Source organism: Syntrophus sp. (in: bacteria) (assembly GCF_040768185.1).
GTDB classification, from domain to species: Bacteria; Desulfobacterota; Syntrophia; order Syntrophales; family Syntrophaceae; genus Syntrophus; species Syntrophus buswellii.
In genome coordinates, this window is record NZ_JAXGNC010000016.1 from 1 (window position 1) to 52,852 (window position 52,852).

Consider the following 52,852-nt stretch of genomic DNA (forward strand, 5'->3'; position numbering starts at 1 on the left):
GAGACTGGAACGGGGAAATCGAGATCCGGATGAAGTCTGCTCCGGCTGAGGATTCTGACGCCGCGGTCATCGACGTCATTACGGGACCGCTGGCCGGATTCATCGGCAGCGGAGAACGGTTGAAGAGAATCGCCATCAAACACGAGGTTCTGGATGTGCGCCGTCTGTCTCTCCTGCGGATCCGGTTTCCCCTTCCCGTTGAGGCCGGCCTGCTGGCCGCCCCTGAACTGGAAAGGCCCGACAGCGTGCTCATCGTTCCCGAATCGCAGTTTTCTGTGTTTATTTAGCGGAAGGAGGCGTGCCAATGACAGCTGTCGAGGTCACAGTGGCGGCGCTCATCGCGGGAGCAGCCATGGCGGCATTAACCGAATTCGGATACCGCCGGGGGGTGATCAAGGCTAACCTGCTTCTGATCGATGGGGACTTTGCTCTGAAGACAGCCGGGATTCGAGCGGGAAAGCCCCTTGTGTACGTTGTGGGCGTCGTCGTTCATCTCTTCACCAGCGCCGCGTTCGGGGTGGCGTACTACGTCTTGTCGCGGCTGTTGAAATTTGACCCGGAAAATTCAGCCGCGCTGGCTGCCTATGTCTTTGTTCTCTGGCTGTCCATGCTCTTCCTTGCGCTTCCCATAGCAGGCCAGGGCCTGCTGGGCAGGCGTGCGGCACCCTCGGCGTGGTACGAGCAGCTTGCTCTGCACGCCGTGTTCGGAGCGGTTCTGTGGCTGGGGCTGGTTTTGTATTGAAGCCGGCAGGCCTTTTCACCCTTTCACAAACGAGTAAAAAGGCCGTTTCGCAGCAGGGAACGGCGCCCTTTTTCACCATCACCTTTTATTTAGGAAGATGCAGATCGTTATGCTTCTGACAGGAGTGACCTGAAATGCGCATCGGAAGAGTCGTGATTTCTCTTGTTTTTGTCTGTCTCGCCATCAGCGGATGTGCTGCTGATCCAGAACGACAGGGGGCCTATATGGAAAATTACCGCAGTTACCTTATGAAGACGGATCCCGGTGTCATCGCTCCACCGGCTCCGGGTTCGGAGAAGGAAAAGGCTGCCATCGAAAATTTCCGCGCCTTCTACGAAATCTTTTCCGAAGAGCGGATCCGGGGACGGATCGGAGGCCTCTACGCCCCCAATGCCTATTTCCGCGACGGATTCCGGGAGGTTCAGGGGATCGAGGCCATAACCGCCTATTTTATCTCGAGCACGGAAGCGGTCCACGCATGCACCTTCGACATCCAGGATGTGGCCGTGCATGAAGGAAACTACTACTTCCGCTGGATCATGCATCTGACGCTCAAGCGCAACAGGGAAAAGCCGATCCAGGCTGTCGGCATGTCCCATGTGCGCTTTGACGCCCAGGGATACATCACCTTTCATCAGGATTACTGGGATACGGGAATCATTTACGAGCAGGCGCCGGTCCTGGGCCGGATCATCACCTGGATTCGCGGCCGCATCTGAGTCCGGCCCCCGCTTTTTTGCCGGGAAGTCCGGAGTCCTCTTCAGGGGAGGCGATGACCATGAACGATCAGCGATTGCGCATAGCCGTTGTAGGTGCCGGTGTGGCAGGCATTGTCGCCGCTTACCTCCTTTCCCGCAGGCACGATGTGACCCTCTATGAAAGAAACGATTACATCGGAGGCCACACAAACACGATCGCCGTTCCCGACGGGAAAGGCGGCTCCATACCGGTGGACACGGGCTTTATCGTCTTCAACGACCGGACCTACCCCCTCTTCACCCGCTTCCTCGATCAGCTGGATGTGAAGGCCGGAAAAACGGACATGTCGTTCAGCTATTCCGAGCGGCGGGGCTCTCTCGAATATGCGAGCCGGGACCTGGACAGCCTCTTCGCCCAGCGGAAGAATCTTCTCCGGCCCTCCTTCTGGCGGTTTCTCGCCGGCCTGGTGCGCTTCAACCGCATCACCCGCAGGAGGCTTCACGAAGGCTCCCTGGGCGGAATAACCCTGGGAAGGCACCTGGAGAGGGAGGGGGTCGGAGAGTTCGTTGCCAGGGCCTTCGTGCTGCCCATGGCCGGGGCCATCTGGTCTGCCCCCGACGGTGATATCCGCTCTTTTCCAGCGGAGACGTTTGCACGCTTTTATGAAAATCACGGCCTGCTGTCCCTTCGGGACCATCCCCAATGGTATTATGTGCTCGGAGGGAGCCAGACCTATGTCCGCGCTTTTCTGAAGGGGTTTCCGGGGGCGGTGCGGTCCGCAAGCCCCATCCGCTCCGTGATGAGGACGGAAGACGGCGTGATTCTGAAGCGGCCCGATGGCGAGGAAAGGCACGACTCCGTTGTAATGGCCACTCACGCGGATGAGGCCCTGAGGCTCCTGGCCGATCCCTCGGCCGATGAGGTCAGCCTGCTGTCGCCCTGGAGGTATGCCGCCAATCGCACGGTTCTGCACAGGGATGCCTCATTTCTCCCGGAAAATCGGCGCGCCTGGGCATCCTGGAATTACATCCGGCCGGCTGGCGGCCGTGAGAACGATCCCGCTACGCTCACCTACGATATGACGAGACTGCAGCATCTTCCTGACGATGGTGGGCGCATCTGCGTGACCCTGAACCCTTGGAAGGAGGTTCCGCCGGAATCCGTCATCGAAACGTTCCTGTACGCCCATCCCATGTACAGCTTTGACGCTCTGGCAACCCAGAGCCGCCTATCGGAACTCAATGGAAGGCGGCATACCTATTTCTGCGGCAGTTATTTCGGATACGGTTTTCATGAAGATGCGGTCCGGTCCGCTGTGGCCGTGGCGCATCGGTTCGGGATCGAATTGTAAACGATGAGAGCGCCCACGGAACTCAAGCCTCATTTCAGATCATGCATTTATGACGGGTTTGTCGAGCACAGACGCCACCATCCGGCCGTCCATTCCTTCCGCTATCCCCTTTTTTTCTTCTGCTTCGATCTCGCCGAGCTGGCCGCATTGGATCGTGAAATCCCATTTTTTGGTTACAACCGTATCCGCCCCTTTTCAATCCATGACAGGGATTATCTCGATGGAAATTCCGACCCGCTGCCGGCGAAGGTGATGTGCAGGCTCGCCGATGAGCCCTTTGCCTCCCGCATTGCAAAGGTTCTCCTGGTCACCTCGGCGCGCTATTTCAACTACATCTTCAATCCCGTCAGCTTTTACTACGTCCTGTCGGAACGGGATGAGCTCCTGTGCATTCTGGCCGAGGTGAACAACACCTTCGGCGAAAAGCACCTGTATGTCCTCAGGGGCGTCAACGGCGCCAACCAGGGCTATCCGGCGCGCTTCCGCGCGCAGAAGTGCTTTCATGTCTCCCCCTTCAACAATCTCGAAGGGGAGTATTCCTTTCTCTTTTCGTCGGCGGGAGAGAATCTGGACATCTCGATCGAATTGTGGCGCGAAGGGCGGCTGGTTTTCGAGGGGCATCTGCAGGGGCGGGCCCTGGGGTTGACGACGGCGGACATCGCCCGGATGTTTCTGCGGCATCCCCTTGCGCCGACCCTGACGGTCCCGAGGATCTTTTTCGAAGCGGCGCGCCTGTATTTCCTCCGTTCTCTTCCCTATCACGATAAGCCGGTTCCCCACTCCAGGATGACCATCCGCAGAAGGACAGGCTTCAGTGAACGGCTGTGCATGAAGCTCTTCTCCGCCCTGCTGAAGGGGATTCAAACAGGGGGCCTGACGCTGCGGTTGCCCGATGGGGGCAGGTGGTTTTTCGGGCGGCGGGGAGAACGCCTCCAGGGGGAAATGTCTGTTCATGATTACGGGTTTTTCAAAAAAGCGGTCCTCGGCGGAGACGTCGGCCTGGGAGAAGCCTACGTGGCGGGACTTTGGGATTCCGATGACGTTGTGGCGCTTTTTCGCGTCCTCATTAGAAATCGTGAGGCCCTGGTCAACGGCTATCCTGCAACCGCCTGGCTCACACGCCTCAAGAACCGCATGGCCCACGCAGGAAGGGCCAACTCCTCCAGGGGAGTGCAAAGAAACATCGAGGCTCATTACGATTTGAGCAATGCCCTTTTTGAGACCTTTCTCGACGGTCGGCTTTTGTACTCCTGCGCCGTCTACACGGATGGGGAGGATTCCCTGGAAGAGGCGCAGGAGCGAAAAATCGAAGGCATTCTAAAGAAGGCGGAGATTGAGGCGTCGGACCATGTTCTGGACATCGGGTGCGGATGGGGCGGCGTTGCCCTGGAGGCGGCGAAAAGGACCGGCTGCCGCGTGACGGGAATTACCGTTTCGAAAAAGCAGTTCACCTTTGCCCGGGAACTGGCGGCGCGGGAAGGTCTTGCCGACAGGGTGAGCATTCTCCTGACCGACTACCGCCATATGTCCGGAACGTTCGACAAAATTGTTTCCATTGAAATGATCGAAGCCGTGGGGCCCCAGTATCTGGGAGCCTACTTTGCCGCCTGCGACCGGCTGCTCAAACCCGGCGGCAGGGCGGTGATCCAGGCCATCACCGTTCCCGATCAGATCTATGACGCGTACCGAAGAGAAACGGACTGGATTCAGAAGCACATTTTTCCCGGCGGCCATCTGCTGTCGGTTTCCGTGCTGGCCAATGCCGTCGCCCGGAATTCACGCCTGGTCATTGAGCATCTGGAGGACATCGGGCCTCATTATGCCCGTACCCTGAAAGACTGGCGGATGAGGTTCCAGGAGAACAGGGAGGCCGTCCGCTCCCTGGGATTCGATGAGGCCTTCGAGCGCAAATGGAGTTACTACCTGTCCATCTGTGAAGCCGGTTTCCGCGAGCGGGCCATCGGCGATATCCAGGTCGTTCTGCGAAAGCCGGAATAGGCGGCGTGCGGGATGCGGCGGGCCTGTGCCCCGAGTTCAGGATCTGTTCACGCTGGTTATGACCTTAATGGTGCGAAGCAGATAGTGCACTTCCCTTTCGACGTTCAATTCCGCCTGATGGAGATAAGCTTCAATCCCTGTCTTCATGAAGTCATCGTAATACTCGCTCTCCCAGAGCTTGACAAGGCATCTCGAAAAATAGGCCACGGGAAACAACGCCGGCTTTGTATAATCGACAATGATGATCAGGCCGCTTTCTTTTGTGACGCGCTTCATCTCGTGGAGCGTATTGAGCCCCACGGAATAGGGCATGTCGTGCAGGGCCAGGCTGATGCAGGAAACGTCAAAGGAGCGGTTCCTGAAGGGGAGTTTTTCAGAATCGGCCCGGAGAAGTTTTACATTCTTTGCATGTCTCATCTTTTTCCGAGCGATTTTCAGCATGTCCCTGGACAGGTCAATCCCCGTCACCGTCAGGCCCTTCCTGGCAAATTCGATGGTCTGCGCACCGGTCCCACAGGCGACATCGAGGAGTTTTCCCTGCCGGCTGTCGACGAGATCCGCCACCTTTTTTCTCAGAAAAAGGAGAATGAAGGACGTCAGGTCGTACCATTTTGCCCATTTCCGAAAGGTGTTTGAGTTGTTTTTGATGAAAACGGATTTTTCTATTCGTTCCATTGTAACTTTTTACCAAATTTTTTGAATCTGTTGTGAATAATTTTTTTACCGCCTTGACGGAACATGGATGTGGCCTTGGAAGGAAATCACGTCTTGCATTTCCTGGCCATAATATGGCAAGTACGATTCAGGAAAATCTGAATGAAAAAAAACCGGAGACCTGTTCCAGAGCAGGATCGCTGGCAGGACGGAGGCGGCGCAGGACTGTGCGGACCGGGTATCGACAGGGCAATCGAACCGCCGGCCGGGAATGCGCGAGAGATGGAGCTGAAGGAACGGGCCGGTTTCAGGGGGAAGTCTTATGTGGGAATATACGGATAAGGTCAGGGAATATTTTTTGGAGCCCCGCAACGTGGGCGAAGTGGATAATCCTGACGGAGTGGCGGAGGTGGGCTCCATCGCCTGCGGCGACGCGCTGCGCCTGACGTTCAAACTGGATGAGAACAAGCGCATCAGCGAGGCGAAATTCAAGACCTTCGGCTGTGCCAGCGCCATCGCCTCTGCGTCGGCCCTTACGGAAATGGTCAAGGGGCTCACCGTGGAAGAGGCGGAGAAGATTACCAATCAGGATATCGCCGCCTACCTGGGAGGGCTCCCCAAGGAAAAGATGCACTGCTCCGTTCTTGGTCAGCAGGCTCTGGAAAAGGCCATTGCCTATTACCGGGGAGTGCCCACTGAAGTCAAGGAAGGGGAGATCATCTGTGAATGCTTTGGCGTGACGGACCGGGAAATCGAACAGGCCGTTAGGAAAAACAGCCTGAGTTCCGTGGAAGAGGTGACCAATTATACCAAGGCGGGAGGCGGTTGCGGAAACTGCCTCGACAGGATTCAGGAAATCATCGACAGGGTGCGGGCGGAAGTGCGTGAGCCCGTTCGTCCGAAAATGACGAACATTCAGAAAATCCGCATGATCGAAGAGATCCTGGATCGGGAAATCCGTCCGGCCCTGAAAAACGATGGTGGGGATGTGGAGCTCATCGATGTGATCGGCAACCGGGTGCTGTTGGCGAAGAGGGGATACTGCGCCGTCTGTCCGGCATCGCAGCAGACCTTGAAGGGTTTTGTAGAGGTCAAGCTCCGGGAACTGGTCTCGCCGGATCTCGTTGTGGAGGAGGTGACGGAATGACGACGGTCTATCTGGACAACAATGCGACCACCCAGGTTTCGGCGGAGGTGCTGGCGGCCATGATGCCCTATTTCGGCCGGCTTTACGGCAATCCGTCCAGCATGCACACCTTCGGCGGTCAGGTGGGGATCAAGGTCCGGGAAGCCCGGGAACAGGTTGCCGCCCTCCTTGGGGCGTCACCGGACGAAATCATCTTCACCAGCTGCGGGACGGAGAGCGACAATACGGCGATTCGTTCGGCGCTGGCCACCTATCCGGAACGGAGGCACATCGTGATCAGCCGTGTGGAGCATCCCGCCGTACGCTCCCTCTGCGCGCATCTGGCCAAGGAGGGCTGCCGGGTGACGGAACTGCCCGTGGACAGCGAAGGCCGCCTCAACATGGAAGCCTATGAAAAAAGTTTGACACCGGATACGGCCATCGTCAGCCTGATGTGGGCCAACAATGAAACGGGTGTCATGTTCCCCGTGGAAAAAGCGGCCCTGATGGCCCATGACCGGGGCATCCTGTTTCACACCGATGCCGTCCAGGCCGTCGGGAAAATTCCCATCGACATGGAAAACAACGCCATCGATATGCTGTCCCTTTCCGGGCATAAGCTTCATGCCCCCAAGGGGATCGGCGTCTTCTATCTGCGGCGCGGCACGCGATTTTCCCCCTTCATGATCGGCGGTCACCAGGAGCGGGAACGGCGCGGGGGGACGGAGAACGTGCCGAGCATCATCGGCCTGGGAAAGGCCTGCGAGCTTGCCGCTGCTTACATGGAGGAGGAAAACACCCGGGTGAGGCAGTTGCGGGATAAGCTGGAGCATGAATTGCTGGACAGAATCCCCAATTCGCGCGTCAACGGTGACCGGGTCAATCGTCTTCCCAACACCACGAATATCAGCTTTGAATTCGTAGAGGGGGAGGGCATCCTGCTCATGCTGGACCGCTATGGAATCTGCGCCTCTTCGGGCTCGGCCTGCACCTCGGGATCCCTTCAGCCTTCCCATGTCCTGCGGGCCATGGGGGTTCCCTTTACGATGGCGCACGGATCGATCCGCTTCAGCCTGAGCATTATGAATACGGAGGAGGAAATCGACCTGGTCATCGAAACCCTTCCGGAAATTATCCAGCGCCTGCGGGAGATGTCGCCTTACTGGGATTCGGGAAGACAGGCCTGCGCCACTCCGTCTTAAGCCGTTTTCCCGAGACGCTTTTCTTTTCCTGTTATCATTCGAGACCGGCGCTTAGTAAACCGGCACTAAAAAAAAGGGCGTAACCGAATTCGGTTACGCCCTTTTTCCCAATGCCGGGTGGCGGATTGAGGTTGCGTCGGCAAGAACAGTCTGGGCGAAAGGTCGTCGGGAACCCCCGCTTCTCCCAAGATCAACCATCCGCCTGCGCTGCCGAAAACGCCACGTGGTCGTGGCTCCGTTATCCTTTCCTGATCAGAAGGCGACAGTATCCTTCCTTCAGAATATTCTCGTTGATTCTGCTTCCATTGAGTCTCTGGCGTCTGCGCTTCAGCCACACAAGTTCCGGTGCGATCAAGCCAAGGGTGTCCCGATGCTTTGTTAAACGCTTCATGAAGTTCATGATCCATGCTCCTTTCTGAAACAATGGTTGAGTGTCCTGAACGGAAACAGTGTCCTTCCGGAGTTCCTGGCGCCGGTCTGATCTTTCTTGGGTGAATGTTACAAGATGGAAAAGGTTCAGACAATCGGGAGTATGATGATTTATTGCCGTTAAAAGCCTTAGAAGTGGGAAAACAAAGTACTTAGGCGGGTGTGGATTAGATTAGGGATTAGTCTGTATGGCGGATCAGAAAATTCCTGGCGGAAAAATCATCCTCCACGTTCAAATCTCGCCCTGAAGCCGTCGGGAACCCTCACCGGTTTCTGGTTCACGTAATCAAAGAATACGACTCCGGTTTTGGCTCGCGCCACCTCCTGCCCGGTCTCTCTATTGCTGAGCCGGTAAAGAAAATCGCAGGATTTGGAGGCAAAGTTCCGAACCGCGACCTCGACCCGGATCACCTCCCCGAAAAAGGCCTGCGATTTGTAAACGATGGCGGCATCGGCGGCGACATAGCCACAACCGTCTATGTTCAGGTGGGGATAGCCCAGGTGCTCCAGAAACAGGAAACGGGCCTCTTCAGCCAGGGAGAGAACGGCGTCATGAGCCAGGTGATTCCCGGCGTTGATATCGCGGAAGCGGAGGCGCAGATCGGTTGAGAAATCAAATGTAGCCGGCAGTTCTATCTTGACTCGCGTCATAAGTGCAAGGGCTCCTTAACCGTTCCTGTACATTGGTGATGAAAACACAGTAGCGACGGTCAGCCTGATATTAGCGCATTCTGTTCAGAGATGCAGCGATTTAATTTCATGAAATCGGAAGATCCGATCCCGATGGTTTCCGGAAAAAATCAGCAGATCCTTGGCACCAGTTCCCCCAGAGGAAGATCGACCACCCGGGAACCGCCGATGATCGTCTGCATTATCAGGCCTCCTCCATTGCGCTCTCCCACAGAGCCGATGATTTTGGCATCTCGCCCGTATTCATGATTCCGCAGGGTTGCCAGAACCCGGTCTGCATCGGCCGGCGCGCAAAAGACGGCCACTTTCCCTTCATTGGCCAGAAAGAAAGGGTCGAACCCAAGAATTTCGCAGACGCCTTTCACTTCGTCTCGAACAGGCAGTTCAGACTCCTGTATCGTGATGGAAAACCCGGATTGGCCGGCGATCTCAGCCAGGATTGCCCCGAGTCCGCCGCGGGTCGGGTCTCGCATGCAGTGGATATGTTGGGACGCTGCGAGAATCGATGAGATGAGGCCGTTAAGCGGTGCCGAATCGGAGCGGATTCCAGAGCTCAGGCCCAGTTCCCTGCGCCTGCAGAGGACCGTGGCGCCGTGGTCGCCGAGAGTCCCGCTCACAAGGACTGCATCGCCAGGCTGTATGCTGTCCACGGACAGGGGCTGAGGATATTCAATCATCCCGATGCCGGAGGTGTTGATAAAAAGCCCGTCGGCGGCTCCGCGGGCCACGACCTTGGTGTCGCCGGTCACGATGGATACGCCGGCTGTTTTGGCCGCTTCTGCCATGGATCGGGTAATCTGCTTCAGGTCTTCCATGGGGAACCCCTCTTCGAGGATGAATCCGGCACTCAACATCAGCGGGATTCCGCCACAGACGGAAAGATCGTTGATCGTTCCGTGAACGGCCAGTGACCCGATATTCCCTCCGGGGAAGAAAATCGGATCGATGACATAGGAATCCGTTGTGAAGCAGAACTTCCTGCCCTCCAAAGTGACGACCGCGCTGTCCTCCAGTCGATCGAGACAGGCGTTGCTGAAGAGAGGAAGAAAAACCTCGGTAACGAGTTCATGGCTGAGGAGTCCGCCTCCGCCATGTTCCAGCAGAATTCGCTCTGTGCTCATGGGGCATTATCCTGTTTTCTTTTTCAATGAAAAATAAAATAAATCCAAGGGATCGATGTCACCTGTCTCGTGTTGAACGAAACAGATCCTTTCTTCAAGATTTCCTTCTCTTCAATCGGGAGGCGGCAACCACGGCCTGTCCCAGGGCGATGCAGCCGTCGTTGGGTGGCAGGCTGATGTGGGTATAGACGGCAAACCCTTCCTTCTCCAACTCCCGGGTCACACCATTGAACAGAATGCGGTTCTGAAAGCAGCCGCCGCTGAGGACGGCCCTGTTGATGCCGGTTCGTTCGCGGATCTCGCCAGCCGTGGCCGCCAGGGCTTTGATCAGTGAAACATGGAAGCGCGAAGCGATTTTATGGGGGTCTATCCCGTTGATCCGCTCCTGGGCGAGTGTCCGGATCAGGGGCCTCAGATCAAGAAGCGTACGGCCGTCTTCGTAGCGGAGAAGAAAGGGATAGCTTGCTTCATAGGGCAGATCCGCCATGGCCTCGAGTTCCATCGCTGCCTGGCCCTCGAAGCTTGCCGTATGGCGGATTCCCAGAAGAGACGCCACGGCGTCGAATACCCGGCCGAGACTTGAGGCCTGTGGGCTGTTCAACCCTGAAGCCATCATGGAATTCAGAAGTTCAAAGTGTGACGCAAAGGCGCTCAGGTCTAAACGCTGCGCCATTTCCTGCCAGTCGTGGCCATAACTTTCATGCAGAAGGCTCACCGCCACCCGCCAGGGTTCCCGGACGGCCTTGTCCGAGCCGGGAAGCGGGAAGGGTTCAAGGTGGCCCGCCCGCTGAAAATCCAGTTCATCTGAAATGAGAAATTCACATCCCCAAACCGTGCCGTCCGTGCCGTAACCCGTTCCGTCCATGGCCAGCCCGATCACTTGTTCCGACAGCCCGTTTTCGGCCATGACACTGACAATGTGGGCGTGGTGATGCTGAACGCGGAAAATCTCCCGGTGGGGAAGCTCTTTCGCAAGCCGGGTGGTGTAGTAGGCCGGATGAAGGTCGCAGGCAAGCACCTTGGGTCGGCACGAAGCGATCCTTTCCATCAGGCTGAGGCTTTCGGAATGAAATGCCCGCGCTTCCGGGGTTTCAAGATCTCCGATATGGGGGCTCAGATAGGCCTGGTTTCCCTTGAGGATGCAAAGGGTTGCCTTGAGTTGTGGCCCCAGGGCGAGAACGTCCGGGTAACATTGCTGCAGGGTGATCGGCCTTGGGGCATAGCCGCGGGACCGCCGGATCATGACCGTCTTGCCCCGTGCGGCCGTTACAACCGAGTCGTCGCAGCGCACCAGGATGTCGCGGTTGTGAAGAAGAAAGAAGTCGGCGATCCCTTTCAGGCGCAACAGGGCCTCCCGATTTTTCTGACAGATGGGTTCGTCGACTCGATTTCCGCTTGTCATGACGAGTGGGGGGCTATCATCCTCCAGGAGCAGTGCGTGCAACGGTGTATAGGGCAGCATGATGCCCTGGTCCGGCACTCCGGGAGCGACGGAAGGGGCGATTCCACCGTGCCGCTTCTTGCGGCACAGGACGATGGGCCGTTGGGGGGAGGAAAGAAGATGCTGTTCAAGACGGCCAATTTCTGCGATTCTTCCGGCCGCCTCAAGATGTCCGACCATGACGGCCAGGGGCTTTTCCTCTCGATATTTCCGGGCGCGCAGGCGCTGAACGGCTTGCTCATTGGTGGCGTCTACGGCAAGATGAAAACCGCCGAGTCCCTTTATGGCCAGAATTTTCCCCTTTTTCAGCAGTTCCCGTGCCTGTTCCACGGGGTCCGGGAAATCGTCGGCCAGGGGAACGCCCTGTCCATCGGTCATCCAGAGTCTGGGGCCGCAAAGGGGGCAGGCATTGGGCTCGGCATGGAAACGGCGGTCAGAGGGGTTTTCATACTCGGTGCCGCACTGCGGGCACAGGGGAAAGCAGGCCATCGAGGTATTTCCCCTGTCGTAGGGGACATCGCGGATGATGGTCAGGCGGGGACCGCAGTCCGTGCAGTTGATGAAAGGATAACGGTACCGGCGATCCCGCGGATCCTTCAGCTCCCGCAGACAGTTGTCGCAGACGGCAAGATCGGGAGAGATCATAACGTCCTTATCCCCGTCGTCCCGGCTGGATCGAATCTGAAAGGTCTGCTCCCCGCGGACGGAAAGGTCCTCTTGCGAGACGGCGGCCACCTCTGCGGCGGGAGGGAGGTTGTTCAAAACGGCGGGGACGAACCCTTCAATGTGACGGGGATGTCCCTCAACCTCGACGACAACCCCTTCCGGGGTATTGCAGACGAACCCGCCAAGGTTCTGTTCCTTCGCAATTCGGTAGATGGCCGGCCGAAATCCGACTCCCTGGACGATGCCGGAAAAAAGGAGCCGGATACGCCTTCTTTCCTGGTTATTCAAACTCGAAAAGCCTCGATCTGAGCGGACAGCCAGTTGAACCATCCTTCCAGCCCTTCGCCGTTTTTGCAGGAAACCTCGAAGATCTGGAGTGCAGGGTTTACGGACAAGGCCGTACGTTTCGCCTTTTCCAGGTCGAAATCCACGTAGGGCAGCAGGTCTGTCTTGTTGATGATCATTACCGCCGACTCCTGGAACATGAGGGGATATTTGGCCGGTTTGTCCGCCCCTTCAGGAGTGCTGAGAATCATCACCTTGGCATTTTCTCCGATTTTAAACTCTGCCGGGCAGACGAGATTTCCCACGTTTTCGGAAATGAGAAGGTCGATCCGGTCGAGTTCAAGGGAAGGGAGTGCTTCGCGGATCATGTTGCCGTCAATGTGACAGGCGCCGCCTGTATTGATCTGAACGGCGGGGATCCCCAGAGCGGATATCCGGTCGGCATCCTGGGTATCCTGAATATCTCCCTCGATGACGGCGATCCGGTAGCGGTTCTTGAGGGCCATAATGGTCTTCTCCACCAGGGTCGTCTTTCCCGCACCCGGTGAACTCATGAGGTTGATCACATAAATTTTCTTCTCGTCAAAGAGCGCACGATTATCCTGGGCGATCCGTTCATTGGCATCGAGGACATTTTTAACAATGGTTACCTTCATCTCTATTTCCCCCTCCGCAATGCATGTGTTAATGATGACCATTCAGCCCTTCAGGGCATTCTCCACAGGTTTCGCTGACGTCGCCGGGATGGATGCCGATGGCGCCTCCACCCGTTTATCCCGGTGCCAGCTTTGATCCGGAATTGGACCCGCTTGTAACAGCGGCGGCTCTCTGCCTTTTTCAAGCCTCATATCTGAGGTACGCCGCGCAGGTTCCCTCGCTCGATACCATGCACGGGCCTACAGGGTTGACCGGCGTGCAGGCTTTCCGGAAAAGCCGGCATTCCGGGGGAGACATCGCACCACGGAGGATCTCTCCGCAGCGGCAACCCTCAAATTCTGCGGAATGGATTTCCGGCAGGGGAAATCTGTTCAGGGCATTCATGGACTCATACTCCTTCCGGATGAAAAGGCCGCTTCCAGGAATGACGCCCAGACCTCTCCAGTCCGCATCGCCCGGTTCAAAGACCTCCGCCATTGTCTGTCGCGCCCGAAGATTTCCCCCTTGCGTGACACCTCTTGCATACTGGATGGCGACCGCATAGCGCTTTTCCAGGATCTGCTGAAGGCTCAAAAGAATTCCATCGACCATGTCGACGGGCTCGAAACCGGTGATCACGGCGGCCCGTCCCGCTTCAGGGATGAGACGGTAAGCTTCCCCCCCTGTAATGACACTGACATGACCGGGGCAGATAAAGCCATCGATGTCCAGTCCGGGATCATCGAGGAGGGACTGGATCGCAGGGGGGACGGTCTTGTGAACGGAGAAGACGGAAAAATTCTTTAACCCTTTCCTCCGGGCGCTTCGGAGCGTTGAGGCTACGGTTGGAGCCGTTGTTTCGAAACCGATTCCCAAAAAAACGACTTCGCGTGTCGGATTCTCTTCGGCGATGGAGAGTCCGTCCAGGGGCGAGGAAAGGATTCGGACGTCGGCACCTGCGGCGCGGATCTGCTGAAGGCTCCGTCCACCGGTGCCGGGGATGCGGAGCATGTCCCCGAACGTGGCGAAGATGACATTCGGCCGTTCTGCCAGGTAAAGGGCGCGATCCACATCGGAAATCGACGTTACGCAGACGGGGCACCCCGGGCCGGAGATCAGGCGGATGCTTCCGGGAAGCAGTCTGCGGATTCCGAAACGGCCGATGGCATGGGTATGAGTTCCGCAGATTTCCATCAGGGTGATTGGCCGGCCGATCTTTTCGGCCAGGACATTCACGGCGTTGAGCAGTTTCCGGACGAGTTCCGGATCCCGGTATTCGTCAATAAATTTCATGATCGATGAACTCTTTCAGTAAAGCGAGACTCTCCTTGGCGTCTTCTTCGTCGATCCGATGAATGGCGTATCCGGCATGGCAAATGACGTAGTCGCCGACGGCGACCGGTTCATCAAGGAGATCCAGGCAGGCCTCGCGCTTCGTCCCGCTGATGTTAATGACGGCAAAGTTGTTCTCATCGATGCTCAGGATCATGCCGGGAAAAGCGATGCACATGCAAAACACTCCTCTGCTATTCATTTGTTGCGAAATGACGAACCCGGCCTGCCATCCGGATGAACTCCGGGACAAGCCTCACTCCACGTCCAGTTCCAGAAGCTGCAATTCCTCTGTTCCGCCGGTCAGAAGCACCTCTGTCCTGCCGCATGCCGGACAGCAGGTTTCGAAGTGATCCACCTCGAAATCTTTTTCACAATTAACACAATGAATGATGACCGGCAGGATGTCAAGTTCAAGCGTTGCCCCTTCAGACCGCGTACCCTTCGACTGCACCTCGAAGGCGAACTGCAGGCATTGAGGAACCACACAGGACACTTTTCCGCAGGACAGCCGCAGCGACGTGACACGTTCGAACCCCTCCCGAAGGGCATAGTCTTCGATAATATCCAGGATCGATGTAACGAGAGAAAGCTCATGCATGAATTCTTACCGGGGCCATGGAGAGGCGGTTCAACTCTTCAACGAGAAATTTTTCCATGACGGGGAACTTTTTCTTCAGCAGGGCGTAAGCCATGACCCCGCCTTCGACGGTTCGGACGGAATCGGGCAGAGACCGGCGTCGCTCGAACTCGCGGAGAAAGTGCACGCCGAAGCCGTCATCCTTCATCAGGATATTGTCCAGCCCAAGAATGGTGACCTCCTGTTTTTCCGTCATTTCGTCAGGATAAGAACGGAGAAGGACATCCTTCCCCGTTTGTCTTTTCACCCGGTTCTTTGCGACGCTGACGCTGTCAGCCTTCGAATCGGTGTTCTCCCTTCTGGAAGATATTTCCCGTGACCATGGACGAGAGGGTTCCCTCTTTCAGAACGGCATCATACCAGAAGGCCATATAGATGTGAACAACTATGAAGAGGATGAAACCCCAGGCGAGTACATGATGAATCATGCGCACGGCGGCCAGACCTTGAAAGTCGTGAAGGGCCATTCCCAGGCACTGCTCTGCCTGATCCCCTGCGGCGGCCATGATCGTCTCGTGATATTCGAGGGAAATCGTTTCGAGAAGAATGCTGGCCCCATCGGGGTGTGAAGAGCGCAGCAGGGACTCGCTACAACCCGTGCATTCCGCGAAGTGGAGCCAGACAATCGGCAGGCGGCTGAGATTTTCCGCCGCTTTGCGCAGGGGTATGGCACAGAAAATTGTTGACCGGAAAATGCTCCAATGAGATAAGACCGGATTAAGAAGGAAAACTATCGGAGCCTTCCGCGCGGCATTAAGGGAAATGCTCCTGGACAGAACGTTCCATTTGGGAAAGAATATTTAAGATTGCTTTTGGATGAAATCCGGGTAATAAAAAAGTGCACCTGTAGAGAGGCTAAGCCGCCCTTGCACGTGCACTGGCTGTTGGATCGGCGAGGGGCTTTGAGAATGTGCCCACTTCCGATCCGAATTGGCTCCCCGGTGCGGATTCGAACCACGGCTCCGAGGGTTAACAGCCATCTGCTCTACCGACCGGGCTGCCGGGGAACGAATGCGGCCGTTCGAACGGGGCTCATCGTAGCAGGATTCCATGGATGCCAACCATGGCATCATCGAAGTGCCGGGAGAATTCGCTTCCTCGATGTACATGGACATAATCAGCTTTTTATAAATTTTACCTGCAGGAGGAAAAGTCAAAATGGATAAGTATTTTTGTACCGGCTGTGGCTACATCTATGACCCGAGACTCGGCGACCCCGAGAATGGCGTCCCCCGCGGAACGCCCTTCGAGGAGATTCCTGAAAACTGGGTTTGTCCAATCTGCACGGCTCCGGAGACGAGTTTCCAGCCCGACTACTGTGAAGTCTAGATAAGATTGGCAGGTATTGAGGAATGAGATTTCTGATCAAGTGGATTCTTTTGACCCTGTCCGTTCTTCTGGCCGCCTATCTGCTGGAGGGGATCAGGGTCAGCAGTTTCTTTTCCGCGCTTCTCGCCGCGGCGATGCTGGGATTTCTCAATGTCTTTTTCCGGCCGATTCTTCTTGTTCTGACTCTTCCTGTGAATGTTCTGACCCTCGGCCTCTTCACCTTCCTGATCAATGCACTCATCCTCAAAATGGCGTCGGGCGTCATCCCCGGCTTCGACGTTCAGGGGTTCTGGACGGCTGTATTCGGCGCGCTGCTGATCAGTGTCGTGAACGGGCTGCTGGGCGCCGTTCTGGGCGGGGGAAGCTCCCCGGGCGGCGGGGGCTTCATCGAAATGAAAAAGCGGGGCGGGGATCGCTGGGAATGACCGATTCCGTGGACATGACCAGTTTGACCCCGGCAATGCGGCAGTATGTGGAAGTGAAGAGCAGACATCCCGACTGCATCGTTCTTTTCCGCATGGGAGATTTTTATGAAATCTTTTTTGAAGATGCCGTAACCGCCTCTGAGATTCTTGAAATCACCCTCACGTCACGAAACAAGGGGAAGGAAGACAGCATCCCCCTGTGCGGCTTTCCCTACCATGCCTTGTCCACCTACATCCCGAAGCTCATTGAAAAGGGGCTCAAGGTGGCGATCTGCGAACAGATCGAGGACCCGAAACTTGCCAAGGGGGTTGTCAAGCGGGAGGTCATCCGCATTGTCACCCCCGGCCTGGTCGTGGATGCCGAAAACCTTCATGCCAAGGAAAACAACTTCCTCGCGGCGGTTAATCCCCTGGGCTCTTCCATCGGGCTGGCCTTTCTCGATATTTCCACCGGGGAATTCCTGGTCAGCGATTTCCAGGATCCGCAGTTTTTTGAGGCGGAGATGGCCGCCCTTGAATTCCGGGAAATCCTCCTTCCCGAGGATCTCCGGAGGAGCGGTTTTTCCAGGTTCTTTTCCGGGAGAGAACCCGTCTGCCGCCTGGATGAAATGCCCGGGGAGTATTTTGATCAGGACGAGGCCTGGAGGCGTCTTTCATCCGCCGTTCCGGAGAACATCCTTGAGCGTTCAGGCCTGAAGGGCCATCCGGCGGTGGTTGGAGCGGCAGGCGCCATTCTTCGATACGTGGAGGAGACCCAGAAGAATACCCTCCAGCACATCCGCCGGCTTCAGTGGTACTCGACAAAGGATTATCTCCTGCTCGACGAGACGGCGAAGCGGAACCTTGAACTGTTCAGAACCATCCAGGACAATCGGACCTCCGGCTCCCTGTTTTCCATCCTCGATGAAACGATGACCGCCATGGGGGGGCGCCGCCTTCGCTGGTGGCTCAACTATCCCCTTGTCGATCCGGAGAAAATCCGGGAAAGGCTGGCGGCCGTAGCGGAAATACGGGAAAACCATCTTTTCCGGGAAAACCTGCGCCGAACCCTCTCCGGGATTTATGACATGGAGCGCCTGGCGGGAAGAATTTCTCTGGGGGTCGCCAACGCCCGCGATCTCATCGCCCTGAAAAACTCATTGAGCAGTCTTCCCGGCCTTAAAAGCCTTCTTGCCGACAAAACCTCCCCGCTGCTGGAAAGAATTTTCCTGGGCATCGATGAACTGCCCGATCTGCATGACCTTCTTGAACGGGCGATCTGCGACTCCCCGCCGCTCACCCTCCGGGAAGGGGGGCTCATCAAGGACGGCTACGACGAGGAGCGGGACCGCCTGTCCTCCATGATGCGGGACGGGAGAAGGTGGATCGCTGCGCTCGAGGAAAAGGAGCGAAAGCGGACGGGCATTGCGTCTCTCAAGGTGGGATTCAACAACGTCTTCGGGTATTACATCGAGATTTCCAAGGCCAACGCGGCCAATGCGCCGGAAGAGTACGTGAGAAAACAGACCCTCGTCAATGCGGAGCGTTACATCAACCAGGAGCTCAAGGAGTATGAAACGGCCGTTCTCAATGCGGAGTCTCGATGCCGGGAGCGCGAATACGACCTCTTTTCCGCCGTGCGGGATACCGCGGCAGCGGACATCCCCGGAATTCAGGAAACGGCATCCTGGCTGGCTTCCCTGGATGCCCTGGCCTCCCTGGCGGAAGTCGCCGACAAGTACGGATACTGCTGCCCTTCCGTGGACCGGGAGGACCGGATTGAGATCGACGTGGGAAGGCATCCCGTTGTGGAGCGGATGCCCCTCAAGGATGGCTTCGTTCCCAACGACCTTGTTCTGGATACGGAGCTGAACCGATTCCTGGTGATTACCGGCCCCAATATGGCGGGTAAATCCACGTATATCCGACAGGTTGCGCTCATTGTTCTCATGGCGCAGATGGGGAGTTTCGTGCCGGCATCCAGGGCAAGGATCGGGGTGGTGGACCGGATCTTCACGCGAATCGGAGCGGCGGACAGCCTGATCCGAGGCCAGAGCACCTTCATGGTGGAGATGAACGAGGTGGCGCAGATCCTTCGTAATGCCACCAGGCGGAGCCTGGTGATCCTGGATGAGGTGGGGCGGGGGACCAGCACCTTCGACGGCCTCAGCATCGCATGGGCCGTGGCGGAATACCTCCACGACCAAAAAAGCATCGGGGCCCGCACTCTCTTCGCGACCCACTACCATCAGCTCACCGAACTGGCCGTGGCGGGAACGGGATTCAGGAATTTCAATATCGCCGTCAAGGAGTGGGGTGACCGGATCATCTTTTTGAGGAAGATTGTTCCCGGCGGAACGAACCGGAGTTACGGAATCCAGGTTGCGCGGATTGCAGGCGTTCCGGACGAAGTGATCAGCCGTGCCAGGGAAATTCTCGACAACCTGGAAATCGGGGAAATGGATGAAGTGGGCATGCCCAAAATTGCCCGGAGCAGGAAAAAGAAAGTCCGCAACCCCGGGCAGCTGAATCTTTTCATGAGCGAAAAGGAACGGGTTGTCGAAGAGCTTTCGGCATTGAACCTGTCCTCCCTGGCGCCCCTGGATGCCCTGGACCTCCTTCGGAGCTGGCAGGAGCGGCTGAAGGAAAACTGAACCGCTTCCCTATTTGATGCAGACCCTTCGGACCTGTCGGAAGTCGGTGAGACCCTGGATTGCCTTCTGGATGCCATCCTGGAGCAGGGTCGTCATCCCTTCCGAGATGGCCGCATTTCTCAGCGATTCAATGTCGGCGTGCTTCTGGACCAGCCGTTTGATCGAATCGGAGCCGATCAGCAATTCATGAATGCCCATCCGCCCCTTGTAGCCCGTTCGGTCGCAGGCATCGCACCCCTTCGGACGATAGAGCATGAAATCATCCGTATAGGGGACATTGAGCCTGGCGAAATCTTCCAGCCCGTAACTCTCGGCCAGATCGTCGTATTCCCGGCGCGTGGGGTGGTAGGCCTCCTTGCATTTTTTGCATAGCGTCCGGACCAGGCGCTGAGCCAGGATGCCCAGCAGGGCATCGGCGAAGTTCAGCGGATCTATTCCCATGTCGAGCAGCCGGGTAATGGTTTCCGGGGCGCTGTTGGTGTGCAGGGTGCTGAAAACGAGGTGCCCGGTCAGGGAGGCTTCGACGCCCGTCTTGGCCGTTTCGAAATCCCTCATTTCCCCCACCATGATCACGTCCGGGTCGGCCCGGAGAAAGGCGCGCATGGCCGCCGCGAAATCAAAGCCTATCTTCGGCTGAACCTGGACCTGCCGCAGCCCGTACTGGGTGATTTCGACGGGATCTTCAGCCGTCCAGATCTTCCGCTCCGGGGTGTTGATGTGGTGAAGTGCCGCATGGAGCGTGGTGGTCTTTCCCGATCCCGTGGGGCCGACGACGAGGATCATGCCGTAGGGCTTCTCCAGGATCTTGAGCATTTCCTGGTAATTGCGCTCAAGCATCCCCATGGCTTCGAGGGGCATCGTTTCCCCCTTGGCGAGGATACGCATGACGACGTCTTCCACGCCGCCCTGCGTGGGGATGGTGGCCACGCGGAGTTCAATCTCTTCCCCGCTCGAATTCCGGAATTTTATTTTCCCGTCCTGGGGGATCCGCTTGACGGTGATGTCCAGGTTCGACATGATCTTGATCCGGGACACCAGCGCCGCACGGTAGCTGAAGGGAACGGTCTGATAGAGGCCGCAGTCGCCATCGATGCGGAAGCGGATCTGCACGTTTTTTTTGGTCACGTTCGGTTCGACATGAATATCGGAAGAGCGGCGGTTATAGGCGTCATTGATGATCTTGTTGACCAGCTGCATGATCACGCTGTCCGATTCGGAAACGACATCACCGTCTTCATCGGGGCTTTCTTCATCTTCGTCCAGCTTGCCGAGAAGCTCGGCAAAGGAGGACTCGCTGGAGGGGCTCTGGAAAAAATGGTTGATGTAGCGAATGATGTCTTCGGGAAGAGCGACGTCGTACTTTACAGCCTTGGTTTTCAGAAGGCTTTCGATCATGTCCCGCTTGATGATGTTGTTCGGGTCATCGACGATCACCTGGATGTTTCCGTCTATCTTGTTCAGGGGAACCCACAGTTCCCGAAGCAGGTATTCCCGCTTGAGATTTTTCAGCAGATCGCCGGGGATCGGGAATTTGTCATCGAACTTGATGAATTGGCAGCGATAGAATTCCTCCAGCGACTTCCCGATGTCCTCCTTGGAAATGCCGTATTTTTTCATGAGGAAGGATTCCATCGGTTCTTTCTGTTCCCGGGATTCCTCCAGAGCGCTGTCCAGCTCCTCTTCCTTCAGCAGGTCCCTGCTGATGAGATAATCGTAGCGGGTCTTCCGCCGCCGGGCATAGCGCTCCTGGTTGAAGAAGGCGACGCCGAGCACTTCGGCGATTTCCTGGACAAATCCCTCTTCCTCCTCGGAGAAGTTCCCCTTTCCCTTCTTGTTCAGGATCTGGATGACACCGGTGAGATTGCCGGTGTGGAAGATGGGGGCGCAGAGAATCTGCCGGGTGCGGAAGCCTGTCTTCTTGTCCCAGCTCATGTCGAAGCTCAGCTCGGGATCGATCCGCTTCAGCTCCGAAGCGTCGTAGGCATCGGCGATGTTGACGGTCTTCCCGTTGTTGGCCACATACCCGGAGATGCTTTTGTTGTTGATGGGCACCCGTATTTCCCGGATCTGGGCCCCGGCAAGCAGCAGGGAAAAGATCTGGTTCCTCAGGCGGTCGACGACGTAGATCGTAATGGAAAAGGCATCGAAGAGATTCAGGATGGCCTCTTTCAGGTCGACAAGGATCTGTTTTATATTCTGGGCGGCGTGAATCTGGTTGGTGATGTCCTGCATTTTTTTCCGCAGGAGAAGTTTTTTTTCGAGTTCGGAGATTTGTGAATTTTTTGTCAGGGCTTCCTGCATGATTTTATTCCCACCGTCAAGTCTTGAATCGCATCCGCATCCATGAAGATGGATCAATCCATCGGCTCAAAGCACATAGAATAATGCATAGATGTGATTAATTCCTGCTGTTCTTCTACCGGTCTCCTGCCTGTTCCCTGAAATCCGTTCCGACGGTTCTTCCCTTGACACTGTATTGAAAATACCTTAGATTGTGGCAACTTTTTCGTTACAGCGGGGTATTACCGGTTATGGCTACAAAAAAGCAGAAGCGTATCACAGAGCTCAAGAACAGGAAGAAGAAAAAGGGCACTCAGAAGCTGATTCTTGCAATAATTGGACTTGCCGTTGTCGGATTCCTGATTTTCTTTTTTGTGACGCTTTTTAATGTGATCTATCCGCCGATCGGAGGCCGGACGGATCAGAAGGGATCGAAAGAGAAGCAGTCGGTCGTTCTGTACTTTTCCGATGCCAATGAACGTTTTCTCGTGTCGGAAAAGCGGTTGATTCCTAAAATGGGATCCCCCGTTCAGCAGGCGGAGGAAATTGTAAGGGCCCTGCTGGATGGATCCAAAACCGGTAAGGTGAACACCTTCCCTCCGGAAGTGGCACTCAAGAGCGCAAAGATTGAAGCGAATTCCACAATCTTTGTCAGCTTCAGCAAAAATCTCGTCCAGGACCATCCGGGAGGGAGCGCCAGCGAAATGGCTACCGTGTATTCCCTGACCAATTCTCTCACGGCCAATATTCCTGAAATCAAGGCGGTAAAAATTCTGATCGAGGGCCAGGAAGTGGATTCGCTCAAAGGGCACATCAGCCTGAAGCAGCCCTTCAGCTTCAACAGGGAATACCTGGCGCAGGACGTAAAGGGTCAGTAACAGCTTGCCGTTCAAGCTGGGATAACTTCACGACAGAGACTGTTTTCAGAAATCCTTCCACCTGCCTGAAGGCGGGGCCGGATCCATGAAAAAATAATGGTGCTTCGATGCCTCCCACATCCAAACTTTCAAGAATTCGAAATATCGGGATTATCGCTCACATCGATGCCGGCAAGACAACGGTCAGCGAGCGGATCCTCTACTATACGGGGAAGTCATACAAGATCGGAGAGGTCCATGACGGAGAGGCCGTGATGGACTGGATGCCTCAGGAGCAGGAGCGGGGGATCACCATCACGTCGGCCGTGACAACGTGCAATTGGAAAAACTCCGAAATTCATATCATCGACACGCCGGGCCATGTGGATTTCACCATTGAAGTGGAGCGCAGCCTCCGCGTACTGGACGGGGCCGTCATCGTGTTCGATGCCGTGGCGGGTGTGGAGCCGCAGTCTGAAACCGTCTGGCACCAGGCCGACAAGTACGGTGTTCCCAAGATCGCCTTCGTGAACAAGATGGACCGGGTCGGTGCGGATTTCTTCCGGGTCATCGAGATGATGAAGGAGCGCTTCAGCGCCGTTCCCCTCCCCATCCAGATTCCCTGGGGTCAGGAAGAAAAGTTCCAGGGGATCGTGGACCTGATTTCAGAAAAGTGTGTCATCTGGGACGACAGCTCCAAGGGGGCGCATTACGAAGCGATCGAAATTCCCGGCGATCTGATGCCGGAAGTGGAGCTGCAGCGGGAACGAATGCTGGAATCGGTGGCGGAATTCGATGACGACATCGCGGAAAAGTACCTGGGAGGGGAGGAAATATCGCAAAAGGAGCTGCATGCGGCAATCCGCAAGGCCACCCTGGCCGTCAGGCTCGTTCCCGTCCTGTGCGGCACCGCTTTGAAAAATAAGGGCATCCAGCCGCTGCTCGATGCCGTGGTCGATTTTCTGCCTTCCCCGGAGGATGTCCCCCCCGTTTCGGGAATCCATCCGGTCACGAAGGAGGAATTGACGAGAATCAGCAGCACGAAGGAGCCGCTGGCCGCCCTGGCCTTCAAGGTGATGCAGGATGAAGGCCGGAAGCTGACCTATCTGCGGATTTATTCGGGGCAGATAAAAACGGGCGAGGAGCTTTACAACGCCAGCAAGAACAGGAAGGAAAAGGCCTCCCGGCTTCTCAAGATGCACGCCAACAAGCGTGAACGCCTGGAGCAGGCCGGGGCCGGGGACATCGTCTCGGTGATGGGGTTGAAGGAAACTGCGACCGGCGATACGATCTGCGACGAGGCGCATCCCATCCTGCTCGAATCCATGGAATTCTATGAGCCCGTCATTTCGCAGGCCATTGAAGCAAAGACACCCGCCGATCAGGAAAAATTGTCGCTGGCTTTGCAGAAACTGATGGATGAAGATCCGACGCTCCGGGTGAAATACGACGATGAAACGGCGCAAACGGTGATATCCGGGATGGGAGAGCTGCACCTGGATGTCATTATCGACCGGTTGAGCCGGGAGTTTCACACCCAGGTCAACGTGGGAAAACCCCGAGTGGTCTACCGGGAGACTATCAGGAAAAAAGTTGAAAGTGAGGGGCATTTCGAAAGAGAGCTGGGCGACAAGAAGCATTTCGGCCATGTCCGCCTGATCCTGGAGCCGCTGGAACGCGGAGCGGGCGTTGAAACGGACTGGATTCCCGAAACGGACGCACTGCCCGCGGAATATGTCCGGGCCACGGAAGAGGGGATATCGGAGGCGGTTCAAAGCGGCGTGATCGCCGGCTATCCTCTTGTGGACATTCGGGTGAGCGTTGCCGGGCTCACGATCAAGGAAGGCGAATCCTCGCCCATCGGTTATAAAATTGCAGCGGCTTCCGCATTGAGGGACGGATTCAACAAGGCCGATCCCCTGCTGCTCGAACCCGTCATGATGGTCAGTGTGATCACCCCGGCCGAGTTCATGGGGGAGGTGATCGGTGACATCAACGCCCGAAGAGGGGAGGTCCAGGAAATCACGCCCAAGGGAGCGATATCCGAAATTCGCGCCCGGGTTCCCTTGAAGGCCCTCTTCGGTTATTCCACGGACCTCCGCTCTGCGACCCAGGGCAGGGCGGTGTTCACGATGCAGTTCTTCGCCTACGATCAGGGCTAGCGCCGCCGGTTTTTCACATCCCGCCTTCCGTCATCCGTCATGAGAAATCAGCACCTCTGCCGGCACTTGTCCCCAGGGGAACCCCATCCCCCGGGCTGATTCCTGTACATCCCCCCGGGAAAACCGTCTTCCCGATCCAAAGAAAACCCAAGAAGGTCCCCGAAAAAAATGTCAGGGCGTTCCAATCGGCTTCCGCCTGGGATTGTCGTTCGGTCAGCCATCCACTAGGATCCCCCGGGGGCGGTCATGGTGGACGGCACGGGAGCCGGTCTGCCGGCGGAGGACCCCCCCAGGGGAAGTCGGGGTGAAAGTTTTTTGGAATTCTGATGGACATCATGATATCCTTTGGCGGTCAAAACGCATTGGAACGGATGCGCCGGGCGGTTTCAAGTCCATGTCATTCTTGAATCGAACAGGGGGAGGAATCATTGTCATGGTAACAACATCACGAAACGTGGATGTCCTGTTAACATCATCGATGCCTCTGGAGGATAAGGATAAACTGTTGAAGACCCTCCTGCGGATCACTTCCCTGCTCACCAATCCGTCGAGCGTCGGAGAAATCATGCAGAAGATTCTCGATGATGTCGTCGACGCCCTGGGATTTGACCAGGGGATTATTCGAACCTGCGACGATTCCCAGCAGTTCCTGAAGACGCGCGTTGTCAAGAATTACAAGGCGGAGGAAGCAAAGCGGGCCTTTGCCGCGGCCATCAATCTGGCAGATGACTGCGTCGCCTCCAAGGTCTATAAAACGGGAAAGGCGATGGTGATCGAGGATGTATCCACGGACCCGCGCATGACGGACACGGATCGCCTCCTGACCAGAATCAACGACCGGGGGTCCATCTTCTGCGCACCCCTGAAGATCGGCAACGAGGTCTTCGGGATTACGGCAACGTGGTGCCGCCAGAGAAAAAGCTTTTTCCCGGAGATGATGGACATGTTTCTGACCTTTGCCAACCAGATGAGCATCATCATCCACAATGCGCAGCTCTTCGAGAACAACGCCGAGAAGATCCACCAGCTGACCGTTCTGGGGAAGGCGGTATCGGAGATGAATTCCAGTTATGTGCTGGACAATCACATCCGGGAAGTCCTGACCACGGCCGCGATGGACATTGCCTCCGCCTCCAAGGCCATGTTTTATATCATCGACGACAAAAAGAACCGTTTCCTGATTCATGATGGGGATCAGGTGACCACCGAAGAGGAGCAGCTCCGGAATGCACGGATTGAACCGAGCATCATTCCCGAGGCCATCGCCTCCAATGCCATCATTGTCAAGCAGCCCCCCTTTGCCGAAGACGGCTTCATCCCGATATTCGACGGGTTCGATTCGGAACTGGCCATTCCGCTGCGTATCGGCGACAAGTTCCGGGGGGCGCTTTATCTTGCGAAGGAGAGGAACCGCTATACGGAGGATCAGGTCAATGTCCTGGACATCCTGGTAAAGAATGCCTGTACGGCCTATGACAACGCCATCATGCATTCCCTTTTGTCCCGGGAAGCAAGATCCCTGAAAACGGAGGTGGAGAAGCTCAAGGAGCGCGAGGATTCCCTGCTGGGCTTCGACAACATCATCGGGACATCCACCAAGATGGACGGCATCTTTCATGTGATCAAGGAAGTCGCCGGCCACAACACCCCGGTTCTGATCCAGGGGGAAAGCGGTACGGGAAAGGAGCTGATTGCCCGCGCCATTCACCGGCAGAGCAACCGAAACTCCAAGGCCTTTGTGGATGTCAATTGCGCCGCCATTCCCGGGACGCTTCTGGAAAGCGAACTTTTTGGGTACGAGGCGGGGGCCTTTACCGACGCCCGGAAGAAAAAGATCGGTCTGCTGGATTATGCCAACGGGGGCACGATGCTCCTCGATGAAATCGGAGACATGAGCTTTCCCCTGCAAGCCAAGTTTCTGCGCGTCCTGGAGGAGGGGCATCTCCGGCGCCTGGGCGGGACGGAGAACATCCCCCTGGATGTCCGCTTCGTTTTTTCCACCAACAGGGATCTCAGCAGGATGGTGAAGGAAGGCCTCTTCCGCGAGGATCTCTACTATCGGATCAGCGTTGTTCCCGTTGTCCTGCCGCCCTTGAGGGAGAGGGGGACGGATATCCTGCTGCTGGCCCATCACTATGTCGAGGAATTCAACAGGAAATTCCGGAAAAAGGTCAGGGGCTTCAGCAAAGAGGCGGAACAGATCCTCCTGGCCTATCGCTGGGCGGGCAATGTCCGGGAGTTGAAAAACATCATGGAGCGTGTCATGATTCTGCAGAATGTCGGTACGACCATCCTGCCTGAAAATCTTCCCGCGGAGATGCGGGCAACCGAAGAGGGGGGCGACTACCGGATTTCTCTGGATACGTTCCTTCCCGATCTGACCTCGGGAGGCATCGATTACACGACGATGACGGAAGAGATTACCAGGAACGTCAAGGGCAAAATCCTGGAAAAGGCTTTGGAACTGAGCCGCGGCAAAAAAACGGAGGCGGCCAGGCTCCTCAACATATCGCGTTACAAACTGATACGGGAGCAGAAGAAAAGCGGCCTTTCCTGAACCAAAAAGAGCCGTCTTTATCGGGTGTTGCTGCCGAGAAAGCAAAGGCCGGCTGGAATTCCAGCCGGCCTTTTTTTGAAAGCGATCCGCTCGAAACAGGGGAGCTTTTTCAATCCGGTTCAAACCGGATGGCCGGACCCCATTCCTTGACGGAAAAGGCGTTGAAGATGTTGTGCCCGTTATAGTCGAGCACCCTCAAATCGTCGGTCTGGTGGAGATCTTCCATGATGATGTCGAAAGTGCCGGTATATACGGATTTCACTCTTTCAACGGGAAGCTCGATGGCGACAAATTTGTTGATGCCTTTCGCTGCCAGCTTCTTGACAAAGGCCGGGTTGGTCAATGATTCATAAGTTGTCAGAATGAGAATGGGACCTGTGCCGCTGAAGATAATCGCTGACTTCATGGTTTTCCTCCTTTCTAAAGCTGAAAAAAGACAGAATGAACCTGAAACCCTCTTCGCCGGATTAGAATTTCCCGGCCTGGCATACGACCTCTGTTACCCCTCATCCTTTTATGGGGATTTCAACATATTTTAGAGGATAGTTGAGATCCTGTCAATTCATGATGTGGCAAAAATACCGGGTCATTTCTGAGGAAGGATTTTTCAGAGCCGGGTTCTCCGCCTATGCTATTCTCCGGCAAAAAAAGAGGGGGATGCGGCAGACCGCATCCCCCCTTTGTCAGCTTATGAAATGCCTTCGTAAATTAACCGTAGATCATGTGGTAGATGGCAATGATCGCCGGCAGGGTCACGAGAGAAACGACGGACATCAACTTGATGAGGATGTTCATCGCGGGACCTGACGTATCCTTGAAGGGGTCGCCGACGGTGTCGCCCACAACGCCCGCCTTGTGCGCGTCGGAGCCTTTGCCGCCGAAATTGCCCTGCTCGATGTATTTCTTCGCATTGTCCCAGGCGCCGCCGGCATTGGCCATGAGAAGGCCCAGGATCACGCCCGTCAGCGTGGCGCCGGCGAGGAAACCTCCCAGAGCCTCGGGCCCGATGAAGATGCCCACCAGGACGGGGCTGATGACAGCCGCAATTCCGGGAAGGATCATGCGCTTCAGGGCGGCGGTGGTGGCGATATCCACGCAGCTGTTCGTGTCGGGGGGCGTCGTTCCCGCCATGATGCCGGGAATCTCCCGGAACTGACGGCGGATTTCGTTGATCATGTCAAAGGCGGCCTCACCGACGGCCGTCATCGTCATGGCTGCCAGCAGGCAGGGGATCAAGGCGCCGAGGAACAAGCCGGTGATGACATGCGCCTCCGTCAGGTCGAGAGCGAAATTTTCAAAACCGGGGTAGGTCTTCATCGTCTGGCTGACGGCGGCGAACATGGCCAGGGCCGTAAGGGCCGCCGAACCGATGGCGAAGCCTTTGCCGATGGCGGCCGTGGTGTTGCCCACCGCGTCAAGGCCATCGGTGATTTCACGGACATGGGGCGGCATGTGGGCCTGTTCGGCGATGCCGCCGGCGTTATCGGAAATCGGCCCGTAGCTGTCCACGGACATGGTCATTCCAACGGTTCCCAGCATGCCGACGCCGGCGATGGCGATTCCGTAAAGACCGCAGGAAAGGTAGGACAGCCAGATCGCCATGGCGATGAAGAACACAGGGAGCGCCACGCTCTCGAGACCAACGGCAAACCCGCTGATGATCGTGGTGGCCGATCCGGTCTGTGAGGCTTCGGCGATTCGGCGGATCGGTTTGCGGGCCGTGTAGTATTCCGTGACGGCACCGATGAGCATCCCCGCGACAATTCCCATCAGAACGGCCCAGAAGGGTCCGAGGGGACCACGGATGCCCAGGCTCTGCAGATATTCGGGAGTCATGTCCGCCGTGATCGTCTTGACGACAAAGTAAGAGGAAGCGATGAAGAGGACCCCTGCGATATAGAGGCCGTTGCTCAGGGCGGACTGGGGGCTCATGTTCTTGAGCATATTGAACAGCCCGATGCCGATGACCGAGGAGGCCAAACCGACAATGATGAAGAGCATGGGCAGCATCATCCATTTCATCGCCATTCCTTCCACGCCCAGCCCCATCGTGGCGCCGATGGCGATGGCCGCGACGACGGATCCGACATAGGATTCAAAGAGGTCCGCACCCATTCCGGCGATGTCGCCGACGTTGTCGCCGACGTTGTCCGCCGTGACGCCCGGGTTTCTCGGGTCGTCCTCGGGAATTCCCGCCTCGACCTTACCGACCAGGTCGGAGCCCACATCGGCCGTCTTGGTGAAGATGCCGCCGCCGACACGGGCGAAGAGGGCGATGGAAGAGGCGCCCATGGCAAACCCGTTGATGACTCCAGGATCGGTTCCGGCGAAGAGCATGAAGAAGACGCCCAAACCGAGCAGACCGAGGGAGGCCACGGAAAGGCCCATGACGGACCCGCCGAAGAAGGCCACCGTCAGGGCTGTCGCCTGTCCGTGCGTCTTGGCCGCTTCCGCTGTCCTCGCATTGGAGAGGGTCGCCGCCTGCATGCCGAAGACACCCGCCATCAGGGAGCAGATGGCCCCGGCCAGGAAGGCCACGGAGGTCATCTTGTGATCCAGACCCATGTAGAGAAGGACGAATACGACGACGATAAATACGGAGATGATCTTATATTCCCTCTTGAGGAAGACCATGGCGCCCGCATGAATGCGCTCCATGATCTCCACCATGACCTTGTCTCCCGGCGGAAAGGACATGACGTATTTGTAAATAAAAAACGCCAGCACCAGTCCGAGGAGACCCCATAACCACGCGTAGTTGACTAAAAATTCCATAATCCCGTTTCTTATACCTCCTGACAAAAGTATTTATGATTTTTGCATCGCATCCGTTCGCTGGTGCCGAAAACAACGGACGCAACCAAATGAATCACCAGAATCTCTTAACAAGCCGTAAATACGGGCCTTAAGGGAAGTTCACCCGCCAATTCCTTTTTGCGGTGGGAGAATAGGTGAATTATAATGTTGTGTCAATGAAAAAGAATTCATTGGTGACAATAAGCCACAAAAAAAGGCGCTCCCGAATCCAGGGGATGAGGGAGCGCCTGCAGAATGATAAGGTGACGTGAAACTTAACCCTTTTCCGCGATCCTCATCCCGTAGAAGGATCGATAGACGAAAATCAGGGCGATGACGAAAAACACCGACGCCAATCCAAGCTTGAGGCCTTGGTTGGTCATTGTGACGGCGATTTCCGTGGCCAGAAGACCGAACAGGGTCGTGAATTTGATGACCGGGTTCAAGGAGACGGATGAGGTATCCTTGAAGGGATCGCCGACGGTGTCACCAACGACGCTGGCTTCATGCAGGGGGGTATTCTTTTCCGCCAGGTCGACTTCAACGATCTTCTTGGCGTTGTCCCAGCACCCACCGGCATTGGCCATGAAGATGGCCTGGTACAGACCGAAGAAGGCGATACCGATCAGATAACCGATGAAGAAGTAGGGATTAAAGAAGGAAAGCGCCAGGGCCATAAAGAAGATGACGATGAAGATGTTGACCATACCCTTCTGGGCATAAATCGTACAGATCTTCACGATTTCCTTGCTGTCCTTGATGTCGGCTTCCTCTTTGTCGAGATTGATGTTTTCTTTAATGAACACGACCGCGCGATAGGCGCCGGTCACGACGGCCTGGGTTGAGGCTCCGCAGAACCAGTAGATGACGGCGCCGCCCATGAGCAGGCCAAGGATGATTTCCGGCTGAACAAGGCTTAACTTGGCAATAGCGCCGCCGAAAAGGTTTTCAAGCAGGATGATGATGCCGAAGACCATGGTGGTGGCGCCGACGACGGCTGTACCGATCAGCACCGGCTTGGCTGTCGCCTTAAAGGTATTTCCGGCGCCGTCGCAGGATTCCAGAAAATGTTTTGCCAGGGCGAAATCCGGTTCCTTTCCATAAGCCTTTTTCACAACTTCCTTTGCATCTGGGCGCACTTCAATTCTGGAAAGCTCATAAATGGACTGGGCGTTATCCGATACCGGTCCGAAACTGTCAACGGCAATCGTTACAGGACCCATGCCCAGGAACCCGAAGGCCACCAGACCGAAGGCAAAGACAGGAGCGGCAAACTGGAAGGCTTCAGGCATGAGCGTCATAATGGATGCGCTCTGGGAGACCAGATAGGCAATCAGCATCAGGACCAGAATCGCCAAGCCTTCCCAGAAGGCGGAGAAGTTACCGGCTACCAGTCCGGAGAGGATGTTCAGCGAAGGACCACCCTGGCGGGAGGCATCGATAACCTCGGCACAGTGCCGGGAACTGGTGCTGGTGAACACCTTGGTCAGTTCCGGAATCAATGCACCGGCAATGGTGCCGCAACTGATGATAATGGAAAGTGCGAGCCAGAGCGAGATGCCGCCTACGGGCGGGACATCCGCCAGGAGGGCGTGGCTGGCAAAGAAGGTGATCGCGATGGAGACGATGGATGTAATCCAGACCAGGTTGGTCAGGGGATGCTCAAAGTCAAATTCTTTTTTGTCGCCAAAGAGCGAAGCACTGACGGCATTGTTCACAAAATAAGAAATGAGGGACGTGATGACCATCATGATACGCATGGCGAAGATCCAGATCACCAGCTTGCCGCCCATTTCCGGGTTTCCGGCCATGGCCAGGGCGAGGAAGGTGACCAGGGCAACACCGGTAACACCGTAGGTCTCAAATCCGTCTGCCGTGGGTCCGACACTGTCGCCGGCATTGTCGCCGGTACAGTCGGCGATAACGCCCGGATTCTTCGGATCGTCTTCGGGAAGATGAAAAATGATCTTCATGAGATCGGAGCCGATATCGGCGATCTTGGTGAAGATACCACCGCAGATTCTCAGGGCGCTTGCGCCGAGGGATTCACCGATGGCGAAGCCGATGAAGCAGGGGCCGATCAACGCCGGCGGAATATAGGCAAGGATGGCAAGCATGAAGAAGAGTTCGATGCTGACCAGCACAAGGCCGACACTCATTCCGGATCTCAGGCAGATGTCCACGATATTGAGGGGCTTTCCGCTGAGGGATGCAAAGGCCGCCCGGGAATTGGCAACGGTGTTGATCCGGATGCCGAACCAGGCCACGCCGTAGGAACCAAGGATACCCAGAATGGAAGCGGCGAGAATCATGGAAACATCACCCATGCCCTTGCCCTGGAGTCCAACAAAATAATAAAGAATGCAGGCAGCGATAAGAATCCAGAGAGCGGCCAGGAATTTTCCCTGCTGAATAACGTACGTTTTGCAGGTTTCCCAGATGGTGTTGGAGACGTCCAGCATGCTCTTGTGGGCGGGCAGGCTTTTGGTCTGTGTATACTGCATCAACCCGAAGGCCATTCCAATAATGCAGACAACAAGACCAACGTTAAGAATCGTTAATCCCCCCACAGGAGAGCCGAAAATATTGAAGACTACCGCGGTCAGATCCGGCAGCTCAATATCCGCTTCACCTGCGAAGGCCATCGGCGCCAATACGAATAGTATGGCGCTTATGATGAAAAAAGACAAAAAACCCAGTTTTCCCTTAAACATCATTAAACCTCCTGTATTAAGTCGTTGATAACCAAACCGTTGTAGCTGTTCATCGCCGCCTTGATCCCTGAGGAAATCACCTCAATGACCGCATCGGCCGCTGTTCTGATCATTTTGGGCAGATGACGCGATTCGATCTCGGTGAACGGCTGAAGAACATAGCGTTCAACCGCCGATCTCCGGGCCGGTTTTCCAATTCCCAGTCTGACCCGTTGGAATTCCGGTCCACCCAGGGAGTCATGAATGGATATCAACCCTTTGTGACCTCCCTGACCTCCCCCTGCCTTGAGTCGGATGGTACCGAAAGGCAGATCCAAATCATCATGTACGACAAGAACATCTTCAACGACAATCTTAAAAAAATCCGCCAGTTTCCTGACGGATTTCCCACTCAGATTCATGAACGTCTGGGGTTTGGCAAGCAAAACGCTTTGTCCTGCAATAATTCCCTTTCCCCATAAGGCATCAAACCCGAATTGCGAAATTCTGATTTCCTGATCTTCCGCCAGCTGATCCAGCACGAGAAATCCGAAATTGTGCCGGCTAAACCGGTATTGGTCGCCCGGGTTTCCAAGTCCAACAATCAGCTTCAAAACCACCTCACAGCGACGCAGTGTTCGAGAAGGGCCTCCTGCTCCAGGCAGGCAGCCTTACGAGGAAGCCTCTTCCGTCTGCTCCGACGCTTCCGGCCTGGCGGCATGGAGCGCCGTTATCGTGACCAGCGCGATATCCTCCGCGTCGACACACAGAATGCCTTCCGGCAGGCAGAGATCCTTCACGAGGATGGATTCGCCCACATCGAGGCCGGCAATGTCCAGCGAAATAAATTCCGGTAGGGCCGAAGGCAGGCAGGAGACCCGGACCTCTCTGCGGAGCTGCTGCAACTCTCCACCTTTTTCAATTCCCGCGGGCTGACCGACATAATGGAGAGGAACATCGAAGGTGATCTTGTGATCCATTCGGATTGCGTAAAAATCCGCATGAAAAACACTGTTCGTCAGAGGTTCAATCTGAATCTCCTTGATCAGAGAGGTTCTTTCCGCCTGTTTCCCCGCATCGTCGATAAGAAGTTTGATGAAGAGGTTGTCTTCATGGCCTTTTCTTACCTTCCTGAGATCGGAAGCGTTTACCGTCAACGACAGGGTCTCTGCTCCGGGACCGTATAAAACTGCAGGGATCAATCCTTTTCGCCGTAACCGCTTCGCCGATCCTGTGCCGGACTGCGCGCGTACGGTGGCTTTCAACTCAAGCGCTTCCATCTACTCCTCCTACTATATAAAAAGTGAACTTACGGAATCGTTATAATAAATTCTCCGAACGGCCTCGCTGAGCAGGCCGGCGACGGAGAGGACGCTGATCCGGCCGCATGCCTTCGCCCTTTCCTGCAGGGGAATGGTATCCGTAACAATGACTTCCCGGATTTCCGCACTTTCGATTCTGTCCATCGCCGGTCCGGAAAGGACGGGATGGGTGCAGCATACCGAAATTTCATTCGCCCCGGCGTGGCGAAGGGCCTTTGTCGCCTGGACGACGGTACCGGCCGTATCGATCATGTCATCAAGAATGACCACGTTCTTCCCTTCCACGGATCCCACGATATTCATCACCTGCGCTTCATTGGGGCCTTCCCTGCGCTTGTCGATGATGGCGATGCTGGCGTCCAGGCGGCGGGCAAAGGCCCGGACACGCTCGACGCCGCCGGCGTCGGGGGAAACGATCACCAGGTTGTTCGAGTAATGCTCCTTGAGGTAGGAAAGAAGAACGGGCAAGGCAAAGAGATTGTCGACGGGGATGTTGAAAAATCCCTGGATCTGCCCGGCGTGAAGATCGAGGGATAACACGCGGTTCGCTCCCGCCGTCGTAATCAGGTCCGCCACGAGCTTAGCCGATATGGGCGCTCGGGGGGCGACTTTGCGGTCCTGCCTGGCATATCCGTAATAGGGAATGACCGCCGTGATGCGGCCTGCCGAAGCCCTTTTCAGGGCGTCAATCATGATCAGCAGTTCCATCAACGTGACATTGACGGGGGTACAGGTAGACTGAATGATGAAAATGTCCATACCACGGACATTTTCATTGATCTCCACCCTTGTCTCTCCGTCACTGAAGGTGGTTACGTTGGCCTTACCCAGGGGAATCCCCAGGCGGTCGCAGATCTTGGCGGCCAGATCGGGGGTCGCGTTGCCTGTAAAAACCTTTATTCTTTCGAGCATGAAATACGTCCTGATGGAATAGTAATTGAGAACTGGCTGGGGCGGGAGGATTCGAACCTCCGTATGCAAGAACCAAAATCTTGTGTCTTACCGCTTGACGACGCCCCAACTGATGTTCGTTAAGCCCAGGTTGTCCGCCGCCTTTCGCCTTGCTCCCTTTGGATCGCCTCTGATCCGGATTCGGTAAAAGCCCCGCTGACGAATCGTCGTGATGAAAAGCCTTCAATCGACCGAGTGGCAGAGGAAAACAGACCACGAACTTGACTTTTTCAGCACGGATTTTGCTTTTTCTGCCTTGTCTTCAGAATCAAACAGGCCAAAAACCGTCGGTCCGCTGCCGGACATCAGAGAGCCTGCCGCACCGTTCAAAAGAAGCAGCTCCTTGATCTCCCCCAGGGACGGATGCATCTTCAAGGTCACGCGCTCAAGATCGTTGTGAAGCCCTGCAGCCACGTCTTCTCTGGTCAAAAACCGCGGAATGCTATAATGTATTGTTTCGTTTGTCAATCCTAAATTCAGGTTTTGATAAATGACCTTCGTCGAGACTTCGAAGCCGGGATTGACGAGGACAAACCAGAAGGAGGGGACGGCGCGCGCCGCCTCCAGGCGATCGCCGATGCCGAAGGCCCAGGCCGGTCCGGGGAAGAGGAAGAAGGGGACATCGGCTCCGAGGGTCGCCCCGAGTTCTCTCAATTCTTCGCTGCTGAAGTTGAACTGGAAGAGTTCGTTCAAGGCCAGGAGGGTGATGGCGGCGTTGGAGCTGCCGCCCCCGAGGCCCGCGGCCAGGGGGATGTTTTTGTGGAGGGTGATGGTGACTCCCGGCCGGAAGCCGGCTCGGGAGAAAATTGCTTTTGCGGCCCGGAAAACGATATTGTCTTCATTTTCGGGCAGAGGGACACCGGGGCATCGCAGGGAAATGCCCCGGTCCGAAGGAAAAAATTCCAGCTCGTCGTAGAGGCTGATTTTCTGCATCAATGTGGCCAGGTCGTGATATCCGTCCGGCCTTTTTCTCAATACCCGGAGGTGGAGATTCACCTTCGCCGGCGATAATCTTCTCATCATGATCAGGAAGTTTCTTTGACGTATCGCATTTTCAGTTCGAAGAGAATCTCGTCCAGCAGGGATTTTTCATGATCGTCAAGATTGCCCTTCGTCTTGTCCTTGAGCATGGACAGGATGTCGATGGTCTGTTTGGCGGCAGGAAGATTTTTCTGGGTTTCCCGCGAGACGGGATCGGGAAAATCACCGAAATGAAACATGACCGTTGTGCTCAGGGAGAGGATGAAGTTCAGAAACGTAATCTCGGGGAGGGACGAATAATCCTCTTCCTCGGGCTGACGGCCGGACGGCCCGGTTTTGGGTTCCCCTGAAGCCTTCGGGGGGGATTCCGGCTTCGGCTCTTCCTGTGCACGCTGCTCGCCGGATTCGCTGAACATCCGCTTATCCTTTACAACAAATGATTTTTCCTGCTTTTCTTCTTCCATAAACTCCTCCTGCGCAAAAGCTTTTTCAGGCAAAGCCCCCTTCCGTTCGAGAGGGGGGCCTGCAGACAGAACCGGATGGCCGCGATGTGATCACGCCGGCCTCATGCTTCTGAGCCGGGCGATTCTCTCCTCGATGGGGGGGTGGGTGCTGAAGAGGTTCATGAGGGAGCGCCCCGTCAGGGGGTTGACGATAAACATATGGGCCGTTGAGGGATTGGCGTTCATGGGGACGATCTGCGAAGCCCGGGACAGCTTTTCCAGCGCGCCGGCCAGACCGTAGGGCTTCCCGGAAATTTTCGCCCCGCCTTCATCAGCCATGTATTCACGGGACCGGGAGATGGCCATTTGAATGATCGTGGCGGCAATGGGTGCGAGAATGGCCGTGGCGATCAATCCCACGATGCCTCCCCCTCCGCCCTCCTCGCTGTCCCGGTTGCCCAGGCCGCCGAACATGGCCGCCCACTGGGCCATATTGGCCAGCATCACAATGGCGCCGGCCAGCGTGGCCGCGATGGAGCCGATGAGCATGTCCTTGTTCTTGATGTGGGTCAGTTCGTGGGAGAGGACTCCCTCCAGCTCGTCGCGGTTGAGGATCCTCAGCAGGCCTTCCGTGACTGCCACGACGGCGTGCTGTTCGTTTCTTCCCGTGGCAAAGGCATTGGGCGTTTCACCGGGGATGATGTAGACCCGGGGCATGGGAAGGTTTCCCCTCATGGCCAGGTCGCGCACCATCCGATAGAGCTCCGGCGCCTGCGCTTCCGATACTTCCTGGGCGCGGTACATTTTGAGCACCAGCTTGTCTGAAAACCAGTAGCTCCCGAAGTTCATGATCATGGCCAGGACAAAGGCGATCGTCATCCCGTGCTTCCCGCCGATCAACCCTCCGATGAACATGAGCAGTCCCGTCAGAGCGCCCAGAAGAAGGGCCGTTTTTATGGTATTCATTTTTTTGACTCCTTTTTTTGTCGTCTTAAGTATGGAATGGCGCCTCTTCTTCCCCTCTCTCGGCCTTTGTAGCCGGGAAAAGGGGAGATGAGGGCACGATTAATGGTCCGTTTTCCTTGAGAACACGATGCCGCCCCGCTCGTCGACGTCCGCCGTGATGGAGTCGCCTTCGACAAAGGCGCCTTCCAGGAGCTTCAGAGAGAGACTGTCGAGCAGCAGCTTCTGAATGGCCCGCTTCAGCGGCCGTGCGCCGTAGACCGGACTGTATCCCTGTTCGGATATATATTTTTTGGCCCTTTCTGTCAATTCCAGGAAGAGCTTTCGATCTTCCAGGCGCTTCTGGAGAAGGCCGATCTGGATCGAAATGATCCGGTCGATATCCGACATGGTCAGCGAACGGAAGATGATGATGTCGTCGATCCGGTTCAAAAATTCCGGTTTGAAGGTGGCGCGCAGGATCTCCATCGTCTTCATCCGCCGTTCTTCTGGCGGCAGGGTGATATCCTGAATCCACTGGCTGCCCACGTTTGACGTCAGGATGACGATCGTATTCTTGAAATCGACCGTCCGCCCGTGACCATCGGTGAGGCGGCCGTCATCGAGAATCTGGAGCAGGATGTTGAAGACGTCCGGATGGGCCTTCTCGATCTCGTCGAAAAGGAGAACCGAATAGGGGCGCCGGCGGACGGCTTCCGTCAGGTAGCCTCCCTCGTCGTAGCCCACGTAGCCGGGAGGAGCGCCGATCAGGCGCGCGACGGAGTGCTTCTCCATGAACTCCGACATGTCGATGCGGATCATCGCCTGCTCGTTGTCGAACATGAATTCCGCCAGAGCCCGGGCCAGCTCGGTCTTCCCCACACCTGTCGGGCCGAGGAAGATGAAGGAGCCGATGGGGCGGTTGGGGTCCTGGAGACCGGATCGGGCCCTGCGCAGGGCGCTGGAGACGGCGTGGATGCCTTCCTCCTGGCCGATCACCCTTCGTCCGAGGCGCTCTTCCATGTGGATGAGCTTCTGGACGTCGCTTTCCATCATCCGGGCGACGGGAATTCCGGTCCAGTTGGCGACGACTTCCGCCACATCCTCGGCGTCCACCTCCTCCTTGAGCATCTTTCTTTCCTTCTGGATCGATTCGAGGCGGTTCTGCTCCTCCTCCAGGGCCCGGTTCAGCTCCACCAGTTTGCCATAGCGGATTTCCGCCGCCCTGGCGAGATTTCCTTCCCGCATGGCCGCCTGTTCTTCATTCTTGCGGCTCTCGAGATCGCTTTTGAGAGTCTGGATCTTCTTGATGACCTCCTTCTCCTCGGACCAGTGCATCTTCATGCCGTCCATGGCCTCGCGGAGCTCGGCCAGCTCCCGGTCGATCTTGTCCCGCCTTTCCAGGGAAGCGCCGTCCGTTTCGTTCTTCAGGGATTGGCGCTCGATTTCCAACTGGATGGCTTTTCTTTCCAGGACATCGATTTCGGCGGGCAGGCTGTCCAGTTCGATCCTCAATCGAGACGCCGCTTCGTCAATGAGGTCCACCGCCTTGTCGGGCAGAAAGCGGTCGCTGATGTACCGGTTCGAAAGGGTCGCCGCGGCGACGATAGCGGAGTCCTTGATCCGGACGCCGTGATGGATCTCGTAGCGCTCCTTCAGCCCCCGGAGAATGGCGATGGTGTCTTCCACGCTGGGCTCCCGCACGAGAATGGGCTGAAAGCGCCGCTCCAGGGCGGGGTCCTTCTCCATGTGCTTGCGGTACTCATTCAGGGTTGTCGCCCCGACACAGCGCAGCTCGCCCCTCGCAAGGGCCGGCTTGAGCATGTTGGAGGCGTCGACGGCGCCTTCCGCCGCCCCCGCGCCGACGACCGTGTGAATTTCGTCGATGAAGAGGATGATTTCCCCCTGGGCGCTGGTCACTTCCTTGAGGACGGCCTTGAGCCGGTCTTCAAATTCACCGCGATACTTGGCTCCCGCCACGAGGGCCCCGATATCGAGCCCGACGACCCGCTTGTTTTTCAGGGTCTCCGGAACGTCGCCATTGACGATCCGCTGCGCCAGCCCCTCGACAATGGCCGTCTTGCCGACGCCGGGTTCCCCGATCAGAACGGGGTTGTTCTTGGTCCTCCGGGAAAGGACCTGCAGAATCCTCCGGATTTCATCGTTCCGGCCGATGACGGGGTCAAAGGCCCCCTTGCGGGCCAGCTCGTTGAAGTCCTTGGCATAGCGCTTCAGGGCCTGGTATTTCTCCTCGGGATTGGGGTCCGTGATCCGCTGATTTCCGCGGATTTCCACGAGAACCTTGAAAATGTTGTCCCGCGTCACCCCGGCCGAGTTCAGAATCCGGGGCGCGTCGCCCTCCTTTTCATCGGCCAGGGCGACCAGCACATGCTCCGCGCTGACATACTCATCGTTGAGATGGGCGGCTTCCTCCATGGCCTTGTCCAGAACCCTGTTGAGCCTCGGAGTGAGGTAAGGCTGGACGGGCCCGGATATCCGGGGCAGCCGTTCAAGGGACTTTTTGAGATCCTGTTCGATCCGGGCCGGGTCCGCTCCCAGCTTTTTCAGAATATTGCCCACAATGCCTTCCGGCTGAGCAAGAAGGGCCAGCAGCAGATGCTCCGCATCAATGCCCTGGTGGCCGTGGTTTCCGGCCAGCCCCTGGGCCTCCTGCAGGCCTTCCTGCACCTTCAGCGTAAATTTGTCAAAACGCATCGTTCCTCCCTTACGCACGTTCCCGTTCCCCCGGGGGGGGAGTTCCGGCGGCGTATATGCAGAAATGGATTTGGAAATCAGTTATTGGAACCGTTCAATTTTCATTGGTAAATTAACCATGGGGGGCAGGTCTGTCAACCTCGCCGGACCCAAAAGATTCATCCTGGAAAAGGTCTTGACTATCAGGTTACAATAATTAGAATGCTGAAACAGGATCATGTCAAAGGAGGATGCCTTCATTTTGAAACTGCCCGCTGTCGCCGGTGCCCTTGAAGTCTACATGGCGGAGATCAACAAATTTCCGGTGCTGTCCGCGGAAGAGGAGTTCCGATACGCCATCGACTGGACGAAGAACGGGAATATGGAGGCCGCCGAAAAACTGGTGGTGTCCAACCTGCGATTTGTGGTGAAGATTGCCCATGAGTATCGCAATTATGGAGTGAAACTGGCGGACCTCATCCAGGAGGGGAATATCGGCCTGATGCATGCCATCAAGAAATTCGATCCCTACAAGGGCTATCGGCTGATTTCCTACGCGGTCTGGTGGATTCGGGCCTATATACAGAATTATATTATAAAAACGTGGAGCCTGGTTAAAATCGGGACGACCCAGGCCCAGAGGAAGCTCTTTTTCAAGCTGAATCAGACCAAAAAGGAACTGCAGGCGCTGTCCCTGAAAAACCCCGAGTTCAGCGAGATTGCGGACTCCCTCGGCGTCCGGGTCGATGAGGTTCAAGAGATGGATGTCCGCATGAGCAACCGGGATCTGTCCCTGGATATGGCCGTCAGCGAGGATGGGGGGGCGTCGCATATGGATTATCTCACCTATGCGGGCGAAGATCAGGAAACCGCCTTGATCCGAAAGGAAGAAACGGAGCTGGTGCAGAAGAACATTTCGGGGGCCCTTGCCGTTCTGAACGAGAAGGAAATGTACATCATCCAGCATCGGGTCATGGCCGATGACCCCAAGACCCTCCAGGAGATCGGCGATTTGTATCACATCACCCGGGAGAGGGCCCGGCAGATCGAAAAGCAGGCGCTGAAGAAGCTCCGCCTTGCCCTGCCCTATCTCGGGGAGGAGCGGAAGCTGCTGGAGGCGGGAAGTTAGGAAGCCAGGTCGTCGGACCGGGCCAGATTTTCGAAGGTGGTGTATTTTTCCATGAAGGCCAGCTTGACCGTTCCCGTGGGACCGTTTCGCTGCTTGCCGATGATGATTTCCGCAATGCCCTTTTCCGGGTTGTCTTCCGACTTGTTATAAACCTCATCCCGATAAATGAAGGCAATGACGTCCGCATCCTGTTCGATGGCCCCGGACTCGCGTAGATCCGCCATCTGGGGCCGGCGGTCGGAGCGGTCTTCCACCTTGCGGTTGAGCTGCGAGAGCGCCACAACGGGGACGCTGAGCTCTTTGGCGAGGGCCTTCAGGGAGCGGCTGATTTCTGAAATTTCCTGCTCCCTGGATTCCCTGGAGTTGCCGCTGCGCATCAGCTGCAGGTAATCCAGGAGGATCAGTCCCAGTCCCGATTCCGCCTTGAGCCGCCTTGACTTGGCCTTCATCTCCAGAACCGTGATCGCCGGAGTGTCATCGATGAAAATGAGCGCGTCGGCGAGCCGACCGGCGGCGTTGGCCAGCTTGGGCCAGTCCGTTTCGCCGAGAAAGCCCTTCCGCAGACGCTGGGAATCCACTTTGGCTTCGGAGGCAAGCATGCGAAGGGCCAACTGCTCCTTGGACATTTCCAGGGAAAAGATGGCCACGGGAACCGCCGCGTCCATGGCGGCATAGGAGGCGATGTTCAGGGCCAGGGCCGTTTTCCCCATGCTGGGGCGTCCGGCTATGATGATGAGATCCGAATTCTGCAGACCCGAGGTCATGTCGTCGATCCGTTCAAATCCCGTGGCTACCCCGGTGATCGAGGCTTTGCGTTCGTAAAGCTGCTCGATGGTCTTGAAGCTCTCTTTGATGATGTCCCGCATGGGCGAGAAGGCCGGCTTGATCTTGTGCTGGGAGATTTCGAAAATGGCCTGTTCCGCGGAATCGAGAACCTCTTCGACTTCGTTGCCCGAATCATAACTCTTGTTGAGGATTTCCGTCGCCGTTCCGATGAGCGACCGAAGAACGGACTTTTCCTTAACGATTCTTGCGTAGTAGACAATGTTCGCCGACGAGGGGACATTGTCCACGAGGGAGGCAAGGTAGGCCATGCCTCCCACGTTGTCCAGTTGATTCTTGTCCTTGAGGATGCTGCTCAGCGTGATGAGATCGCAGGGTTCGTTCCGATCGTAGAGATCGAGGATCGCGGAAAAGATCCGGCGATGGGCCTCGCTGTAGAAATCGGGGGCGTTCAGGATTTCCAGGACGCTGTGCAGGGACTCGTTGTTCAGCAGGATCCCCCCCAGGATGGACTGCTCCGCCTCCCGGTTCTGAGGGGGGATTCGATGGAGAGAAACGTCGATGTCGCTTGCTTTCATTGCCTGGCCCTGCACCTGCGGCGTCGCCTACGCCTGTTCCGGGATGACGTTCACCTTGATTTCGGCCGTGACGCCCGCGCCAAGCTTGACGACGATGGGGAACTCCCCGATGGCCTTGATGGGTTCGTCAAGGACGAGTGTTTTCCGGTCGATCGTGATGTCCTGGGCAAGCAGGGACTCTTCAATGTCCTTTGCCGTCACCGAACCGAACAGCTTGTCCTGCTCTCCCACGCGGCGGGAAATCGTGCAGGTGACGCCGGCAAGGCTGGCGGCCAGGCTTTCGTGGCGTTTCCTTTCCTTCTCGGCCTTGCGGACGATGTTCTGCTTGTCGTGATCCAAGGCCTTGATGTTCCGAACGTTCGCCTCTGCGGCCAATCCTTTGGGAATGAGGAAGTTGCGGGCGTATCCATCGGCAACTTTAATGATATCTCCCGCTTTTCCAAGCGTTTCGACAGTTTCTTTCAAAATGACTTTCATGAAGTTAACCCTCCTGTTAAAAAGAACGGCATTTACCGACGCGATCGATTCTCACGCCGTGGAACCGTCCATCTTTTTATTGAATTTTCTGAAGTCAATCCACAGGTCGAAAAGACCGACGGCAATGACCGGAAGAACCAGAGTCAGCTGAAAAATCAGCAATGCGTAAAATATGGACCTCAGGATGACGGGGATATTCCTCGTCTTAAAAAAATAACTGACAATCGCCAGCCCCTGAAGCAGGTAAACAAAAAGGCCAAGAAGCAGGAGGTTCAGCCCGGTGTAGAATACCCTGCCCTCGGGGATCAAAAGCATCCCCCCGCTTCCGATAATCAGCCAGACAAGTTTTTCCGGCGCTTTCCACCGCGTCAGGTCGCCGAAATCAGGAAAATGAACCCCCTGGCGGTGAAAGATGGCCCTGACGGCGATGGTATTGAGCCAGATGCAGAGGGCCAGGCTGATCAGGCTCAGAGAGGGAAGAATGTTTATAAACGTATGGGCGATCTTCGGTGCATTCTCCCGAAGCAGGTTGATCTGTTCGGCAGGCACACCCATCTCCGCGTAGAGTTTGACGTTTTCCAGGATGGTCCGGACAAGGTACGGCTCAGCCCAGCGCCAGGGCGGATTGCCTGTTCGCAACATCGAGTAGGCGATGAGCAGCAGAATCGGGATGATTACGATTCCAAGGGAAATCAGAACCGTCTGCTCGATCGAAAGCCTTCTTCCCAGGACCTCGCCGACCGTCACTCCCAGAAATCCGAGCAGGCAGAAAAGGGGAATGTATTCCCCATGACCCAGCGCGCCGAGGGCGGACAAAACGATGACGAAAGCGCCCAGAACGAGGAACAGCCCCAGCCGTCTGCCAAGTTTGGAATAATAAAAAATGATGGGCAGGGGCCCGAGAAAAAAGAGGAAGGATGCGGAGCTTGGAAACGCCGCCGCCAGGATGAACACCATGGACGAGACGGCGATGCCCGTCAGAAAATCCCGGATGACAATGACCTTCTCTTCTCCCTCGCTCTTTAACACAAGCCGCCACCCAATTGCCCCTCTGCGGAGATCCATCCAAAACGAAGGGCATTCCTCCGAAGAGAAGAAATGCCCTTCAAACGGATATCCTGATTACCTGCCTTCCGTGACGACAAAAGGCAGAAGGGCGATGGTCCGCGCCCTCTTGATGGCCTGGGTCAATTCCCTCTGATGCTTGGAGCAGTTTCCGGTAATCCGGCGGGGCATGATCTTTCCACGCTCCGTGACGTAGTCGTGAAGGAGATCCGGTCGTTTGTAATCGATCTTGATTGTTGAATCCGAACAGAATTTACAGTATTTCCGGCGGTGAAAAAACTTCTTCCGCGGTCCTGACGGTCTGGGGCGCCTTTCATATGCGGCCATGAGATATGCCTCCTTTAATTCTCTTCTGCGGTAGCTGGTGATTCAGGGGTTCCGGCAGGCTCACCGGCTTCCGCCGATGGAGCGCTGATGGGTGCTTCCGGTGCGGGCTCCGCGGAAGTTGCGGCCTTTTCTTCGGCTGGTTCCTTCTTCGTGAGAGCTTCAATTTCCTGCATGATCTTTTCGAGCGTTGTCTCCGCATCCGTCATGACCGTCATAAATTTCAGGACATGGTCATCGATCTTGAGAATCCGTTCGAGCTCCGCCACCACATCGCTCGTTGCGGCGAAATCATAGAGCACATAAGCTCCCCTCGACTGCTTCCGGATGTCATACGCCAGCTTTCTTACTCCCCATCGGTCCACCTTGACGACGGCGCCTTTCCGATCGGTGATGATGGAGGCGTAGCGGTCGATCAGGCCTGTCAGGTCGTCTTCAGGAAGATTGGCCTGGGCGATGACGACTGTTTCATATCTTCTCAATTTTTTTCCTCCTCTCGGCTCTAAAATCCGGACACCGGGGTCCGGATAAGGAGTCCTTCAACTAGAAATTAGAATAACATCGCCTTCTATATCATGGCTGATCATAAATCAAGCGATTTATCGATGACGGGGGCCTTGCGTCTCCGGCCCTGTCTTCTTTCCGGCCTTGCGCTTCTGGGTCAATTCCGTTGGGGATTCAGGAAGACTGTGCACGCGGGGGAGATTGATCCTGTAGATCATGGCGACCAGCCGCAGGCCCGTGGCGACCAGTATGGAGGAGAAGAGCTGCAGCGTTTCGCCCAGGCCGGCCAGTCCGGCGGCAAGGAAGCAGAGCCCCCCGCAGAGGGCCGCCGTCGCATAAAAATCGACTCGGATCACCGCCGGGATCTCGCTGACGAGGATATCGCGGATGACGCCTCCCCCCGTGGCTGTCAGAACGGACATCATTACGATGCCCAGCGGGCCGAGATGAAACTCGGCCGCCTTGGCGGCTCCGATGGCCGAGAAGACACCCAGCCCCACGGCGTCCGCCGCCATGACCAGGTCCCAGCGGCGCGCGATCTTCGGCGCGGCCAGAAAGACGAGAAGCCCGCCGAGGAGGCAGACGAAGAGGTAGGTTTCATCGCGGAAGGCCGCCGGCGGAACAGACCCGATGAGGATATCCCGGAGAATTCCCCCACCGACCCCGGTGGCCACGGCGAGCACCAGGACCCCAAGGAAATCCAGCTCGTATTTGACGGCCCGGAAGGCACCGGAAACGGCGAAAACGAGGGTGCCAAGAATGTCGAGAAGATACGTCAAGGCCATTGTTCTTCCTGAAATCTCGTGAGTAATTTCACACCGGTCACCCATAGTATGTGTTGACCTGTTTGTCAATTGAGAAGGGACTCGCTGCCCCGGTTCATCCTCTGTCCAGCCCGGTGCGCGGGCTCATTTTTCCGAAGCGCGGGACACGAAATCTCTCCATTGATTTGCCGCGGGAGAAGGGATAGAATGCGCGCCGACGCTGCACAGATAGAATCCATGTCAAGGAGGTTTGAAAACAGTCATGAAAAGAATGTTTCCGGGGATGTTGCTTCTGGCGGTGCTGACCGTCCTGCCCCTTTCCGCGAAGGCCGGTGTCGATGTGGGGGTCCATATCGGCATTCCACTGCCCCCGCCCATCGTATTTTCCGTTCCGCCGGTCACGATCGTGATTCCGGAAACGTATATCTATGCCGTTCCGGATGTGCCCCATGACCTCTTTTTTTACGGAGGCTTCTGGTGGCGGCCCTGGGAGGGCAGGTGGTACCGTTCGCCCCGCTATGACAAGGGCTGGGCTTACTATCAGGGTGTCCCCGCTTTTTACAGGCACGTCCCCCCGGCCTGGAGAGAGGATTATCGGAATCGGCGCTGGAAAGGGCATCCCTGGAACAGGCACAGAGTTCCCGCCTCTCAGCTTCCCCGGAACTGGAGAGGATGGGAGCGGGATAAGCACTGGGAAAAGCAGCAGCATTGGGGCGTCCCGGCTATGAAAACCCCGAGGGGAGCGCCGCCGCCGCATCGCTCGGTCCAGCCGCCCGCACGGCCCGAACATCCGGACATGCGCGGACCGAAGCCCCGTCCGGAACCCCGGGCGATGAACAGGCCGCCCCACGAGCGGAAACCTCATGGAAGCGAGAGATGGGGCTACGGCCACCAAGGGGAGAAGCATGGGAATGGAAAAGGCGAAGGAGGTAAAGGGCACGGGCGTGGACACGGAAACGGCGACAGATAGCCGGCAGCTCCGCTCGCTCCCCGTCATTCGTGTCGTTGATTTATGGAAAATTTATGAAAACGGAGCCGCCGGCTCCGCGGCGCTGCGCGGCACAAGCCTGGAAATAGCCCGGGGCGAGGTCCTGGTGCTTCTGGGAAAAAGCGGCTCGGGCAAGACGACGCTGCTCAATCTTCTGGCCGGGCTCGACCGGCCGAGCCGCGGCACGATCGAAATCGAGGGGAAGAACCTGCAGGCCCTGGGAGACAAAGGCTGCACCCAGCTGCGCCGGACGCGCCTCGGGTTCATCTTCCAGTTCTTCAACCTCATCCCCACGTTGACGGCCTTTGAAAACGTCTACCTCGCTCTCGAACTGGCGGGAAAGCCGTCGCCGGGACCTGCCTACGAGGCCCTGGAGCGCGTCGGACTCCAGGGCAAGGAACAGCGCTACCCGGGCGAGCTGTCCGGCGGCGAGCAGCAGCGGGTCGCCGTCGCCCGGGCCATCGTCAAGGAGCCTGCCCTGATCCTGGCCGATGAGCCGACGGGCAACCTCGATACCGCCACCGGGCTGCAGATTCTCGAACTTCTTTCGTCGCGATGCCGGGAGTCCGGGATGTCGCTTCTCATGGTGACTCACACCCCCATGGCCCGCCGGTTTGCCGATCGCGTTCTACGCATGGTTGACGGCCAAATCCATCCCGAGGGCGCCTGCGAAGGGGAGGCCGACTAGCCCGGTGCCCCCGGGCAGGGCGTTGGCCCGGCGGGAAGCGGGAAATATCCACAAAGAGGCCCGTTCATGGGAACCGTTACCAAGGCGTTTTTGAGATACCTTCTTCGGAGGCGGAGCCTGACGCTCCTTCAGCTGATGGGAATCGCCTTCGGCGTGGCGGCCTGCCTGGGAATGGGGCTTTCCGCAATGTCCGCACTGGCGAGTTTCACCGGGGCCATTGAATTTCTCCAGGGGAAATCGACCCACCGCATCGAGCGGGATGCGGGACCCATGGACGAAGCGATCCTGAGGGATCTGATGCGCGATCCCTCCGTGCAGTCCTTCTCACCGGTCATCGACCGCCGCCTCCGCCTGGAAAAGGGCAGCCAGATCCGGATCCTGGGCGTTGATCCCTTTCTGGATCTGGCCATCCGCCCCGAGCTGGCCCGCGCGTCCTTTGCCGGGGACCGCCTTGCCTTCATTCTTGACGAAAAGGCGGTTCTCATGGAAGCCGGCCTGGCCCGGGAACTGAACCTCGCGGCGGGCGGCAGAATCAAGACCTCCCGCGGGGAGCTGACCGTCCTGGGAACCTTTCCCAACCCTTCCGGAGAGCCCCTCCTGCTCATGGATATCGCCCACGCCCAGGAGCTCTTCAAGATGCCCGGACTCATCGACTCCGTCGATCTCGTCCTGGCGGAGGAGCAGGTCTTTATAAGCCGCTGGGATGAGGGCTTCCGGATCAGGTCAAACCGGCAGAGCCGGGAAACCTTCGGCGCGATGCTGGGGGCCTTCCGGTTGAATCTTGAAGCCCTGTCCCTGATGGCGCTCTTTGTCGCCGTTTTTCTCATCTACAACACGGCCATGTTTGCCGTCGTCAGCCGCAGGCGGGATGCCGGGGTGCTGCGAAGCCTGGGAGCAAGCCGCAAAGAGGTGGTTGCGGCCTTTCTGGCGGAAATCCTCATCCTCGGGGGCATCGGGGGCGCACTGGGAAGCCTCCTGGGGTATCTCCTGAGCCGCTTCCTCATCGAGATCCTCGGCGGAACGATCACCAACCTCTACTTCTTTCTTCGCCCCGTCCCCATGGCCTGGTCCTTCTGGATGCCCGCCGCCGGGGTGATCGTCGGCATCGGGGCGAGCCTCCTGGGAAGCCTTTTTCCGCTCATCGAGCTGTCGCGCACAGACCCCGTCAAAGCGCTTTCAGGGCGGTCCGTAAGCCACCAGTGGGGAAGGATGTCGAAGAGGGCCGCCGCTGCCGGCCTCCTGATTCTGCTGATCAGCGCCGCCGTTCTGCTCGTTCCGTCGCGCTCCATTTACGCCGCCTTCGGGGCCGTTTTCGGAATCCTCTTCGCGCTGAGCCTTCTTTCCGGATTTGCCGTGATGCTCTTTTCCCCTTTGATGGCAGGTTTTCTCAAGTTCCTGGGAGGGCTGCCGGGGAAGATCGCCGCCGGAAACATCCGCCGGAACCTGGGGCGGACCGCCGTCGCCATCGCAGCCTTCATGGTCGCCCTTTCCATGTCCCTGGGGCTGTCCCTCATGATCGGAAGCTTCCGCGAATCGCTCCTGTGGTGGATGGACCGGCAGTTCCGCGGCGATCTCTACATTTCCACCGCGTCGGAGCGGGAGGTCCCGGAAGGCCTCTACCACGAACTGAAAACGATTCCCGGCGTTGATGTGGATGCCTATCGGAAGGTGCAGCTCAGCTACCGGAACAGGCCCATGTTCGCGGCCTCCGTTTCCGCCCCCGTGCTGCAGCGGCATGCCCGGTTCGCCTGGCTGGGCGGGGGAGGCGATGAGCACTGGGAGGCGGTAAAGCGTGGCGATGTGATCATTTCGGAAAGCTTCGCCCGGAACTTCAGCGTGAAGGCCGGGGACACGATTCTCCTCGACACGCGGCAGGGGCCCGCCCGGCTGCGTGTGGAAGCCGTATTCTACGACTACTCCACGGAGCACGGACTCGTCATGATGGACCGGAACACCTACCTGCGCCTCTTTGACGACCGAACCATCAACAGCGTGGCGGTTTTCCTGGATCCCGGAGACCCAAAGCGGACGGAAACTCTCGATCTGATCCGGCACAAGGCCCTGCGGCATGATCTGCCCGTCTACACCCGGGAGCAGTTTTTCGGAAACATCCTGGCCATCTTCGACAGCACCTTCGCGATCACCCGTTCCATGAGGGTCATGGCCATCATCATCGCCTTTTTCGGAATTGCCGGCGCCCTCACGACCCTTTTTCTCGAACGCCGGAGCGAGTTCGGCATTCTCCGGGCCCTGGGCTTCTCGACGGGCCAGGTCTCCCTTCTGACCCTTCTGGAGGCTTTCGGGATGGGGCTGCTGAGCTTTTTGTTCAGCATCGGCTGCGGGACGCTCTTCGCCGTCATCCTGATCCGGGTGATCAACCTGCGCAGCTTCAACTGGACGATCTTTTTCCATCCCCACCTTTCCCCCTACCTGATCGTCGCCTTGACGGCGTTTCTGGCCAGCCTGGGCGCGGCGCTTTATCCCATCTGGATGGTCCTGCGGACCTATCCGCAGATGCAGATCCGCGATGATTAAGGGATGTGGAAGGCGTCCGGGGATTTTCGGAGATGGACGGAAAGGAAACGGAAGGGTTGTGATGAAACGGCGTACGAAGGGAATCTTGAGCGCGCTGATCGTGCTCGCAGTGATGCTTTCCTGCCTGCCTGCCCGGGCCGGGGACGCCTGGGAACAGGCGATCGGCCCCCGGGAGTGGAGGTTCCCCCGGGATCACGGCGATCACCGGCAGTTCAAGACGGAGTGGTGGTATTTCACGGGCAATCTGGTCGATGACGCCGGGAACCGCTACGGATACCAGTTGACCTTTTTCAGGCACGGCATTCGACAGGCCGTCCCTCCACCCCGCAATTCCTGGTCTCTTCGCGACGTCTATCCCGCTCATTTCGCCGTCACGGATTCAACCCGGTCGAAATTCTTCTTTACAGACCGCATCAGCCGCTCGGGTCCCGGCCTGGCCGGTTCGGAAGAGGGCAGGATGAACGTCTGGAACCTGAACTGGTTCGCCCGGATGGGGCGGGAGGAGATCCGGATCCGGGCCCGCCATGGTCAGACGGAGCTGGATCTGACCCTGAAGCCCGGAAAACCGCCCGTTCTGCACGGCCAGAACGGCCTGAGCCGGAAAGGCCCGCGGCCCGGACAGGCCTCCTATTACTATTCCTTTACGGACCTGAAAACGGCCGGCCGGTTGAAAACAGCCGAAACGGGCAGGGCCGTCGAGGTCCGCGGGACGAGCTGGTTCGACCATGAATTCGGCTCGAACACCCTGGCGAAAGATCAAACCGGCTGGGACTGGTTCTCCCTGCATTTTTCCGACGGCCGAGAGCTCATGATTTACCTTCTCAGAAAGCGGGATGGAACCCTGGAGAAGGAATCTTCGGGAACTCTGGTGGAAGCGGATGGAACATATCGCCATCTCGGGCTTTCGGAGATTGCGGTGAACGTCCTGGGGACCTGGCACAGCAGGAAAACAGGGGGCCGCTACCCGAGCGGCTGGCAGATCGATGTCCCCGCCGCCGGCCTCTCCTTCCGGCTGGCCCCCTCCCTCCAGGATCAGGAACTGACGACGGAGGGATCGACCGGCATCAATTATTACGAAGGGGCCGTGGAGGGCAGGGGAGTTTCGAAGAAACAGGCGGTCACCTGCGAAGGCTACATCGAAATGACCGGATACGCGGGAAGCATCGGCGGCCTTTTTTAGCGGCACAACGGGAGATTTAACTCATCGGGATGTTTTTCATTTGCAAATATCTCGGTTGGGAGAGATAGTAACAGAGCGATATGTAGACCAGGATCAAAGCATTGCACTGCGAAGATGGGCAAAGGGGCCGCGCAGGGGATCGTCTGTGCCGGCAGCCGCACCATTGCTGACCCGGCCCGGGCCGATGCGCGAAGCGTTCAGAGGTTGGTGTTCAAACGGCGCTGTTTCAGGAATCGCCTGGACCAGAGAAATCAGGAATTCGTGAGGAGGGAAGATATGAGACGCAGATGGTTGATCGCTTTCGTCATGATTGCTTTTGTTTCTTTAACCGGCTGCGAGACGCTGCCCACCGTGTCGGACGAGCACAAGGGGGCGGCGACGGGTGCGGGAATCGGCGCAGCCACGGGAGCCGTCCTGGGCGCGGTTGTGGGCAAGGACGCCAAGGGGGCCGTGATCGGCGGCCTTGTCGGGGCACTGGTGGGGGGCGTTATCGGCCACTACTATTATGACCAGAGGCGCAGCGAAAATGACACGGCCAAGAAATACGGCTACGATGCCAGCCAGGGGACCCTGCTGAAAATTGAAGACGCCACGGCGACTCCCCGGATCGCCGAACCGGGCGGTACGGTGGAACTCAAGATGACCTATGCCTTTCTGAGCGATCAAAAGGACGTTCAGCATGAAGTCGTCGAAAAGAGGGAGATCCGGCTCGGAGGTGAACTTGTCGGGAATCCCGAGGTAACGATGCAGAGAAGCGGCGGCACCTTCACGTCAAGCGTTCCCTTGACGTTGCCGGAGACGGCGAAAAAGGGGCTCTATATCGTTACCTTCAAGGTCAAATCCGGCAAGGTCTCCGACGAAATGCAGACCTCCTTTACCGTCAGATAAGGAAGAACACCGTGAAGGTGGAAATGGCCCGCTTCCGGGCCTTTTCCACCCTTGCGGATTTCCGAAAACCCCGCCGCCCTTTCCTTCCCCTCTAAATTTTCAATAAATGCAATATTCCTCGTCGGGATCGCTGTAGACGCCTTGGCCGATAATCTCCACCGTTCCCGCGCATTTCCGGCAGAGGGGGAAATACTTGACGCCGTCCTCCTCCGGAACGATCACCTGTTCAACCCTTTCCTTCATAGCGGCGAAAACTCCGCCTTTTGCATCCACCTCAAAAATCGACTTCTGGACGCGAACCCCGTAATCTTTCAGGATGCGGGCCACCTGGGAGATGCGTTTCGGATCGGCGATGTCATAGGCCACAATCATGTTCATGCGTTTTGTCCCGGTCAAATAATGGTGTATTCAAGCTGTGTTACTTTTAATCCGAGCCCCGAAAGAATCACTTTGTTGATGCAGCGGCTGCAGATCTTGTAGATCCTGACGGAATCCGTGGCGATATCGAGATGGTCCCGGCAATAAAGCCGGATTTTCCGGATGCCTGCCTCATCAATATCACATTCAAAGACAGACTTCTGGGTGTTGAGGCCGAATTCTTTGAGAAAACGATGCAGGGCGGTCAGCCGTTTCGGTTCAGTGATATCGTAAGTAATCAAAACGATCATTTCAACAGTACCGGCTGATAGACTTCCGCCTCACCTTCAATAACCCTACGGCAGTGGTTTGCCTGATAAAGAAGGGCTTCACCGTAAGTGAGCTGCCTTTCCGCGGGCGGATAGTGAAAAGAGGTGGTCAGCTTCTGCTCGAAGGCTTCAATGACTCTCTTGAAGGCCGCCTCACGGAGCTTGACAGGATACCTGCCCGTCGAG

Annotated in this window: 49 protein-coding genes, 1 tRNA gene and 2 pseudogenes; 20 read left to right on the top strand and 32 right to left on the bottom strand. The window is 57.0% G+C overall.

The window, feature by feature from the left end:
• From AB3175_RS12655 to AB3175_RS12675, 5 genes are all read left to right on the top strand, one after another.
• The coding region (locus tag AB3175_RS12655) for a hypothetical protein (RefSeq protein WP_367361310.1) at nucleotides 1-287 on the top strand (287 nt) is incomplete at its 5' end.
• Nucleotides 288-304: 17 nt separating this feature from the next.
• Nucleotides 305-742 (top strand): hypothetical protein, encoded by a 438-nt coding sequence (locus AB3175_RS12660; protein ID WP_367361311.1) that lies wholly within the window; start codon nucleotides 305-307, stop codon nucleotides 740-742.
• A gap of 134 nt (nucleotides 743-876) precedes the next feature.
• The gene (locus AB3175_RS12665; RefSeq protein ID WP_367361312.1) at nucleotides 877-1,461 is read left to right on the top strand and encodes a nuclear transport factor 2 family protein; all 585 of its coding nucleotides are present in this window, start codon (nucleotides 877-879) and stop codon (nucleotides 1,459-1,461) included.
• Between the two features lie 59 nt (nucleotides 1,462-1,520).
• The gene (locus AB3175_RS12670; protein ID WP_367361313.1) at nucleotides 1,521-2,792 is read left to right on the top strand and encodes an NAD(P)/FAD-dependent oxidoreductase; all 1,272 of its coding nucleotides are present in this window, start codon (nucleotides 1,521-1,523) and stop codon (nucleotides 2,790-2,792) included.
• Between the two features lie 3 nt (nucleotides 2,793-2,795).
• Nucleotides 2,796-4,790, top strand: coding sequence for a DUF1365 family protein (locus tag AB3175_RS12675; RefSeq protein WP_367361314.1), 1,995 nt, complete (start codon nucleotides 2,796-2,798; stop codon nucleotides 4,788-4,790).
• Nucleotides 4,791-4,826: 36 nt separating this feature from the next.
• Here the strand turns inward: AB3175_RS12675 and AB3175_RS12680 are convergent, their stop codons facing one another.
• Nucleotides 4,827-5,465: a class I SAM-dependent methyltransferase gene (locus tag AB3175_RS12680; protein WP_367361315.1), complete on the bottom strand. Its 639-nt coding sequence runs from the start codon at nucleotides 5,463-5,465 to the stop codon at nucleotides 4,827-4,829.
• A gap of 141 nt (nucleotides 5,466-5,606) precedes the next feature.
• Here AB3175_RS12680 and AB3175_RS12685 point away from each other — a divergent pair, with 141 nt between their 5' ends.
• The 3 genes from AB3175_RS12685 to nifS are packed head-to-tail and all read left to right on the top strand — an operon-like array spanning nucleotide 5,607 to nucleotide 7,772.
• Nucleotides 5,607-5,786 carry a hypothetical protein gene (locus AB3175_RS12685; protein WP_367361316.1) on the top strand — a complete coding sequence of 60 codons (180 nt, stop codon included), beginning with the start codon at nucleotides 5,607-5,609 and terminating at the stop codon, nucleotides 5,784-5,786.
• Nucleotides 5,767-6,591: a Fe-S cluster assembly protein NifU gene (nifU, locus tag AB3175_RS12690; RefSeq protein WP_367361317.1), complete on the top strand. Its 825-nt coding sequence runs from the start codon at nucleotides 5,767-5,769 to the stop codon at nucleotides 6,589-6,591. Before AB3175_RS12685 ends, nifU begins: the two co-directional genes overlap by 20 nt.
• Nucleotides 6,588-7,772: a cysteine desulfurase NifS gene (gene nifS, locus AB3175_RS12695; RefSeq protein ID WP_367361318.1), complete on the top strand. Its 1,185-nt coding sequence runs from the start codon at nucleotides 6,588-6,590 to the stop codon at nucleotides 7,770-7,772. Before nifU ends, nifS begins: the two co-directional genes overlap by 4 nt.
• 238 nt (nucleotides 7,773-8,010) lie before the next feature.
• Here nifS and AB3175_RS12700 read toward each other — a convergent pair whose 3' ends face one another.
• The 10 genes and pseudogenes from AB3175_RS12700 to AB3175_RS12745 all read right to left on the bottom strand — a co-directional run.
• Nucleotides 8,011-8,172: a hypothetical protein gene (locus AB3175_RS12700; RefSeq protein WP_367361319.1), complete on the bottom strand. Its 162-nt coding sequence runs from the start codon at nucleotides 8,170-8,172 to the stop codon at nucleotides 8,011-8,013.
• 248 nt (nucleotides 8,173-8,420) lie between these two features.
• Complete coding sequence (locus AB3175_RS12705; RefSeq protein ID WP_367361320.1) at nucleotides 8,421-8,852, bottom strand: acyl-CoA thioesterase; 432 nt, start codon at nucleotides 8,850-8,852, stop codon at nucleotides 8,421-8,423.
• 149 nt (nucleotides 8,853-9,001) lie between these two features.
• Complete coding sequence (gene hypE / locus AB3175_RS12710; protein ID WP_367361321.1) at nucleotides 9,002-10,012, bottom strand: hydrogenase expression/formation protein HypE; 1,011 nt, start codon at nucleotides 10,010-10,012, stop codon at nucleotides 9,002-9,004.
• 94 nt (nucleotides 10,013-10,106) lie between these two features.
• The gene (gene hypF, locus AB3175_RS12715; RefSeq protein WP_367361322.1) at nucleotides 10,107-12,407 is read right to left on the bottom strand and encodes a carbamoyltransferase HypF; all 2,301 of its coding nucleotides are present in this window, start codon (nucleotides 12,405-12,407) and stop codon (nucleotides 10,107-10,109) included.
• Nucleotides 12,404-13,060 (bottom strand): hydrogenase nickel incorporation protein HypB, encoded by a 657-nt coding sequence (hypB, locus tag AB3175_RS12720; RefSeq protein ID WP_367361356.1) that lies wholly within the window; start codon nucleotides 13,058-13,060, stop codon nucleotides 12,404-12,406. Before hypB ends, hypF begins: the two co-directional genes overlap by 4 nt.
• Before the next feature lie 181 nt (nucleotides 13,061-13,241).
• On the bottom strand, nucleotides 13,242-14,333 hold the full coding sequence (gene hypD / locus AB3175_RS12725; protein ID WP_367361323.1) for a hydrogenase formation protein HypD: 1,092 nt from the start codon (nucleotides 14,331-14,333) through the stop codon (nucleotides 13,242-13,244).
• Entirely contained in the window at nucleotides 14,320-14,550 is a 231-nt protein-coding gene (locus tag AB3175_RS12730) for a HypC/HybG/HupF family hydrogenase formation chaperone (RefSeq protein WP_367361324.1), read from the bottom strand. Before AB3175_RS12730 ends, hypD begins: the two co-directional genes overlap by 14 nt.
• 78 nt (nucleotides 14,551-14,628) lie before the next feature.
• On the bottom strand, nucleotides 14,629-14,973 hold the full coding sequence (locus tag AB3175_RS12735; protein ID WP_367361325.1) for a hydrogenase maturation nickel metallochaperone HypA: 345 nt from the start codon (nucleotides 14,971-14,973) through the stop codon (nucleotides 14,629-14,631).
• Complete coding sequence (locus tag AB3175_RS12740; protein ID WP_367361326.1) at nucleotides 14,966-15,259, bottom strand: hypothetical protein; 294 nt, start codon at nucleotides 15,257-15,259, stop codon at nucleotides 14,966-14,968. Before AB3175_RS12740 ends, AB3175_RS12735 begins: the two co-directional genes overlap by 8 nt.
• 25 nt (nucleotides 15,260-15,284) lie before the next feature.
• Nucleotides 15,285-15,668, bottom strand: a pseudogene (locus tag AB3175_RS12745) (cytochrome b/b6 domain-containing protein); the annotation flags it as partial.
• A 502-nt stretch (nucleotides 15,669-16,170) separates the two neighbouring features.
• Between AB3175_RS12745 and AB3175_RS12750 the strand changes: the two are divergent.
• The 3 genes from AB3175_RS12750 to mutS are packed head-to-tail and all read left to right on the top strand — an operon-like array spanning nucleotide 16,171 to nucleotide 19,399.
• Nucleotides 16,171-16,341, top strand: a complete 171-nt coding sequence (locus AB3175_RS12750; protein WP_367361327.1) for a rubredoxin — start codon at nucleotides 16,171-16,173, stop codon at nucleotides 16,339-16,341.
• A 23-nt stretch (nucleotides 16,342-16,364) separates the two neighbouring features.
• The gene (locus AB3175_RS12755; RefSeq protein ID WP_367361328.1) at nucleotides 16,365-16,766 is read left to right on the top strand and encodes a phage holin family protein; all 402 of its coding nucleotides are present in this window, start codon (nucleotides 16,365-16,367) and stop codon (nucleotides 16,764-16,766) included.
• 14 nt (nucleotides 16,767-16,780) lie between these two features.
• Nucleotides 16,781-19,399, top strand: coding sequence for a DNA mismatch repair protein MutS (gene mutS, locus AB3175_RS12760; RefSeq protein WP_367361357.1), 2,619 nt, complete (start codon nucleotides 16,781-16,783; stop codon nucleotides 19,397-19,399).
• A 9-nt stretch (nucleotides 19,400-19,408) separates the two neighbouring features.
• Here mutS and AB3175_RS12765 read toward each other — a convergent pair whose 3' ends face one another.
• Nucleotides 19,409-21,700, bottom strand: coding sequence for an ATPase, T2SS/T4P/T4SS family (locus tag AB3175_RS12765; protein ID WP_367361329.1), 2,292 nt, complete (start codon nucleotides 21,698-21,700; stop codon nucleotides 19,409-19,411).
• A gap of 230 nt (nucleotides 21,701-21,930) precedes the next feature.
• Between AB3175_RS12765 and AB3175_RS12770 the strand changes: the two genes are divergently transcribed.
• The 3 genes from AB3175_RS12770 to AB3175_RS12780 all read left to right on the top strand — a co-directional run bounded on the left by AB3175_RS12770 (nucleotide 21,931) and on the right by AB3175_RS12780 (nucleotide 27,255).
• Nucleotides 21,931-22,557 (top strand): GerMN domain-containing protein, encoded by a 627-nt coding sequence (locus AB3175_RS12770; RefSeq protein WP_367361330.1) that lies wholly within the window; start codon nucleotides 21,931-21,933, stop codon nucleotides 22,555-22,557.
• Between the two features lie 107 nt (nucleotides 22,558-22,664).
• Entirely contained in the window at nucleotides 22,665-24,698 is a 2,034-nt protein-coding gene (gene fusA / locus AB3175_RS12775; protein ID WP_367361331.1) for an elongation factor G, read from the top strand.
• 433 nt (nucleotides 24,699-25,131) lie between these two features.
• Nucleotides 25,132-27,255: a sigma 54-interacting transcriptional regulator gene (locus AB3175_RS12780; RefSeq protein ID WP_367361332.1), complete on the top strand. Its 2,124-nt coding sequence runs from the start codon at nucleotides 25,132-25,134 to the stop codon at nucleotides 27,253-27,255.
• A gap of 109 nt (nucleotides 27,256-27,364) precedes the next feature.
• Here AB3175_RS12780 and AB3175_RS12785 read toward each other — a convergent pair whose 3' ends face one another.
• The 11 genes from AB3175_RS12785 to clpB form a co-directional block, all read right to left on the bottom strand.
• Nucleotides 27,365-27,661: a hypothetical protein gene (locus AB3175_RS12785; RefSeq protein ID WP_367361333.1), complete on the bottom strand. Its 297-nt coding sequence runs from the start codon at nucleotides 27,659-27,661 to the stop codon at nucleotides 27,365-27,367.
• 302 nt (nucleotides 27,662-27,963) lie between these two features.
• Entirely contained in the window at nucleotides 27,964-30,030 is a 2,067-nt protein-coding gene (locus tag AB3175_RS12790) for a sodium-translocating pyrophosphatase (protein ID WP_367361334.1), read from the bottom strand.
• Between the two features lie 296 nt (nucleotides 30,031-30,326).
• Nucleotides 30,327-32,768, bottom strand: coding sequence for a sodium-translocating pyrophosphatase (locus tag AB3175_RS12795; protein ID WP_367361335.1), 2,442 nt, complete (start codon nucleotides 32,766-32,768; stop codon nucleotides 30,327-30,329).
• Nucleotides 32,768-33,358, bottom strand: a complete 591-nt coding sequence (pth, locus tag AB3175_RS12800) for an aminoacyl-tRNA hydrolase (RefSeq protein ID WP_367361336.1) — start codon at nucleotides 33,356-33,358, stop codon at nucleotides 32,768-32,770. Before pth ends, AB3175_RS12795 begins: the two co-directional genes overlap by 1 nt.
• Nucleotides 33,359-33,415: 57 nt before the next feature.
• Entirely contained in the window at nucleotides 33,416-34,024 is a 609-nt protein-coding gene (locus AB3175_RS12805; protein WP_367361337.1) for a 50S ribosomal protein L25/general stress protein Ctc, read from the bottom strand.
• A gap of 12 nt (nucleotides 34,025-34,036) precedes the next feature.
• Nucleotides 34,037-34,978: a ribose-phosphate pyrophosphokinase gene (locus tag AB3175_RS12810; protein ID WP_367361338.1), complete on the bottom strand. Its 942-nt coding sequence runs from the start codon at nucleotides 34,976-34,978 to the stop codon at nucleotides 34,037-34,039.
• A 33-nt stretch (nucleotides 34,979-35,011) separates the two neighbouring features.
• Nucleotides 35,012-35,086 (bottom strand) — tRNA-Gln (locus AB3175_RS12815).
• A 114-nt stretch (nucleotides 35,087-35,200) separates the two neighbouring features.
• A complete protein-coding gene (gene ispE / locus AB3175_RS12820) occupies nucleotides 35,201-36,037 on the bottom strand; it encodes a 4-(cytidine 5'-diphospho)-2-C-methyl-D-erythritol kinase (protein WP_367361358.1) in 837 nt (278 codons plus the stop codon).
• A 5-nt stretch (nucleotides 36,038-36,042) separates the two neighbouring features.
• Nucleotides 36,043-36,462, bottom strand: coding sequence for a DUF1844 domain-containing protein (locus AB3175_RS12825; protein ID WP_367361339.1), 420 nt, complete (start codon nucleotides 36,460-36,462; stop codon nucleotides 36,043-36,045).
• 90 nt (nucleotides 36,463-36,552) lie between these two features.
• Nucleotides 36,553-37,407, bottom strand: a complete 855-nt coding sequence (gene htpX, locus AB3175_RS12830; RefSeq protein WP_367361340.1) for a zinc metalloprotease HtpX — start codon at nucleotides 37,405-37,407, stop codon at nucleotides 36,553-36,555.
• A 99-nt stretch (nucleotides 37,408-37,506) separates the two neighbouring features.
• Nucleotides 37,507-40,098, bottom strand: coding sequence for an ATP-dependent chaperone ClpB (gene clpB / locus AB3175_RS12835; protein WP_367361341.1), 2,592 nt, complete (start codon nucleotides 40,096-40,098; stop codon nucleotides 37,507-37,509).
• A 241-nt stretch (nucleotides 40,099-40,339) separates the two neighbouring features.
• Here clpB and rpoH point away from each other — a divergent pair, with 241 nt between their 5' ends.
• Nucleotides 40,340-41,206 (top strand): RNA polymerase sigma factor RpoH, encoded by an 867-nt coding sequence (gene rpoH, locus AB3175_RS12840; RefSeq protein ID WP_367361342.1) that lies wholly within the window; start codon nucleotides 40,340-40,342, stop codon nucleotides 41,204-41,206.
• Here rpoH and dnaB read toward each other — a convergent pair.
• From dnaB to AB3175_RS12870, 6 genes are all read right to left on the bottom strand, one after another.
• The gene (gene dnaB / locus AB3175_RS12845; RefSeq protein ID WP_367361343.1) at nucleotides 41,203-42,567 is read right to left on the bottom strand and encodes a replicative DNA helicase; all 1,365 of its coding nucleotides are present in this window, start codon (nucleotides 42,565-42,567) and stop codon (nucleotides 41,203-41,205) included. The two genes, rpoH and dnaB, sit on opposite strands and share 4 nt — an antisense overlap.
• Nucleotides 42,568-42,594: 27 nt before the next feature.
• Nucleotides 42,595-43,044 (bottom strand): 50S ribosomal protein L9, encoded by a 450-nt coding sequence (rplI, locus tag AB3175_RS12850; protein ID WP_367361344.1) that lies wholly within the window; start codon nucleotides 43,042-43,044, stop codon nucleotides 42,595-42,597.
• Nucleotides 43,045-43,095: 51 nt separating this feature from the next.
• A complete protein-coding gene (locus AB3175_RS12855; protein ID WP_367361345.1) occupies nucleotides 43,096-44,073 on the bottom strand; it encodes a DUF2232 domain-containing protein in 978 nt (325 codons plus the stop codon).
• Nucleotides 44,074-44,166: 93 nt separating this feature from the next.
• Nucleotides 44,167-44,436, bottom strand: a complete 270-nt coding sequence (gene rpsR, locus AB3175_RS12860) for a 30S ribosomal protein S18 (RefSeq protein ID WP_367361346.1) — start codon at nucleotides 44,434-44,436, stop codon at nucleotides 44,167-44,169.
• Nucleotides 44,437-44,450: 14 nt separating this feature from the next.
• Nucleotides 44,451-44,915 (bottom strand): 30S ribosomal protein S6, encoded by a 465-nt coding sequence (gene rpsF / locus AB3175_RS12865; RefSeq protein WP_367361347.1) that lies wholly within the window; start codon nucleotides 44,913-44,915, stop codon nucleotides 44,451-44,453.
• Between the two features lie 117 nt (nucleotides 44,916-45,032).
• The gene (locus AB3175_RS12870) at nucleotides 45,033-45,722 is read right to left on the bottom strand and encodes a trimeric intracellular cation channel family protein (RefSeq protein ID WP_367361348.1); all 690 of its coding nucleotides are present in this window, start codon (nucleotides 45,720-45,722) and stop codon (nucleotides 45,033-45,035) included.
• Nucleotides 45,723-45,963: 241 nt separating this feature from the next.
• Between AB3175_RS12870 and AB3175_RS12875 the strand changes: the two genes are divergently transcribed.
• The 5 genes from AB3175_RS12875 to AB3175_RS12895 all read left to right on the top strand — a co-directional run bounded on the left by AB3175_RS12875 (nucleotide 45,964) and on the right by AB3175_RS12895 (nucleotide 51,980).
• Nucleotides 45,964-46,671 carry a hypothetical protein gene (locus tag AB3175_RS12875; RefSeq protein ID WP_367361349.1) on the top strand — a complete coding sequence of 236 codons (708 nt, stop codon included), beginning with the start codon at nucleotides 45,964-45,966 and terminating at the stop codon, nucleotides 46,669-46,671.
• Complete coding sequence (locus tag AB3175_RS12880) at nucleotides 46,565-47,377, top strand: ABC transporter ATP-binding protein (protein ID WP_367361350.1); 813 nt, start codon at nucleotides 46,565-46,567, stop codon at nucleotides 47,375-47,377. Before AB3175_RS12875 ends, AB3175_RS12880 begins: the two co-directional genes overlap by 107 nt.
• Before the next feature lie 66 nt (nucleotides 47,378-47,443).
• Nucleotides 47,444-49,912, top strand: coding sequence for an FtsX-like permease family protein (locus AB3175_RS12885; RefSeq protein WP_367361351.1), 2,469 nt, complete (start codon nucleotides 47,444-47,446; stop codon nucleotides 49,910-49,912).
• 61 nt (nucleotides 49,913-49,973) lie between these two features.
• A complete protein-coding gene (locus tag AB3175_RS12890) occupies nucleotides 49,974-51,092 on the top strand; it encodes a lipocalin-like domain-containing protein (protein ID WP_367361352.1) in 1,119 nt (372 codons plus the stop codon).
• Nucleotides 51,093-51,368: 276 nt separating this feature from the next.
• Nucleotides 51,369-51,980, top strand: a complete 612-nt coding sequence (locus AB3175_RS12895; protein WP_367361353.1) for a glycine zipper domain-containing protein — start codon at nucleotides 51,369-51,371, stop codon at nucleotides 51,978-51,980.
• Nucleotides 51,981-52,079: 99 nt separating this feature from the next.
• Here the strand turns inward: AB3175_RS12895 and cas2 (AB3175_RS12900) are convergent, their stop codons facing one another.
• The 3 genes and pseudogenes from cas2 (AB3175_RS12900) to AB3175_RS12910 all read right to left on the bottom strand — a co-directional run.
• Nucleotides 52,080-52,358, bottom strand: a complete 279-nt coding sequence (gene cas2 / locus AB3175_RS12900; protein ID WP_367361354.1) for a CRISPR-associated endonuclease Cas2 — start codon at nucleotides 52,356-52,358, stop codon at nucleotides 52,080-52,082.
• A 14-nt stretch (nucleotides 52,359-52,372) separates the two neighbouring features.
• The gene (cas2, locus tag AB3175_RS12905) at nucleotides 52,373-52,648 is read right to left on the bottom strand and encodes a CRISPR-associated endonuclease Cas2 (RefSeq protein ID WP_367361355.1); all 276 of its coding nucleotides are present in this window, start codon (nucleotides 52,646-52,648) and stop codon (nucleotides 52,373-52,375) included.
• Nucleotides 52,645-52,852, bottom strand: a pseudogene (locus tag AB3175_RS12910) (hypothetical protein); the annotation flags it as partial. The gene cas2 (AB3175_RS12905) and the pseudogene AB3175_RS12910, both read right to left, overlap by 4 nt.

What these genes read in the sequence shown, in the direction of transcription:
- AB3175_RS12705 (WP_367361320.1), bottom strand. Translation starts at nt 8,852, where the DNA reads ATGACGCGAGTCAAGATAGAACTGCCGGCTACATTTGATTTCTCAACC.
- cas2 (WP_367361354.1), bottom strand. Translation starts at nt 52,358, where the DNA reads ATGAACATGATTGTGGCCTATGACATCGCCGATCCGAAACGCATCTCC.
- AB3175_RS12770 (WP_367361330.1), top strand. Translation starts at nt 21,931, where the DNA reads ATGGCTACAAAAAAGCAGAAGCGTATCACAGAGCTCAAGAACAGGAAG.
- ispE (WP_367361358.1), bottom strand. Translation starts at nt 36,037, where the DNA reads ATGAGAAGATTATCGCCGGCGAAGGTGAATCTCCACCTCCGGGTATTG.
- AB3175_RS12700 (WP_367361319.1), bottom strand. Translation starts at nt 8,172, where the DNA reads ATGAACTTCATGAAGCGTTTAACAAAGCATCGGGACACCCTTGGCTTG.
- AB3175_RS12670 (WP_367361313.1), top strand. Translation starts at nt 1,521, where the DNA reads ATGAACGATCAGCGATTGCGCATAGCCGTTGTAGGTGCCGGTGTGGCA.
- AB3175_RS12805 (WP_367361337.1), bottom strand. Translation starts at nt 34,024, where the DNA reads ATGGAAGCGCTTGAGTTGAAAGCCACCGTACGCGCGCAGTCCGGCACA.
- dnaB (WP_367361343.1), bottom strand. Translation starts at nt 42,567, where the DNA reads ATGAAAGCAAGCGACATCGACGTTTCTCTCCATCGAATCCCCCCTCAG.
- AB3175_RS12885 (WP_367361351.1), top strand. Translation starts at nt 47,444, where the DNA reads ATGGGAACCGTTACCAAGGCGTTTTTGAGATACCTTCTTCGGAGGCGG.
- AB3175_RS12685 (WP_367361316.1), top strand. Translation starts at nt 5,607, where the DNA reads ATGAAAAAAAACCGGAGACCTGTTCCAGAGCAGGATCGCTGGCAGGAC.
- hypB (WP_367361356.1), bottom strand. Translation starts at nt 13,060, where the DNA reads ATGAAGGTAACCATTGTTAAAAATGTCCTCGATGCCAATGAACGGATC.
- AB3175_RS12755 (WP_367361328.1), top strand. Translation starts at nt 16,365, where the DNA reads ATGAGATTTCTGATCAAGTGGATTCTTTTGACCCTGTCCGTTCTTCTG.
- nifS (WP_367361318.1), top strand. Translation starts at nt 6,588, where the DNA reads ATGACGACGGTCTATCTGGACAACAATGCGACCACCCAGGTTTCGGCG.
- rpsR (WP_367361346.1), bottom strand. Translation starts at nt 44,436, where the DNA reads ATGGCCGCATATGAAAGGCGCCCCAGACCGTCAGGACCGCGGAAGAAG.
- AB3175_RS12880 (WP_367361350.1), top strand. Translation starts at nt 46,565, where the DNA reads ATGGAAGCGAGAGATGGGGCTACGGCCACCAAGGGGAGAAGCATGGGA.
- AB3175_RS12875 (WP_367361349.1), top strand. Translation starts at nt 45,964, where the DNA reads ATGAAAAGAATGTTTCCGGGGATGTTGCTTCTGGCGGTGCTGACCGTC.
- mutS (WP_367361357.1), top strand. Translation starts at nt 16,781, where the DNA reads ATGACCAGTTTGACCCCGGCAATGCGGCAGTATGTGGAAGTGAAGAGC.
- AB3175_RS12890 (WP_367361352.1), top strand. Translation starts at nt 49,974, where the DNA reads ATGAAACGGCGTACGAAGGGAATCTTGAGCGCGCTGATCGTGCTCGCA.
- AB3175_RS12735 (WP_367361325.1), bottom strand. Translation starts at nt 14,973, where the DNA reads ATGCATGAGCTTTCTCTCGTTACATCGATCCTGGATATTATCGAAGAC.
- hypE (WP_367361321.1), bottom strand. Translation starts at nt 10,012, where the DNA reads ATGAGCACAGAGCGAATTCTGCTGGAACATGGCGGAGGCGGACTCCTC.
- AB3175_RS12780 (WP_367361332.1), top strand. Translation starts at nt 25,132, where the DNA reads ATGGTAACAACATCACGAAACGTGGATGTCCTGTTAACATCATCGATG.
- hypD (WP_367361323.1), bottom strand. Translation starts at nt 14,333, where the DNA reads ATGAAATTTATTGACGAATACCGGGATCCGGAACTCGTCCGGAAACTG.
- AB3175_RS12825 (WP_367361339.1), bottom strand. Translation starts at nt 36,462, where the DNA reads ATGGAAGAAGAAAAGCAGGAAAAATCATTTGTTGTAAAGGATAAGCGG.
- AB3175_RS12790 (WP_367361334.1), bottom strand. Translation starts at nt 30,030, where the DNA reads ATGGAATTTTTAGTCAACTACGCGTGGTTATGGGGTCTCCTCGGACTG.
- clpB (WP_367361341.1), bottom strand. Translation starts at nt 40,098, where the DNA reads ATGCGTTTTGACAAATTTACGCTGAAGGTGCAGGAAGGCCTGCAGGAG.
- cas2 (WP_367361355.1), bottom strand. Translation starts at nt 52,648, where the DNA reads ATGATCGTTTTGATTACTTACGATATCACTGAACCGAAACGGCTGACC.
- AB3175_RS12895 (WP_367361353.1), top strand. Translation starts at nt 51,369, where the DNA reads ATGAGACGCAGATGGTTGATCGCTTTCGTCATGATTGCTTTTGTTTCT.
- AB3175_RS12665 (WP_367361312.1), top strand. Translation starts at nt 877, where the DNA reads ATGCGCATCGGAAGAGTCGTGATTTCTCTTGTTTTTGTCTGTCTCGCC.
- AB3175_RS12765 (WP_367361329.1), bottom strand. Translation starts at nt 21,700, where the DNA reads ATGCAGGAAGCCCTGACAAAAAATTCACAAATCTCCGAACTCGAAAAA.
- AB3175_RS12680 (WP_367361315.1), bottom strand. Translation starts at nt 5,465, where the DNA reads ATGGAACGAATAGAAAAATCCGTTTTCATCAAAAACAACTCAAACACC.
- AB3175_RS12675 (WP_367361314.1), top strand. Translation starts at nt 2,796, where the DNA reads ATGAGAGCGCCCACGGAACTCAAGCCTCATTTCAGATCATGCATTTAT.
- AB3175_RS12660 (WP_367361311.1), top strand. Translation starts at nt 305, where the DNA reads ATGACAGCTGTCGAGGTCACAGTGGCGGCGCTCATCGCGGGAGCAGCC.
- nifU (WP_367361317.1), top strand. Translation starts at nt 5,767, where the DNA reads ATGTGGGAATATACGGATAAGGTCAGGGAATATTTTTTGGAGCCCCGC.
- AB3175_RS12870 (WP_367361348.1), bottom strand. Translation starts at nt 45,722, where the DNA reads ATGGCCTTGACGTATCTTCTCGACATTCTTGGCACCCTCGTTTTCGCC.
- rplI (WP_367361344.1), bottom strand. Translation starts at nt 43,044, where the DNA reads ATGAAAGTCATTTTGAAAGAAACTGTCGAAACGCTTGGAAAAGCGGGA.
- AB3175_RS12785 (WP_367361333.1), bottom strand. Translation starts at nt 27,661, where the DNA reads ATGAAGTCAGCGATTATCTTCAGCGGCACAGGTCCCATTCTCATTCTG.
- AB3175_RS12730 (WP_367361324.1), bottom strand. Translation starts at nt 14,550, where the DNA reads ATGTGCATCGCTTTTCCCGGCATGATCCTGAGCATCGATGAGAACAAC.
- AB3175_RS12750 (WP_367361327.1), top strand. Translation starts at nt 16,171, where the DNA reads ATGGATAAGTATTTTTGTACCGGCTGTGGCTACATCTATGACCCGAGA.
- fusA (WP_367361331.1), top strand. Translation starts at nt 22,665, where the DNA reads ATGCCTCCCACATCCAAACTTTCAAGAATTCGAAATATCGGGATTATC.
- htpX (WP_367361340.1), bottom strand. Translation starts at nt 37,407, where the DNA reads ATGAATACCATAAAAACGGCCCTTCTTCTGGGCGCTCTGACGGGACTG.
- AB3175_RS12810 (WP_367361338.1), bottom strand. Translation starts at nt 34,978, where the DNA reads ATGCTCGAAAGAATAAAGGTTTTTACAGGCAACGCGACCCCCGATCTG.
- AB3175_RS12795 (WP_367361335.1), bottom strand. Translation starts at nt 32,768, where the DNA reads ATGATGTTTAAGGGAAAACTGGGTTTTTTGTCTTTTTTCATCATAAGC.